Source organism: Loigolactobacillus bifermentans DSM 20003 (genome assembly GCF_001434575.1).
Classification (GTDB): Bacteria; Bacillota; Bacilli; order Lactobacillales; family Lactobacillaceae; genus Loigolactobacillus; species Loigolactobacillus bifermentans.
The window spans coordinates 1-44371 of the sequence record NZ_AZDA01000033.1 but is presented as its reverse complement, the minus strand read 5'-3'; the positions used below and the strand labels follow the sequence as shown (position 1 = coordinate 44371).

Annotated in this window: 44 protein-coding genes; 9 read left to right on the top strand and 35 right to left on the bottom strand. The window is 45.8% G+C overall.

Annotation, left to right across the window (positions count from 1 at the left end; genetic code table 11):
• Positions 1-600: 600 nt before the first annotated feature.
• On the bottom strand, positions 601-2169 hold the full coding sequence (hcp, locus tag FC07_RS05350; protein ID WP_235807462.1) for a hydroxylamine reductase: 1569 nt from the start codon (positions 2167-2169) through the stop codon (positions 601-603).
• Positions 2170-2276: 107 nt separating this feature from the next.
• On the opposite strand from hcp, the gene FC07_RS05345 reads away from it, so the two are divergent.
• Complete coding sequence (locus FC07_RS05345) at positions 2277-2939, top strand: Crp/Fnr family transcriptional regulator (protein ID WP_057904095.1); 663 nt, start codon at positions 2277-2279, stop codon at positions 2937-2939.
• 65 nt (positions 2940-3004) lie between these two features.
• Here FC07_RS05345 and FC07_RS05340 read toward each other — a convergent pair whose 3' ends face one another.
• From FC07_RS05340 to FC07_RS05250, 19 genes are all read right to left on the bottom strand, one after another.
• Entirely contained in the window at positions 3005-4618 is a 1614-nt protein-coding gene (locus FC07_RS05340; protein WP_057904094.1) for a peptide ABC transporter substrate-binding protein, read from the bottom strand.
• A gap of 11 nt (positions 4619-4629) precedes the next feature.
• Complete coding sequence (locus tag FC07_RS05335) at positions 4630-6429, bottom strand: sensor domain-containing diguanylate cyclase (RefSeq protein WP_057904093.1); 1800 nt, start codon at positions 6427-6429, stop codon at positions 4630-4632.
• A gap of 117 nt (positions 6430-6546) precedes the next feature.
• Positions 6547-7200 (bottom strand): EAL domain-containing protein, encoded by a 654-nt coding sequence (locus FC07_RS05330; protein ID WP_162255866.1) that lies wholly within the window; start codon positions 7198-7200, stop codon positions 6547-6549.
• A gap of 350 nt (positions 7201-7550) precedes the next feature.
• Positions 7551-8327: an acetyl-CoA carboxylase carboxyltransferase subunit alpha gene (gene accA, locus FC07_RS05325; RefSeq protein WP_057904091.1), complete on the bottom strand. Its 777-nt coding sequence runs from the start codon at positions 8325-8327 to the stop codon at positions 7551-7553.
• 1 nt (position 8328) lies between these two features.
• Entirely contained in the window at positions 8329-9183 is an 855-nt protein-coding gene (accD, locus tag FC07_RS05320; protein ID WP_057904090.1) for an acetyl-CoA carboxylase, carboxyltransferase subunit beta, read from the bottom strand.
• A gap of 1 nt (position 9184) precedes the next feature.
• Entirely contained in the window at positions 9185-10558 is a 1374-nt protein-coding gene (locus tag FC07_RS05315) for an acetyl-CoA carboxylase biotin carboxylase subunit (RefSeq protein ID WP_057904089.1), read from the bottom strand.
• 427 nt (positions 10559-10985) lie between these two features.
• The gene (fabZ, locus tag FC07_RS05310) at positions 10986-11408 is read right to left on the bottom strand and encodes a 3-hydroxyacyl-ACP dehydratase FabZ (protein ID WP_057904088.1); all 423 of its coding nucleotides are present in this window, start codon (positions 11406-11408) and stop codon (positions 10986-10988) included.
• Position 11409: 1 nt separating this feature from the next.
• Positions 11410-11880, bottom strand: a complete 471-nt coding sequence (gene accB, locus FC07_RS05305; protein WP_057904087.1) for an acetyl-CoA carboxylase biotin carboxyl carrier protein — start codon at positions 11878-11880, stop codon at positions 11410-11412.
• 2 nt (positions 11881-11882) lie between these two features.
• On the bottom strand, positions 11883-13121 hold the full coding sequence (gene fabF, locus FC07_RS05300) for a beta-ketoacyl-ACP synthase II (RefSeq protein ID WP_057904086.1): 1239 nt from the start codon (positions 13119-13121) through the stop codon (positions 11883-11885).
• Between the two features lie 360 nt (positions 13122-13481).
• Positions 13482-14213, bottom strand: a complete 732-nt coding sequence (fabG, locus tag FC07_RS05295; RefSeq protein WP_057904085.1) for a 3-oxoacyl-[acyl-carrier-protein] reductase — start codon at positions 14211-14213, stop codon at positions 13482-13484.
• Positions 14214-14228: 15 nt separating this feature from the next.
• Positions 14229-15149 carry an ACP S-malonyltransferase gene (gene fabD, locus FC07_RS05290; RefSeq protein ID WP_057904084.1) on the bottom strand — a complete coding sequence of 307 codons (921 nt, stop codon included), beginning with the start codon at positions 15147-15149 and terminating at the stop codon, positions 14229-14231.
• An 18-nt stretch (positions 15150-15167) separates the two neighbouring features.
• Positions 15168-16106 carry an enoyl-[acyl-carrier-protein] reductase FabK gene (gene fabK / locus FC07_RS05285; protein WP_057904097.1) on the bottom strand — a complete coding sequence of 313 codons (939 nt, stop codon included), beginning with the start codon at positions 16104-16106 and terminating at the stop codon, positions 15168-15170.
• Between the two features lie 39 nt (positions 16107-16145).
• A complete protein-coding gene (gene acpP, locus FC07_RS05280) occupies positions 16146-16382 on the bottom strand; it encodes an acyl carrier protein (RefSeq protein ID WP_057904083.1) in 237 nt (78 codons plus the stop codon).
• A gap of 22 nt (positions 16383-16404) precedes the next feature.
• On the bottom strand, positions 16405-17373 hold the full coding sequence (locus FC07_RS05275; protein WP_057904082.1) for a beta-ketoacyl-ACP synthase III: 969 nt from the start codon (positions 17371-17373) through the stop codon (positions 16405-16407).
• Positions 17374-17408: 35 nt separating this feature from the next.
• The gene (locus tag FC07_RS05270) at positions 17409-17855 is read right to left on the bottom strand and encodes a MarR family winged helix-turn-helix transcriptional regulator (RefSeq protein ID WP_057904081.1); all 447 of its coding nucleotides are present in this window, start codon (positions 17853-17855) and stop codon (positions 17409-17411) included.
• Between the two features lie 62 nt (positions 17856-17917).
• Positions 17918-18349 carry a 3-hydroxyacyl-ACP dehydratase FabZ gene (gene fabZ, locus FC07_RS05265; protein WP_057904080.1) on the bottom strand — a complete coding sequence of 144 codons (432 nt, stop codon included), beginning with the start codon at positions 18347-18349 and terminating at the stop codon, positions 17918-17920.
• 246 nt (positions 18350-18595) lie between these two features.
• On the bottom strand, positions 18596-20455 hold the full coding sequence (locus FC07_RS05260) for an acyltransferase family protein (RefSeq protein WP_057904079.1): 1860 nt from the start codon (positions 20453-20455) through the stop codon (positions 18596-18598).
• On the bottom strand, positions 20445-20828 hold the full coding sequence (locus tag FC07_RS05255) for an MORN repeat-containing protein (RefSeq protein ID WP_057904078.1): 384 nt from the start codon (positions 20826-20828) through the stop codon (positions 20445-20447). The genes FC07_RS05260 and FC07_RS05255 overlap by 11 nt, the downstream gene beginning before the upstream one ends.
• Before the next feature lie 169 nt (positions 20829-20997).
• Positions 20998-21372 (bottom strand): winged helix-turn-helix transcriptional regulator, encoded by a 375-nt coding sequence (locus FC07_RS05250; protein WP_057904077.1) that lies wholly within the window; start codon positions 21370-21372, stop codon positions 20998-21000.
• Between the two features lie 176 nt (positions 21373-21548).
• On the opposite strand from FC07_RS05250, the gene FC07_RS05245 reads away from it, so the two are divergent.
• The 3 genes from FC07_RS05245 to FC07_RS05235 all read left to right on the top strand — a co-directional run bounded on the left by FC07_RS05245 (position 21549) and on the right by FC07_RS05235 (position 24025).
• On the top strand, positions 21549-22733 hold the full coding sequence (locus FC07_RS05245) for an NADH-dependent flavin oxidoreductase (RefSeq protein WP_057904076.1): 1185 nt from the start codon (positions 21549-21551) through the stop codon (positions 22731-22733).
• Positions 22734-22833: 100 nt separating this feature from the next.
• On the top strand, positions 22834-23532 hold the full coding sequence (locus FC07_RS05240) for an aspartate/glutamate racemase family protein (RefSeq protein ID WP_057904075.1): 699 nt from the start codon (positions 22834-22836) through the stop codon (positions 23530-23532).
• 175 nt (positions 23533-23707) lie between these two features.
• Entirely contained in the window at positions 23708-24025 is a 318-nt protein-coding gene (locus tag FC07_RS05235) for a type II toxin-antitoxin system RelB/DinJ family antitoxin (RefSeq protein WP_057904074.1), read from the top strand.
• Positions 24026-24182: 157 nt separating this feature from the next.
• On the opposite strand, the gene FC07_RS05230 is transcribed toward FC07_RS05235, so the two are convergent.
• The 3 genes from FC07_RS05230 to FC07_RS05220 form a co-directional block, all read right to left on the bottom strand.
• Positions 24183-24902, bottom strand: coding sequence for a L,D-transpeptidase (locus tag FC07_RS05230; RefSeq protein WP_057904073.1), 720 nt, complete (start codon positions 24900-24902; stop codon positions 24183-24185).
• Between the two features lie 77 nt (positions 24903-24979).
• A complete protein-coding gene (locus FC07_RS05225) occupies positions 24980-25948 on the bottom strand; it encodes a serine hydrolase (protein ID WP_155797795.1) in 969 nt (322 codons plus the stop codon).
• 102 nt (positions 25949-26050) lie between these two features.
• Positions 26051-26908: an NFACT RNA binding domain-containing protein gene (locus FC07_RS05220; RefSeq protein ID WP_235807461.1), complete on the bottom strand. Its 858-nt coding sequence runs from the start codon at positions 26906-26908 to the stop codon at positions 26051-26053.
• Between the two features lie 229 nt (positions 26909-27137).
• Here FC07_RS05220 and FC07_RS05215 point away from each other — a divergent pair, with 229 nt between their 5' ends.
• A complete protein-coding gene (locus tag FC07_RS05215) occupies positions 27138-28469 on the top strand; it encodes a dihydrolipoyl dehydrogenase family protein (RefSeq protein WP_191981083.1) in 1332 nt (443 codons plus the stop codon).
• 124 nt (positions 28470-28593) lie between these two features.
• Positions 28594-29646, top strand: coding sequence for an FUSC family protein (locus FC07_RS05210; RefSeq protein ID WP_057904069.1), 1053 nt, complete (start codon positions 28594-28596; stop codon positions 29644-29646).
• 63 nt (positions 29647-29709) lie between these two features.
• Here FC07_RS05210 and FC07_RS05205 read toward each other — a convergent pair whose 3' ends face one another.
• From FC07_RS05205 to FC07_RS05155, 11 genes are all read right to left on the bottom strand, one after another.
• Positions 29710-30174: an Rrf2 family transcriptional regulator gene (locus FC07_RS05205; protein WP_057904068.1), complete on the bottom strand. Its 465-nt coding sequence runs from the start codon at positions 30172-30174 to the stop codon at positions 29710-29712.
• Positions 30175-30199: 25 nt separating this feature from the next.
• A complete protein-coding gene (locus FC07_RS05200) occupies positions 30200-31060 on the bottom strand; it encodes an NAD(P)H-binding protein (RefSeq protein ID WP_057904067.1) in 861 nt (286 codons plus the stop codon).
• Between the two features lie 120 nt (positions 31061-31180).
• Positions 31181-32560 carry a DHA2 family efflux MFS transporter permease subunit gene (locus tag FC07_RS05195; RefSeq protein WP_057904066.1) on the bottom strand — a complete coding sequence of 460 codons (1380 nt, stop codon included), beginning with the start codon at positions 32558-32560 and terminating at the stop codon, positions 31181-31183.
• Between the two features lie 121 nt (positions 32561-32681).
• On the bottom strand, positions 32682-33098 hold the full coding sequence (locus FC07_RS05190) for a MarR family winged helix-turn-helix transcriptional regulator (protein ID WP_155797796.1): 417 nt from the start codon (positions 33096-33098) through the stop codon (positions 32682-32684).
• Positions 33099-33166: 68 nt separating this feature from the next.
• Entirely contained in the window at positions 33167-34024 is an 858-nt protein-coding gene (locus FC07_RS05185; protein WP_057904065.1) for an aldo/keto reductase, read from the bottom strand.
• Positions 34025-34127: 103 nt separating this feature from the next.
• Positions 34128-35165 carry a zinc-dependent alcohol dehydrogenase family protein gene (locus tag FC07_RS05180; protein WP_057904064.1) on the bottom strand — a complete coding sequence of 346 codons (1038 nt, stop codon included), beginning with the start codon at positions 35163-35165 and terminating at the stop codon, positions 34128-34130.
• Between the two features lie 411 nt (positions 35166-35576).
• A complete protein-coding gene (locus tag FC07_RS05175; protein WP_057904063.1) occupies positions 35577-36182 on the bottom strand; it encodes an NAD(P)H-binding protein in 606 nt (201 codons plus the stop codon).
• A 134-nt stretch (positions 36183-36316) separates the two neighbouring features.
• Entirely contained in the window at positions 36317-36775 is a 459-nt protein-coding gene (locus FC07_RS05170) for a MarR family winged helix-turn-helix transcriptional regulator (RefSeq protein ID WP_057904062.1), read from the bottom strand.
• A gap of 15 nt (positions 36776-36790) precedes the next feature.
• Positions 36791-38539, bottom strand: coding sequence for an ABC transporter ATP-binding protein (locus FC07_RS05165; protein WP_057904061.1), 1749 nt, complete (start codon positions 38537-38539; stop codon positions 36791-36793).
• Positions 38536-40290, bottom strand: coding sequence for an ABC transporter ATP-binding protein (locus tag FC07_RS05160; RefSeq protein WP_057904060.1), 1755 nt, complete (start codon positions 40288-40290; stop codon positions 38536-38538). Before FC07_RS05160 ends, FC07_RS05165 begins: the two co-directional genes overlap by 4 nt.
• A 113-nt stretch (positions 40291-40403) precedes the next feature.
• Entirely contained in the window at positions 40404-40817 is a 414-nt protein-coding gene (locus FC07_RS05155) for a hypothetical protein (protein WP_057904059.1), read from the bottom strand.
• Positions 40818-40891: 74 nt separating this feature from the next.
• On the opposite strand from FC07_RS05155, the gene FC07_RS05150 reads away from it, so the two are divergent.
• Together FC07_RS05150 and FC07_RS05145 are read left to right on the top strand one after the other, a co-directional pair.
• Positions 40892-41962: an MFS transporter gene (locus tag FC07_RS05150; RefSeq protein WP_155797797.1), complete on the top strand. Its 1071-nt coding sequence runs from the start codon at positions 40892-40894 to the stop codon at positions 41960-41962.
• Positions 41963-41984: 22 nt separating this feature from the next.
• Complete coding sequence (locus FC07_RS05145) at positions 41985-42731, top strand: DUF4811 domain-containing protein (protein WP_057904057.1); 747 nt, start codon at positions 41985-41987, stop codon at positions 42729-42731.
• Between the two features lie 288 nt (positions 42732-43019).
• Here FC07_RS05145 and FC07_RS05140 read toward each other — a convergent pair whose 3' ends face one another.
• Positions 43020-43946, bottom strand: coding sequence for a hypothetical protein (locus FC07_RS05140; protein WP_057904056.1), 927 nt, complete (start codon positions 43944-43946; stop codon positions 43020-43022).
• Between the two features lie 165 nt (positions 43947-44111).
• On the opposite strand from FC07_RS05140, the gene FC07_RS16390 reads away from it, so the two are divergent.
• Complete coding sequence (locus tag FC07_RS16390; RefSeq protein WP_083483210.1) at positions 44112-44351, top strand: TetR/AcrR family transcriptional regulator; 240 nt, start codon at positions 44112-44114, stop codon at positions 44349-44351.
• The last annotated feature ends 20 nt before the right edge of the window (positions 44352-44371 follow it).

Sequence of the window (44371 nt, the reverse complement as noted above, 5' to 3'; positions counted from 1 at the left end):
AATTACGTAAAACTGATAATTTGGCCAATCAATTTGATGCATATGCATAATTCAGGGTTAATAATGAAATTTTCTTCATAATGAAGTTCCTCCTTGTCGCCAACACCTTTTTTATTTAAGAATAAAAAAGACCCGTTGCGCAGCGGGTGATGTTCCCCTGCGAACGGGTCGTCCTTCAAAGCGGTTAAGCTTGATCTATCTTGAAGGTGAGCAATTTAAATTTAATTCGTTGATTTGTTTACAAATAGTATCTTACTAAAGCGTATGAAAGAACTCAATAGATTTTCACAAAGTCTCAGTCCAGTTCTCGTAAACTGAATTAACCATATCTGACATTGACCTTTTAAAGCTGAAAAGACCCTAGCCATTCCCTGCGACACTGCGCGGTATGGCAGCAATTGTTGGGCTTAACAAGTTTAGTGTTATGCTGATCATCAGTCACACGATTTGACCTGAGCCTTAGGCTGGCGCTTACGACTCACCGCAAGTCATCAGTGGCAGGATTGTTTGTTATCATTTGTGACACTTTTCAAGGCCAACAGTGGCGCTTAGTACAAAACAAAAAGCGCCGCAAAAAACACGACGCTTTTCAGAACCCAATTACATTTGTGGTGTTAAGATCCGTGCTAAGTCTTCTTTAGCAGTAGTAATTGGTGTTAATTCGAAGTTTTCCTTCAAGAAATCTAAAATGTTAGGTGAAATGAAGGCTGGCAAAGTTGGGCCTAAGTGGATGTTCTTAATGCCTAATGACAATAAGGTCAACAAGACACTAACGGCTTTTTGTTCGTACCAAGAAAGTACTAATGACAATGGTAAATCGTTTACGTCGCAATCAAAGGCATCTGCCAAAGCTAACGCAACTTTGATGGCAGAGTAAGAGTCGTTACATTGCCCCATGTCCATCATCCGTGGTAAGCCATTGATAGAACCTAATTGCAAGTCATTGAAACGGTATTTCCCACAAGCAACCGTTAAGATCAACGTGTTTTCAGGAGATTCCTTTACAAATTGGGTGTAGTAGTTCCGGCCAACCCGTGCACCGTCACAACCCCCAACTAAGATGATTTGTTTCAAATCGCCAGATTTAACGGCTTCAATGACTTTATCAGCGTTCTTCAAAACAAAGTCATGGCCAAAACCAGTTGTTACTGTATGGCCGCCGTTGATCCCAGTCATTTCTTGTGGTTCATCGTAGCCACCCAGTTCAAGGGCTTGTTCAATTAATGGTGAGAAGTCCTTGTCTGCGCCGATATGTTGCATTTCTGGATAACCCACAACTGAAGTTGTATAAACACGATCAGCATAGCTTTTACGAACAGGCATGATACAATTAGTGGTGAACAAAACAGGTGCTGGCATATCTTTGAATTCTTTTTGTTGGTTCTGCCAAGCTGTCCCGAAGTTCCCTTTTAATTGTGGGTAAGCTTTTAATTCTGGATAGCCATGGGCTGGTAACATTTCACCGTGGGTGTAAACGTTGATGCCTTTGCCTTTGGTTTGTTCCAATAAGCACTTCAAGTCATACAGATCATGACCAGAAATCACGATAAATGGACCAGGTTCGATGGTTAATGGGACTTCAACTGGCACTGGGTTGCCATAAACTTCAGTGTTGGCCCGGTCTAATAATTCCATGGCGATGAAGTTAACTTTACCTGTTTCCATGGTTGTGGCTAATAAGTCATCTTGTGACGCGTTGTCGTCACCAATCAAACGTAATGCTTTGAAGAAGAAGTTGTTAACTGTGGTGTCAACATATTTCAAAACGGCAGCCTGATGGGCATAAGCAGCCATCCCTTTTAAGCCTAATAAGATCAAAGCTTTTAATGAACGAATATCTTCGTTTTCATTATGCCAAACTTTGTCCATATCGTAGATCTCAACATTTTGTGCTTGGGCTTTTACTTTGTCTAAAAGAGCTTGAATCGCTGGATCATCAAAGTTAACATTGGTTAAGGTGGTGAATAAGCCGTCTAATACTAAACGGGCTAATTCGCTGTCAGTATCACCTTCAGGAACCACTTTGGATAAGCCGATCAATGCGCCAATTAAGTCGTCTTGTAAATTAGCAGTAGGTGCGGTTTTGCCACAAACCCCTGCTTTTGTACATGCGATGCCTTTCATTGTTTGTTCACATTGGAAACAGAACATTTTTTCTGCGACTGCCATTTTTTATCGATCACCTTTCGAATCAAATCGTTTGATATTTTGATAACAAAATGATAGCGCTTTTAAACAATTTTTGCGGTTGGATTTCCAACGGAAAGGAAAAAAATATGGACAAGTTCTATCCTATCATTTTAAATTCGCGACTTTTTCAGTCGCTTTCAATACAAGAATTACCCGATCTGCTTAAAATTGCTCAGCCTCAGCAACGCACCTACGCCGCAGGTCAGCGGATCTGGCAGGCCGGCGAACAAGTCACTAGCTTGGGACTCGTTTGCGCCGGCCGGGTACAGATCATCAAAGAAAACCCCCAAGGCGATCGGATGATCATTGCCACCATTGATCCTGCCGATTTATTCGGCGAAGCTTACTTATACGCAGGTGCGAAAACATTGCCTGTTTCAGTGGATGCCGTTTCCGAAGCCACAGTGCTCTTTTTTGAGCCAGAGGCCTTACTGGAAGTAGCCTGGATGCCAGAAGGCAAACGGATCATTCGCAATCTATTGCAGATCCTCTCGCAAAAAAGCTTATTGCTTAACAAAAAGGTAGCGATTCTCTCGCAACGTAAAACCGCTGATAAAGTGTTGGTTTATTTAAAAACTGAAGCCAAGCGTCAGCAAACCAACCCGTTAAAGATTCCCTACAATCGCCAAGAAATGGCCGATTACTTAGGGGTTGAGCGCTCCGCCTTATCCGCGGCCTTAAGCGATATGAAGCAAGCCGGCCTACTGGACTATCATAAAAATGAATTTACGTTACATCCATTTCAATAAAATGAACGCCTAACCAAAAAAGCAACCGCCAGATTGAAGTCTGAAGGCTGCTTTTTTCTATCCAATCATGATTGAATGTGTGTAAATTTATAATTAACCATTGAGCCAAGTTTAGAGACTTGCAGGCCTTTCACGCGTTGCGCCTGTAAATAAGTCTGACTGCTTTGGTAAACAGGCGCCACCACGGTTGCTTTAGAAACGGCCTGCTGCTCTAAACTTTTGATTTTGTGCATCCGTGGGGATGGCTGGGTGGCCAAACGGCCGGACAGCTCAGCCAAGCCACGGTCATACGCGGCATTTTGATAGTGCGAAACATTCATTAAACTCGTTGACTTAAAGAAGCCAACATAATTGGCCGGGTCCGTATCCGTTGGGGTCCACATGCCTAATACAATCTGAAAATGGCCTTTGCCTTCTAATTGGATTCGTTTTTCCAGGGATACCGTTTTCAGCTTAACGGTTAAGCCGGGTAACGTATGCTGCATTTGGGCTTGTAAAAATCGGCCAATTTGCAAGTTTTGCGGGGTGTTCGACAGTAATAAAGTCACCGTTAACCTGCGACGGCCTAACTGGGCTTGGGCCTTGTGCCACGCCTTAGTTGCCCGGCGAACATTATAGCTGGTATTGGTCAATTTGCCGACAGCGGTGCGATAATCGCGTTGATGGGTCGGTGTTTTGATCAGTTGTTCCGGAATCAGCCCGTTTAAAGGTTCTGAGCCATTCCGTAAAACACCATCCACCAATAAGCGTTTATCAAAAGATTGGGCCAACGCCTGCCGTAACGCTAAATTCTTCAAATCGACTGCTTGCGTATTAAAGAATAAATAGGCCGCTGTAATGGTTTGCCGCTGATGTAACACTTTATAACCAGTATAGCGTTGCACGGTTTGATCTGTTAACTGCGCATAATCAAGCTGTCCGCGATCAAATAACCGCGCTGCTTGCTTTGAAGTGCGCACCACCCGTAATTTAACCCGCTGTAAGGTCACTTGTGCAGCATCCCAATAGTCAGGATTTTTCACATAACGCCACTGCTTATCCTGTGTGCCGTTCCAATTTTGAATTTGAAACGGACCATTGGCCAGCACGTAACGGGCAGCGGTACCGTATTTAGCCCCCATTTGATGAGCAAAGTGACGGTTAATCGGTACCAGCGCCGCCCCAACTAAGGTGCGGGACAAATAAGGGGTGGGTTGGGCCAATGTGATCTGTAAGCGATACTTGCCTAAAGCCTTAACGCCAAGCGCCGTGTAAGGCCGCTTGCCGCTGACCACTGCGGCACCATTTTGCAAAAAGGCCACTTTACTGGCATTTCGGGACTTGCGTTTCGGATTCGCTAAACGTTGCCAGGCATAGACAAAATCATCGGCGGTCACCGGCTGACCATTCGACCAACGGGTGTGTTTCAACGTAAACGTGTACTGGGTTTTCGCACGGTTGACTGTCGGAGCCTTAGCAGCGACGCCTAGCACAATATGTTGTTGCGCATCATACGTGTAAAGTCCTTCTGCATAGGCGGTAATGGCCTCTGAATCAGAAGCCACCGCGTATTTCGTACTATCTAGCGTAGTTAACGGCGTGTTGACCATGCTGGTTAACGTTTGTTTTGCTGCATGAACACTGGTACTGACACAAAACCAACACAGGCCTAAAACTAACCAAACATAACGTTTTTTCATGACAGCCCCCACTAATCCAACGCCGGCAAAATCGGCCGACCATAATAGTAGCCTTGCGCTTGTGTAATGCCTAATTGTTTGGCCAGCGCTAAATCAGCGCCATTTTCCACGCCTTCCAAGACAAAAGCCAATTGATGTTGTTGGGCCAAGTCATACCAAAACGCCGCTTGCTCCCAAACTTGCGCCTGTTCTTTTTCAAAGGCTAAATTTTGAAGCGCAAATTTTAGCATATCAACATCCGCCAGTAACGGCACCACCACTTCAAAGCCATTATCGGACTCCACATCATCAATGGCGATCTTCACCCCACCTGCATGGTAGATTGGGCTGATCTGGTGCATCACATCTGGCGTCGGCACTTCCGTCACCTCAACAACCATTTCCTGTAAACTGGTTTCATGTTGGAAATAGGCTGTTAACCGTCGCGCCGTCACCTTGTTGGCAAATTGTCGCGCAGTGAGATTAATGCTCACGCGCTTGACTTCCAATTGTGGCAAGACTGTTTTGAGCAGTTCAATTTGTGTATCCGCAGAGATCTCAAAAATTCGTGGCAATTGCCACTGTTTAAACCGGGGATGGTACATGCGCAACAATAATTCATTACGAATCGGCTTTTGTGTCGCCACATCGACGATGGGTTGGTTAAAGAAACGGTAGGTCAGCGCCACATCATGGCGATGATTAGACCGGTAGATCTCGCCTTCTACCGTAATCGTGTTCCGCCCATTTTGCTTCGAATGGTACAGGTTATCATCCGCCCGTTTGTACAGCATGGCAAAGGTGGTATCACTGGCTTGGCGCTGCGTGACGCCTACCGATAAGGTAATACTAATATCAAATTCTTCAAATTTAAAATTGTGTTCCCGAATCTGGCGCCAAAAGTCCACCACTAAATCCAACACATCTGCGGTTTGGCGTTGGGCAAAAATAATATTGAATTCTTCACCACCTGTGCGATAAAACTCATAGTTGGTTAACGGACTATCTGCTAAGATTTGTTGAATACTACGTGCCACTTCTGACAGGATAAAGTTACCTGCTGTATGGCCATAACGATCATTGACTTGTTTAAAATGATCAATGTCAAACATCACCAAGGTCACCGGTTCGATCGATTGTAGCATCAGTTGCCGGCCGTCACGCTGAAAAGCCGAGAAGTTTTTCACCCGCGTTAAGGCGTCCACATTCACCTGTTTCACCAGTTCCGTATGCTCAGCCTCACTACGCCGTGCAGCGGTCCAATAAAAGAAGTTAAACACGTTCATCAAGAAGAACATGGCGATGCCCATAACCAGATACGAATGTACCAGTTGCGTTTGCGTCATCCAAAAAGTGATCCCGATCCAAAACGACATCCCTAGATCAGCGAAAGCCCGATCACGAATCTGATCACCCCAGCGATTGATCACAATTAAGATCAGCAATAAGCTCACTAGGGAGAGGGCAAACCACCAGCCTAAGACCAAATCGTTGTAAACCCAAAACAGCACTAAACCTGCGGCCCGTACCCAAAATTCTAATTGAAAAACTTGGTTGTCCATTAATGGAATAATCAGCACGTATAGGCTGAAATTCAAATAGGTCAGACTATTGATCGGGTCCAACCACGCAGCCGCTTGAAAGAAAATCGCCATTAGGAAAATAAAAGCCGTCATGCCCACATGGGTCATGCGTTGTTTCATGCGCGGCGAATAATCTCGCCGTCCCAATAATGGCAACCATTCTTGGTGATAAAAGACCACAAAGCCTGAAATAAAGAAGATGGCGATCACAGACTCGATCAACCAACTGCCCCAATTATAATTCCCCATGCTGTTTCCCTCGTTTTTTCATTTTTAATTGTAAATAGTATAACATTTTCATAAAGGTCCTTATTGAAAATTCCACAAGGATTACATTAAAAAAAACGCCCTTAGGTCAGTAACGACCTAACAGACGTTTGCTCCAGGCTGCTGCGGTTTACCATAATGGTAGCCCTGCCCTAAAATAATACCTAACTTTTTAGCCAACGCAATGTCATGTGCCGTTTCAATACCTTCCAGCGTAAACGTCAGCTGATGTTGGTCTGCCAATTTTTTCCAGTGTTGGATTCGAATTGCCATTGCCTGAACATCACCGGTTGCACGGAGGTTTTGAATGGCAAATTTAATCCCATCCACGTAGGGCAACAGATCAATCACTTCTGACAGGCGATTATCCGACCCGACATCATCGATCACCAAACGAATGCCCACTTTACGATATTGTTGCCCGACTGCTTTCAATGTATCCAGATCAGGCGCAACGGTTAATTCAATGGTCAGTGATTCTAAAATATCATTATTTTGTTTAAACAACGTTAAACCTGCCAGGAAACCTTCATCCGCAAACTGCGGCCCGGTTAAGTTTAAATCAATATTTTTAACGTCTAGCTTCTGCAAAGCCTCATTCATTAATTTCGACTGTAGATCCAACGAAATATTAAAATGATCTGGTAAATGCCAATCATCTTGGTGGCTCACCCGTAATAACAATTCATTTTTCAGTGTTTTTCCAGTATTGATGTCCACAATTGGTTGCGCAAAAAAAATATGCTTCTCCATCATCAACCGTCCTTTCGATTTGGTTCAGTCCGTTATGACCTGAACCAAATCGGGCGGCGTATCGATTGCACGGCGTAGCAAGGACAATGTTTTGTTAGATTGGCGCACATCATTTCTGAAGCGCATGGTCGCTAAAACCATGACGATCATCCCTTCTTTTGCAACATGATAGCAGTCACTTTCGGCTATTCCTGGTTAGTATAATGGAAAGCACTTATCAAAAACAAGCGTTTCAACTAAAAAGTGGCTAAATAGCATGTCAAGACAGGTTATTGGGTTACGAAACCACTTATTTAGGCCTTTAATCACCACAAACAATCCAAAAAAGCCACCTTAAAAGGTGACTTCATTTAAAACTTTCGAAAACGCGCTTGGCGTTGGACCAATAATTCAGTTGGTGTTAATTGCTGTAAGCGCGCAATTTCTGCCAGCAACTGTTCCCGCAACGTCTCGATTAAGGTTGCTGGCTGTTTTTCAGGCACGATTTTTTCAATGATGCCTTGTGCTAATAATTGCTCTGGTAGCAGTTGCATGACTTTAGCCGCCTGCCCAGATTTTTTAGCGTCTTTCCATAAAATACTGGCAAACCCTTCTGGTGACAAAATGGCGTAAAAGCTATTTTGAAGCATCCAAACACGGTCGCCACAAGCCAAGGCCAAGGCGCCTCCACTGCCACCTTCGCCGAAGATCAAACTGATCATCGGCACCGGTAATTGGCTGGCTTTCAATAAGTCGGCCGCAATCGCAGCGCCTTGTCCTTGTTCTTCAGCACTTTGTCCTGGATAAGCACCAGGGGTATTGATCAAACTAATGATCGGCCGGTTAAATTTAGCCGCCTGTTCCATTAAGCGCAAGGCTTTCCGATAACCTGTCGGCGTTGGACTGCCAAAATGAGTCGCAATCTTGCTCTCTAAATCAGAACCTTTATCAGTGCTTAGCACCGTCACTGGTTGGTGTCCAAATGTTGCAATCCCGCCACGCAAGGCTGGATCATCCCCACTTAAACGATCGCCAAATAATTCCATCAGATCTGGGAATAAACCAGCTAGCAGCGCCTGTGTGGTGATTTTTTTATCGGAGCGCGCTGCTTGGACGACTGTTTGTGCAGAGCGTTTTAACGCTGCCATGCTACTCACCTACCTTTGGTTGATGCCAAGCCAACAACTGGCGCAAGGTTTGCGCCAACTGCGGCCGCGGGACAATTCGATCAATAAAGCCTGTTTGTAACACTGTTTCGGCCCGTTGAAAATCTGATGGTAACGGCTGCTGCGTGGTTTGCGCAACAACCCGCTGTCCGGCAAAACCAACCAAGGCATGTGGCTCAGCCAAAATCAGATCACCTTCCATGGCAAAACTCGCCGTCACACCACCAGTGGTTGGATCGGTTAGCACCACAATGTAAAGCAAACCAGCCGCATGATGCGCTGCCACAGCTTGACTGACCTTGGCCATTTGCATCAACGAATGAATGCCCTCTTGCATGCGCGCGCCGCCAGAAGCCGTCAATAAAATCACTGGCAGCCGCTGTGCCGTAGCCTTTTCAAACAAACGCGTGATTTTCTCACCGGTGGCACTGCCTAGACTGCCCATGAAAAAATGCGTGTCCATCACACCTAATGCCACCGGATAATGGCCTAGGCGTGCTTTACCGGTGACAACACTTTCTTGCAAACCAGTTTTGTGTTGGACTTGTGCTAGCTTTGTCTGATAACCAGGAAAGTGGAGCGGATCTTGGGCCGTTAAGCCCGTATCCCAAGGCTGAAATTGATGGGTCAACTGATCAAGTCGTTGTTGTGCGGTTAAACGGAACCCATATTGACAATTAGGACACACTTTAAAAGCGCCTAAGTCGCGATAATACACCGATTCATGACAATAAGGGCACCGTTGCCAAAGGCCATCGGGCACCTGACTTTGCCGCTGTTTCAGTTCCGCCGGAGCCGCTGGTAAATGAATGTAATGCCGCTTATTGAATAAGCGCATGTTAATCCGCCTCCTTTGTAGCTAACCAATCCGGCAAAACCGTTTGATTCACAGACATAGTGGTGAGTTCCCCTTTCAAAAAGGTGGGATCTTCCAGCAAGGCTGCTTCAAATTCGCAGTTAGTCGGTACCCCACGAATAATGGTTTCTTGTAACAACCGCTGCATTTTCGCAATGGTTGCATTCCGATCTGGAGCAAAGGTGATCAACTTGGCTAACATGGCATCATAAAATGGTGGTACCACACTACCGGCATAAATACCGCTGTCGATTCGAACACCAACACCACCTACTGGCCAGTACAAATAGTCAATTTTACCGGCCACTGGCAAAAAGTCCTGCGTTGGGTCTTCTGCGTTAATGCGGCATTCAATGGCATGGCCGTGAATCTGAATCGCAGCCTGTTCCCAAGGCAAAGGCTGCCCCATGGCCACAGTTAATTGCGCCTTGATCAAGTCGACTTGCGCCACCATTTCCGTAATCGGATGTTCCACCTGAATCCGGGTATTCATTTCCATGAAATAAAACTGTTGCTTTTGATCCATCAGAAACTCAATGGTCCCCGTGTTTACATAATGCAACGCCTCTGCAGCTTGTTTGACCAATGCCATTAAATGGGCCCGCTGGTCCGCTGAAATCAGCACACAAGGACTTTCCTCCAGCAACTTTTGATGGTGTCGTTGCGCAGAACAATCCCGCTCAGGAAAGACCACGGTATGACCTTGTTGGTCGCGGATCACCTGTAATTCAATGTGCTTAGCGGGCGCAATAATTTTTTCCAAATACATGCGGCCATCCCCAAACGCGGTTTGCGCTTCTTGTTGGGTCGCTGCAAAATGGGTGCGCAAATCGTCAGCATTTTCTAACCGCCGAATGCCCCGGCCACCGCCGCCAGCAGCGGCCTTTAATAAAATGGGATAGCCAATGGTTGCGGCGACTTTTTCGGCTTGCGCCAAACTTTCTAAAAAGCCATCACTGCCTGGAATCACCGGTACCTTGGCCTGCTGCATAAACTGCCGCGCCCGTGCTTTATCACCCATTAAGGCAATATTTTCGGCGCTTGGACCAATAAAGACGATTTGACACGCAGCACACATTTCGGCAAACTGTGCGTCTTCTGCCAAAAAACCAAACCCTGGGTAAATGGCTTCTGACCCAGTTAAAATGGCTGCACTTAAAATATTTTCGCGATTTAAATAAGAATCTTGCGCCGGCCCACTGCCCACGCAAATCGCCTCATCGGCTAGCTGTACGTGTAAGCTCTCTTGATCCGCTTCTGAATAAATCGCCACACTGGCAATTCCCATTTCTTTTAAGGTTCGTAAAACGCGGACCGCGATTTCACCGCGATTGGCGACTAGTACTTTTTGAAACAAACGGCCACGCCTCCTCAGCTTTAATGTTTATTTTGCTGTCGCAAAATCTAATTTTCGGATGCTGTCCAGTCTTGTGGGGTCAGTTCACCCCGCAGGACGCATGGCGCCTCCTCAGCTTTAATGTCTATTTTGCTGTCGCAAAATCTAATTCTCGGATGCTGTCCAGTCTTGTGGGGTCAGTTCACCCCGCAGGACACATGGCACCAGCTAAATACGCTTGTGTATCTTTGCTATCGCAAAGGTCTTATTTTCGCTGGTTGTCCAGTCTGGCGGACGAAAACCATCACGCCAGAAACATGGCGCCTCCTCAATTCTTTAATGTCTATTTTACTATCGTAAAAATCTGATTCTCGGATGCTGTCCAGTCTTGTGGGGATAGTTCACCCCGCAGGACGCATGGCGCCTCCTCAATATCTTTTTCTACTATTTAATGAATGGCAAACACAAACTCAGCTGAACAAACAACCTTGTCATCCACCTTGATCGTACCTTGACCGCTACCAATTTGATCACGTAGTTTCGTCAATTCAACCTCAATTTTTAACACGTCCCCTGGGCGCACAATTTGCCGGAATTTGGCTTTTTTAATGCCACCAAAATAGGCGACTTTGCCTTTAAATTCTGGCAACGTTAAAATGGCAACGGCGCCGGCTTGGGCCATGGCCTCTAATTGTAAAACCCCTGGCATGACAGGATTACCTGGAAAATGGCCTTGGAAAAAAGGTTCATTGATCGTGACATTTTTTTGAGCCACAACACTTTCACCAGGCGTCACCGTTAGAACCTTATCAATTAATAAAAAGGGATAACGATGGGGTAAAATTTTTTGAATCTCTTGAATATCTAACATGCTAAGCCTCACTTTCAGCAGTGCCAACTTCAAACAACGGTTGATGGAAATCGACTAAGGAGTCATTGTCCACCAGTACCGCTGTGATCACACCACTCACATCACTTTTAATTTCGTTCATCATTTTCATGGCTTCGATCAGGCAAATAACTTCACCGACCTGAACCGTATCACCAACTTGCTTATACACTGGGGCTTCAGGGCGAGATTGTAAATGCACAATTCCCACCAATGGTGCCTTGATCATTTGCCCCGGTTGTGCCGGCTTTTCAGGTGCCGGTGTGGTTTCAGTGGCAGCTGGTGCAGCTGCAGGTGGCGTTGACACAGCGGCAGTGCTGGTTTCGGTTGGCAGTTGCTGTTGCACTTTATTTTTACTAAACTGCAATTCTGTCTCACCGGTCCGTAAATGAAACTCACGCACGGAGCTTTCATCAAATTGCTTTAATAATGCCTGAATTTCTTTTAATTCCATTTTTATGCTTCACCCCATGTTTGTAAGGCTAAAACAGCATTGTGACCACCAAAGCCAAATGAATTGCTAATGGCCTTCGTTGCCGTTGAGGCCGTGTTATCTTGATTCACCAAGTGCACCGGGCAGGCTGGATCTTGCTGTGCCACGCCTACATTGACTGGTAATTGATGATCCGTTAGTGCGGCTAACGTGATCACAGCTTCCAAAGCCCCTGCGGCACCTAATAAATGGCCCGTCATACTTTTGGTACTGCTAACAAGTAGATCGGGACGATTACCAAAAACGGCCACGATTGCTTGCGCTTCAGCACTGTCATTGGCAGCCGTACTGGTACCATGGGCATTAATGTAGTCAACCTCGTCTGGTTGCCAGCCGGCTTCCTCAACGGCTAATGCCATGGCCCGCGCGGCCTGAGTCCCATCTGGATCAGGAGCAGTCATATGGAACGCATCACAAGTACTACCGTACCCAGTAATCTCACCATAAATTTTTGCGCCACGTGCTTGGGCGTGACTGAGACTTTCTAAAATCAACGTTCCGGCGCCTTCTCCCATGACGAAGCCTTGCCGTTTTTCATCAAACGGAATGGATGCCACCGCTGGATCAGTGGCCGCCGACAAGGCGGATAACGCCGCAAAACCGGCAATCCCGATTTGGTTCACAGATGCTTCACAGCCCCCTGTGATCATCATGTCAGCCCGACCAGCACGAATTTCACGAAAGGCATTGCCAATGGCGTTGGTTCCGGAGGCGCAGGCTGTTACCACCGCCTGACACGTATTTTTGGCTTTAAAGTATAAGGCCACATTACCGGCCGCCATATTCACAATGGATTGTGGTACAAACAATGGCGACACCCGCTGTGGCCCTTTGGCATTCATTTTTGTAACTTGCGCCTCAATGGTCGTTAACCCACCGATCCCAGAGCCTAAAATCACGCCTAAGCGCTCAGGAGCAACTGTTTTAGCGGTTAAACCGGCTTGTTCAGCTGCTTCAATGGCACTATACAATGCGTATTGTGAAAAAAGATCCATTCGCTTGCTAGTGCGTTTTTCGAGCCGTTTAGTTGCATCAAAATCCTTCACTTCGCCAGCTAAGGTAATGCCTGTTTCAGTTGCATCGAATTTTGTGATCGGTGCAAAGCCGACTTCACCTGCTTGAATTTGAGTCATGGTACTGGCAACATCATTGCCTAATGGAGAAACTGTCCCCATCCCCGTGACAACAACACGTTCTGTCATTTGAAAAAACCTCCTAAATGCTCTAGTGTATCTTTGCTATCGCAAAGGTCTTATTTCCGGAGGATGTCCAGTCCCTCGGGCGAAACCCGCCACGATGGAAACATGGCACCTCCTAAATGCTCTAATGTCTATTTTGCTAACGCAAAAATCTTACTTCGGAGGATGTCCAGTCTTGTGGCGTCAACCCACGCCGCAGGACACATGGCTCCTCCTAAATGCGCTAATGTCTATTTTGCTAACGCAAAATCTTATTTCGGAGGATGACTATTCCTACGGGCGCAATCACCCTCGTAGGAAACATAGCCCTCCTAAATGCGCTAATGTCTATTTTGCTCATATTAGTCCGCTTTAAACTTCCTATTAATACATGGTCAAGCCGCCGTCAATGGCAATTGTTTGGCCAGTGAGGTAGTCATTTTGGGCTAAGAAAAGGGCTGTTTGGGCGACTTCTGTTGGTTGGCCAAAGCGCTTTAACGGAATTCGTTCTAAAATATCGGCTTGACGTTTTTCGTCTAACACAGCGGTCATATCAGTGTCGATCATCCCTGGTGCAATGGCGTTACACCGCACTTGGCGTAAGGCTGCCTCTTGAGCCACAGATTTGGTAAAACCAATAATCCCTGCTTTACTAGCAGCATAATTCGCCTGACCAATATTACCGGTTAAGCCGATTACACTGGCAATATTAATAATGCAGCCAGACCGTTGCTTCAGTAATAGCGGTAACGCTTTTGACGTCACGTTAAAGGTACCTACTAAATTGGTTTGCAGGACTTTTTCAAAGTCAGCTGGTTGCATCCGAATCAATAGTTTATCCTCGGTAACCCCTGCATTATTGATCACCACATCTAGCTGGCCAAATTCAGATTTAATGGTTTTGATCATCTGCTTCACCTGATCAGGATCTGCTACATCAGCTTGAATTGCCGTACAAGTCACACCTTGTGCCGTAAAAGTCGTCACTTGTTCAGTGGCCGCATGACGACTGTTCAAAACCAGTTTGGCCCCGGCCTGGGCAAAAGCTTGCGCCATTGCCGCGCCGATTCCCCGGGAACTCCCAGTAATTAAAACAACTTTATCTTTTAAATCCATTAAGGCTATCCTTTCTCAGGCGCTAACGTGCAATATTTCCGGTAACGTCACCAAATCGGTCGGTTGCTGAATGGCAATGGCTTGCGCTTCAGGAATCGTTTTCCGCACAAATTGGGTCAACGTTTTCCCAGGGCCCATTTCAATAAAGTGCGTGACCCCTTGTGCTGCCAACGCTTGTAAACAAGTAGCAAAATAAGTTGGGCTCACCAACTGTTGCGTCAATGTATCCCGTAACGTGGCAACTGTAAACGGCTGTTGCGTGGTATTGCTCCACACCGGCACTTGGCCAGCCTGCACCGTGGTTTGCGCCAAGGCAGCTGCTAACGGTGCTTGCGCCGGTTGCATTAAGGCACTATGAAACGCACCGCTAACCGGTAAGGGCAATACCCGCCGAACCCCTAGCTGTTTCAAAATAGCGCTGGCCTGGGCCACCCCTGCCGTAGTGCCAGAGAGCACCACTTGTTTTGGCGTATTGTAATTCGCGACTGTCACATCGTCCGCTTGACAGGCTTGGGCCAATTGTTCAGGCGTGGCGTTCATCACTGCCGCCATAGCGCCTGGCTGATCGGCCGCGGCTTGCGCCATCAAGCGGCCGCGCTGTTGAACTAATTGCAACGTGGCTGTCGCGGTCATAAAACCGCTGGCAGCTAGCGCCGAATATTCCCCTAAACTCAGGCCTAACATGGCAGTCGGCGCAGGTAATAATGACTTGACGCTTTCATAAACCGCTAAACTATAGGCAACGATAGCCGCTTGCGCATAAGCCGTTTCCTGCAACCGTTCATTTTCAGTAAAGCACAATGCAGGTAAGTCCCAGCCTAATGCTTTGCCATAAGCCATAAAGTGCTGATGGAAAAGTGGCGCTTCAGCATCAAACGTCTGACCCATCCCAGCAAACTGGGCGCCTTGACCACTAAATAAAATGGCATATTTCATGATTTAACCACTCTTTCATTAAAGCAAGGCCGGTCCTTGTTGTAAGCACGCTTTGGCTTGCGCCACAGTACTGGTTAAAATGTCGGCACAACTCATTTCTTGCTTCACCATGCCGGCAATTTCACCGGCCATAAAGGACCCTGTTTCACTATCCCCTGTTTGAACAGCCCGGCGTAAACTGCCGTTACCAAGTTCTTCCAGTTCCGCAAAATCATCTTGACCTGCTTGGGCAGCGGCTTTTTCGGCCACTAAGTAAGCCCGGCTCATTTTATTTTTCAAAACGCGCGCAGGATGGCCTAAATAATCCCCTGTGACCAACGTATCAATATCTTTTGCCTTTAAAACAGCTTTTTTATAGTTCGGGTGAATATCACATTCAGTTGCACTGAGGAACCGCGTGCCCATTTGGACCCCGGCTGCGCCAAGCATTAAAGCGGCGGCCACACCACGACCATCACCGATGCCACCAGCTGCAATCACGGGAATCGATACCGCGTCGATCACTTGGGGGACTAACGCCATGGTAGTCATTTTGCCAATGTGCCCACCGGATTCCATTCCTTCGGCGATGACGGCATCCACACCGACCCGTTCCATGATCCGCGCTAAGCCCACTGATGGTACCACGGGGATCACTTTACTGCCTGCCCCTTTTAAGCGTTCAATGTATTCACTGGGATTCCCAGCACCTGTGGTGACCACAGCTACTTTTTCCCGCACGATCACATCGATCACTTCTTGGACATGAGGAGACAGGAGCATGACATTGACCCCAAACGGCTTGTCCGTTAACGACTTTGCCGTATGGATCTCATGTTCGACCACGTCAGCTGGTGCATGACCACTCCCAATGATACCGAGTCCGCCGGCTTCAGAGACAGCCGCAGCAAGATGACCATTGGCAACCCAAGCCATGCCGCCTTGAAAAATTGGGTATTTCAAACCTAATGATTGCATAAAAGAATTCACGTCTTAGCCTTCTTTCTTCGATTCAGGTTAGGCGATTTGAGCTGCAACGTAATCGATCAACTCTGAAACAGTTGCTAACCCTTCATCTGTTTCGATTTTAACGTCGAATTCATCTTCGATTTCATTGATGATCTCAAAAACGTCTAAACTATCAGCATTTAAATCATCTTTAAAATTGGTGGTTAATTGGACGTCTGCTGCACTTTTATCTAATTGTTCCATAATGATGTTTTGTACTTTTTCAAAAATTTCAGTTTTTTCCATGTTGATCACACGCTTTCTTTTTCTAATAAATTAAAATTTGACTACCGACGGTTAAGCCACCGCCAAAGCCGCTTAGGGCAAGCACGTCGCCGCGCTGTACTTGTTGCGATTGAACACATTCATCTAATAAGATTGGTAAGCTAGCCGCAGATGTATTGCCATAAGCGGCCATATTTTGGGGAAACTTCGTTAATGGCTGCCCCAAGCGTTTGGCCACTTGGGCAATAATGCGGGTATTGGCCTGATGTAACAGAAAATGGTCAATATCGGCCAGTGCGTAAGGACTACTAGCCACTGCTTGTTGCAATGAATCTGGGACGGCATGGGTGGCAAAGCGGTAAACAGCGCGACCATCCATTTTAAAAGGGTCTAATTTATAGTTAACCCAATTAACTATTTCGGTTGACGCCACCACTTCGCCGGCCTTTAAGGCAGCTGCTTGACTCCCATCGGCAGCCAAGTGTTGTCCCAGTAACCCTTGGGACTGATGTTCTAATAAGACACCACCGGCACCATCACCGAACAAAACAGCGGTGGTGCGATCTTGCCAATCCAATAAGCGGGATAAGCATTCACTGCCAATCACCAAACCATAGCGGTAAGGCGTGCCCTCTGTGAAAAATTGTGCTGCGACACTTAGACTGTAAATGAAGCCTGAACAGGCAGCGTTTAAATCAAAGGCAAAGGCCTTATTCGCTCCAATTGCCCCTTGTACCAAAGCCGCCGTACTGGGTGTTAGCTGATCAGGCGACATGGTACAAACGATAATAAAATCGAGTTCAGTGGCCGCAATGCCACTACGCTGTAGCAGCTGCTGAGCTGTTGCGACTGCCAAACTGGTTGTGGTTTCCGTCGTGGCAATGTGTCGTTGGCGAATACCAGTCCGTGTTCGAATCCATTCGTCCGACGTCTCCATGCGCTGCGCCAAGTCATCGTTGGTCAGTACCTGTTGCGGCACGGCATGAGCCGTGCTTTTGATTCGAAAGCCCATTATTCTGGCCTCCTCAATACGCTAATTAGGCAACGTTAGTCACCTTGATGTTGGTCTAAGAAATACTGCAAGTTATCCAAGGCACGCTCCACCATTTGGACTTCTGGTTCATTTAAGCCACGTAAGAAACTTTGCACCATTTTGCGATGAAACGCTTGGTGGACCCGGTACATTAACCGGCCTTTACGCGTCAATCCCAGGTGAATGATACGGCGATCATCTTCACTGCGTAAGCGTTCGGCGTAGCCTTTACGGACTAAATTATTGATCGAAACACTTAATGTGCCCGGTGTCACATTTAACGCTTGGGCCACTTGCGACGATGTTTTGCGATGGTACATGCCGATTGCATTGATCGTATGAATTTCCTTGATCGATAAATCTTTAAACTGACTCTTTTTTAATTCAATTTCTTCAATTTGCACGATATTGTTGTAAACCCCAACCAACTTATCGTTAATGCGCTGTTCTTCTGGTGTCATATTTTCATTCCCCAACTACTTTGAATATCAAAATAATAATGAAAAATGAACCATTTGTCAATTTAGTCAGTCGCTCCTACGACGAAATGGAGCTCAGCCTGACAGATCATTTCCCCGTCAACTAAGGCTTGCGTATGGACAACACCCATATTTTGACGCACCTTGGTTAAGGTGATCTCAAGCACCAGCACATCTCCTGGCACCACTGGCTTCAAAAATTCAGCCTTGGTGACACTGCCTAAATAAGCCGTTTTATGGGCAAACTGCGGTGATTTCAAAATCAAGATCGAGGCCGCTTGTGCTAATGTTTCGATCAACAGCGTATTCGGCATCATCTGTGGCACATAACCTTGGAAAAAGTCCTCGTTGATGGTAACATTTTTAACCGCACGGATAAACTGATCAGGTTCTAACGCCGTTACGCTATCAATATAACAAATGGGATAACGATTTGGAATCATCGCCTGAATCTCGGCAGCTTGTAAAATTGGCATTGGTTTCACCTCTTCTCACTCACTTTGAGTATCCTTTGTGTATCAAACAAAATTCAATTAGTTTGATGTTCAAAGTTTATGGCAGGTCTTTTTATTAGTCAACCCTTTTTTTGCAGTTTGTGATGCCAGACACTTTCAAAAGTACGTCAGCACAACGTCTGTTCAATTTCAAAAAATTTGTTTTCATTGCATTAAATCGCAAAAAAAAGACCGGCAATCTCACTGTCGGTCTTTCAGCTTACTGAATTAACTTTTTGCTGGACGGGTTTGTGCAACCTTCAACGCGTCGTTGATAACTTGTGCGTAGGCCACATCCCCTGCGTGAATCCCACCGAAATGGACACCATCCGTGCCTTTAAAGGCATCAGGATGCTTTGGTGCCGCTTTGCCCCAGTCAGCAATCGTGATGAAATTATACTTTTTCGGCAAGCTCCGTTCCAGCTCGCCAAGTTTAGACGAATTCCAACTGGCGGTGGCCTGCGCATTATACGGTGTCATCAAGACTAATTTATGCCCTGGCGCTAAATCATTGACCACTTTCATCAGCTGTTCTTGGTAATCATTTAACGCGTTGGTCCCAATACAGATCACCACGTACTCCCGCAACAAATGATTTTTTTGCTGCTCCATCATGACTTTGTAGGCCAGATCCATGGTCCGGTCGCCTTCTGCGTCAATGCTGCTATCCGCCACGTGGGCGCCAAGATAGTCCCGGGTCCCTAACGTCACACTGTCACCGATAATCGAAACACCTTTTGCAGGCTTGGTACCAGTCGCTGTCGCAGCCTTAACAGCTGGCGCTGGTTTAGCCGTGGCAATTGCCTGAGTGGCATTTAGTTTATCCACATCTTGGGTGATCCCGCTTAACCACAAGTTCGTTTCTAAGCGCGATAATTGTGGCGCAGTCCGGGTCACTTGAATCGTTAACAAGGCCAGCCCCGCCGTTAAAATAAGAAACGGCCATTTCACCAAGCGCCACTGTAATGGCCACTTGAAAAAGTGCGCCGGTTTACCGGCAATCAGCGGCTCTAAGCTGTAATAAGAAAGCGCAGACAACACGATTGATAAGCTGGTGGTCACCAGCGCCGCTAACCAATTGGTCATTAAATGTGAGAAAATCACATACAGTGGCCAATGGAACAGGTAAACACTATAACTCACATCCGCCAAAAAGGTAATGGGCTTTGGCTCAGGGACGTTAGGTGTTTTTTCATGTAATACCCGGGCGCTGAAAATCATAACACAAGCTAACAGCGTCGCTAACAGCAGCCCACCACGGTAAGTGATCAATTGGTCAAACTGCAATAAGTCGCCTAATACGATCAATGTTAGCGCGCTTAATGCCATCACACCAGCCGCTGATTGCCAAGTCCAAGCCCGCCAGCTGCGCTGAAAACTAGGCGCCACATAGCGAATACCAGTCACCGTTCCCAGCGCGCTTCCGACGAAAAACGGAAAACCGTGGGTCACGCTTGAAAAGTAAACCGGTGAAAAATCACTTAACCCTGCAGCGCGTAAAAACATACTCATCAAACTATAAACCGCTAAGCCAATCGCCAAAATAAACAGCGCTAACCGAAACATCGGCAAAGAAGCGGTACTGGTTTGGTGGCGGGTTGGTGGCGCCCAATGTTGCACGGCCTTAGCAATCACAAATGCCAGTATGCCCCAAATAATGTAAAAGTGCATTTCAACCGCTAACGACCAGGTATGCACAAACAAATGGGGAATGAATTTATTTTCATAACTGCCACCTGTGGCAATTTCAAAATAGTTCGTGACAAATCCTAATGCCGCAGCAATTTGCCGACCTAAACCGGTCACAAAATCCCGGCCGACTAAAAAGGTCAATGGCACCACCAACAGTACCGATAGCACTAATGGCGGTACGATTCGATAAAATCGCCGGCGGTAAAAGGCCAGTAACTTAAAATCACGTGAACGGCCAAACTCATCGACCATTAACGCCGTGATCAAAAATCCAGAAAACGTAAAGAAAATATCCACCCCAATGAAACCACCAGGAAACTGATTTTGAAAGAAATGATAGGTCAACACCAGCACCAAGCCGGTAATCCGAACTAAACTAAACCACTTAATGCGCATTGATCAATTTACCATCCTTTACTTGGCCTTCAGCAACCACTTTGTGATTCACGGTCAATTGACCGTGACCAGTTGGGGCACCCTTGGCAAAGTGACCTTGATACCGCCACCCTTTATGGGACACAAACGTGCCCGTCCCGTTAAAACGACCGGCTTTAAAATCGCCCACATAATAATCATGGTTTTTGAATTTTAAAGTGCCTTTGCCCGTAAACTTATGCTTGGCCAATTCGCCAGTATAAGTCATGGCCTTTTGATCCAGTGAATACGCGGTAACATGTTGTCGCTGCGGTCGCAAACTAAGCACTGCAAACACAACGATCACAATGACCGCCAACAACTCCCCAAGTTGTCGTCGTGTTATTTTTTTCATCTTATTGCCCCAGTTACCTGCCTCATCCAGGTAACACCTCTTCTAAATTTAGTCATTACTTTAAGTATCTTAACTTTTTCTAAAGGTCGGTGCAACAGCAGGTTTCACGCTTTATTTTCATCATTAATGAACAATTATCATGAAAAGCACCTTCTGTAAAAGCACGCCCTTAATAGCGCAAATAACCGTTGTAATCTGAACGCTTTAAAATAATCGTTTCACCTTGCGCCTGTTGCTGGGCAATTTGTTGCTCCCCCCATTGCGACATCACAATTAACACCTGCCGCAGACTTTTACCACGGTCAGTCAACGTATATTCCACTTTGGGTGGGACTTGCGGATAAACTTTTCGCTGGATCATCCCATCCACCATTAGTTCATGTAATTGTTGGGTCAGCACTTTTTGGGTAATGCCTTCAATCGCCCGTTTCAATGCCCCAGGCCGCTGTGGCCCATTGCCTAAATAGCATAAAATCACCGGCTTCCATTTGCCACCGATCACGGCCAAGGTTGCTTCGATCCCCATATTGTAACTTTTTGTCATGCGTTAACGCCTATCCTTTCGCAATACTTACTTACAAGTAACAATGCCACTTTAAAGTCGGTACTCGTCAAATCTCATCAACTAACTATAATGAAACTATACTAATAAAAAGTAAGTATTTCAATGGAGGTGGCCTATTTCTACAGTCACTAACATATTTAGGAGGATTTTTTAGCATGACACAACAATTTTTAGAGCCGTATCACTTTGCAAACGGCCTGACCTTACGCAACCGCGTGATTATGTCACCAATGACCACGATGACCAGCTTTTACAACGGCATGATTACCACTGACGAGCTCAATTATTACAGTGCCCGGGCAGGCGGTCCCGGTTTGGTGATCACTGGGGTCGCCAATGTGAACGCCTTAGGCAAAGGCTTCGAAGGCGAGCTTTCCGTTGCCAGTGATGACATGATTCCCGGTTTGCATCGCTTGGCTAGCGCTATTCAACAGCAAGGCGCACGGGCTGTGTTACAAATTTTCAGTGCTGGCCGCAAGTCCAATCACCAGATTTTACGTGGTGAACAACCAGTGAGTGCGAGTGCTATTGCAGCCAGTTACCCCGCTGGTTCTGAAACCCCACGGGCGTTAACTGAAGCTGAAATCAAACAGCTGATCAACGATTTTGGGACCGCTACTCGTCGTGCCATCCAAGCCGGCTTTGATGGCGTTGAATTGCATGGCGCGAACACTTATTTGTTACAACAATTTTTCTCTCCGAATGCCAATCAGCGTACGGATCAATGGGGTGGCTCACTGGCAAACCGCATGCGTTTACCGTTAGCGGTGATTGATGAAGTGCAGCAAACCATCGCCAAATACGCCACCCGTCCGTTTATTTTAGGTTATCGCGTGTCACCAGAAGAAATCGAAACCCCTGGCATTCGTTTAGCCGATACCTTGGCCTTCGTAGCCCAAATCAAAACTAAAATTGATTATCTGAATTTATCCATGGGGAGTTATCAACGCACATCCCTCAATGACAAGGCCGACACGGAACCGTTATTGGCCAAGTTTGCGCGAACATTAAACCACGCAGTACCATTGATCGGCATCGGCTCCGTTGAAACACCAGCAGATGCTGCCGCAGTGATCACCGGTGGTGCCGACTTTGTGGCTTTAGGCCGAGAACTACTACGAGAACCACAGTGGGTCCAAAAAGTTGCTGCAGGCGATGCCGCTGAAATTCGCACCACCATTAGCCCCGCTGACCTGGATGAATTGGCGATTCCACCCGTCATGCAAGTTTACTTGCAAAATTCCTTTGCCAGCGTCATGCACTTTACCACTGATCAGCAAGCCGCCACTAACTACCAAGCGCAATTAGCCCCAATGGAAGGGTTTGAAAAGAAGCTGTAAACCTAAACGGCAGTCGCATCAAAAGTTGCGGCTGCCGTTTTAAAATACTATACTAGCGATAATATTACTTCATTAAATTATCATAAAAAGCTGGTGTACTATGCAAAAAGTCGGTATTATCGGTGGCCTTGGCCCAGAAGCCACCATGATGTATTATCAAGGCATTATTCAACGTTATCAAGCGCGACAACACTCGCAAACGGACCTACCAGAGCTGCTGATCAATAGCGTGAACATGTACCATTTATTTGCGCTATTAGACCAACCGGATTATCCGGCGGCGGCTACCTATTTGGCACAAGCAGCTAACGAATTAGCCCGAGCTGGAGCTGATTTTGCGGTAATGTGTGGCAACACGCCGCACATTGTGTTCGATGAAATTGCCGCTCAAAGTCAGATCCCGCTGATCAACATGGTCACCGCTACCGCTGAATCTGCCCAAGCCCAGCACTTACACAACCTGTTGCTACTGGGCACTAAATTCACCATGAGCCAGGCCTTCTTCAAACAGCCCTTTGAACAGCTTGGCATTAACATTATCGTTCCAACACCAGCCCAACAAACCACTGTTCATCAGCATATTGTCGCCGAACTGGAAAACGGCATTGTACAACCCGCCACGAAACAATGGTTTTTAGCGTTGATTCAAGCCATGGCTAAAACCCAGCAAATTGACGGCGTTATTCTCGGTTGTACTGAATTGCCACTGTTATTGAAGCCAGCCGATTTAGCCTTACCACTGCTGGACACGGCGGAAATTCATTTAGATCGTATCGTAAACCGTTTATTTGAGCGTTAGTCGCCAAACCACGCCAACAAGTTGATCTTGTTAGCGTGGCTTTTTATTTTAAAAAACAATGCGATTCGTAGCGTAATTTAAGAACAGAGGGCTAGCTGACAACAGTATATCATGTTATTTTTGCCATTATTGTGTACAACAGACGTACAACCACATCGAAAGGAAGTGTTTCAATATGAAAGTCTTATCGGAAAAAGCACGGATCTCAATTCGAACAGATGCTAAATTAAAAGAAGATGCCACACGTGTATTGGCAGGTATGCATTTGGATCTCTCAACTGCTTTCAACCTTTTTTTAGATCAAGTTGTTAAGCAAAATAAATTACCCTTTGAAATCACAAATGAAACCGCTGCAGAGAAAGAACAGCGTGCGCTTCATTTAGCGATTCAAACAGGCCTAGCAGAAGCCAAAGCGGGTAAAGGTATTCCTGCAAAAGACTATTTAGCTTCCTTGGAAGCGGAAATCAATCAACTAGAACATGAATCGTTATGACGTCATTTTAATGCCGGCAGCAATTCGAAAATTGATTGTTACCAACGATTTTATTTTGTTTAGTATTGATGAAACCACGCCGCAGGACGCACACTTCAACTCAAAAAAGCTCGTAAATTCATTTCGAATTTACGAGCTTTTTTACATTAATCGTCAATTAACCAATCACAACTTTAGTCCCCGTTGGGATTTTTTCATTGATCCACTTGGCATCAGGAATGCTTAAGCGCACACAGCCGTGTGAGCTTGGCCGTTTACCTAAGTAAACCGCTTCGCTGGCAATGTAGTGACCATCTTGGTCTGTCGGCACAGAGTGGAATAAATAAGTGGTGCCGATAAAGGCCGTCCAGTAATGGGCCCCCATTTTTTCGGTGGGGTTATAGAAACTATACCCGCGACTGCCAATTTTATAGGTGCCTTTGGGTGTGGTGTTATTCATCCCGCTAGACGCATACATGGTATAAAGCACTTGCTGTCCGCTTTTAACATAGACGCGCTGGCGTTTTAAATTCACCTGCAATTCCAAATATTTGTATTGACTGACATCTGGATAAGCCTTACTTTCAGAAGGCTTGGTCCAGTCGACGGTTTTTGGTTTAGTTGCCGTCGCTGTTTTTTTAGACGTTGTCGTTTGCTTGGGCTTGGTACTAGCTTTTTTAGCCGTATCCGCTTTAGTGGATTTCTGTTCAGCCACCGCAGTGGTAGGCGCCCCCCATTGGCTGATGACGTGGACTGTCTTCACCACACCAAACAGGAATACCCCAAACACCACTAACAACGCGATAAAACGGCGGCGATACTTTGGCTTAAGCCGGTGTGTGCGTAGAAAATGAACCAGTTGTTGACAACTTTTCAAAAATTCTAAAAGTTTCGCCATGATCTCCCTCCGTTCTTAAAATCTTGACAACCCTATTGCCATTCTAACATAATCCGGCAGAACGTGAAGTGACTTGCTTAACTGGCGTGGCCGTAGACAATTTTCTGGACCCGCTTGGTGATTTTTGCAATCCGAGGGAACCCACTTAAACTACTTTGATCGTGGCCATTGGTCATGATCACCAAAATATAACGTTGGCCACTTGGCAACGTGACAATGCCGGCATCATTGTTGGTATCATCTAAAAATCCGACTTTATCAGTGACGGTGGTCTTCGGTAAGGCCTTCGCCGCACCGGTTGGAATCCCAGTACGGTAAATCTGTTTGCCCATGTAACCCAGTAACAATTTTTGGTTGGCATTGTTGGTAAACGGCCCACTGCCAGCGTCCAGTGCCTGAAGTACTTTCACCAAACTATTGCTGGTAGTGATAGCTGCCTGGCCTTTGGTAAAGTTCACATACCAGCCTTGGCGACTGACAAAGTTGTTAACTTTGTCCAAACCAGCACTGGTTAAGGTGCGGTCAGCAAAGTCATTTTCGCTGTTCACGATCATCCGTTTAAACCCATCAGAACGATTGGTGGTCCACTGATAATGACCTTGTTTCTGTTGTTGGAATAAATAGGCGGCAATGTACAGCTTAAACGTACTAGCTGCTACCCATTTTTTGTCACCTGATTGATCAACTGCCAAATCCCCAGCTTGATAAACCGCCGCATTTTTAGCCTGCGCTGCACTACTGCCGCTGCGTGGGGTTAAATTATAGAAACTAACGGCTACTGTTCCGTCAGCTGTCACGGTTTTTAAATAAGTTTTTAATTCAGTTTTAATTTGTTGCTGCTTGGTTTGAACACGTTTGTGCGACCAACCGTGATTGGTTTTCGTTGAGATCACTTGTTTTACCTTTGCAATACCTGCGCCTGTTTTTTCAGGTAGACCGCCGACACCAAGACCGTAGCTGATCCAAACACCGATAATGACAAACGGTAAAATCAGGATCAACCAGCGCTTCGCTAATAAAATCCGTCGTTTCCATCGTCTATTCATATGCAATATTCACCATAACTTTTTATAATCGTACCATTATTTTAAGCCAAAATGACACCGGTCACAATAAGCAATCCTTTGATTATTAGCCCCAACTGATACCTACTCTGCTTTTAATTGTTGGGCCAAGGCCGGATCTGGTCGAACTGTTATGGTACGGGCCTGACCAGTGAAGTAAACCAGGCCTGGTTTGGCGCCTTTCGGTTTGTACAATTGGCTCACTTTCAACACATCTACTGGTACTTGTTGTGCAGCACGCCCTTTACTGTAATAAGCCGTTAAGTTCGCCGCTTGCGTCAGCGTTGCTTCACTGGGATGACTACTGTGGATCACCACGTGTGAGCCTGGAATCTCCCCGCCTGCGTGCATCCAGTAATAATTCTTTTGCGCCGTTAATGTCAGCTGATCGTTTTGAACACTATTTTTGCCAACTTCCACTAACACATGCTCACTGGTATAAAATCGCCGGGGATGGGCAGGTTCTGGTGCTTTTGATGAATGTAATACCTGGGTTTTTAACGCCCCTTCCGCCATTAATTGGCGCTTGAGTTGGGTCACTTGTTCAGCGTCTGTTGGATCAAACGCCGCTTGGCGGGCCTGTTGTTGCTGTAAAGCGGTCTTAGCCGTTGCTAACCGTTGTTGTACCACGGATTGGCCACGCTTTTCTTTTTGATAACGCTGAAAATAGGCTTGCGCATTGGCCTGAATGGACTGCTCAGGATCCAGTTGAATGATGTAAATGTGCTGTGGATCGCGGTAATCTGCTAGTTCGACTGTACGCGTGTGGGGTTGAATCTCGTGAGCGTGCATTTGTAACAAGGTGCCTTGCACTTTGAAACTTTCAGCGTCTTGAACTTGTTGCGTCGCACGGGTTAAAGCCTCAATTTGTTTTTGAGTATGATAAAGTTGGTGCGTCATAGCACCTTGGACTTGTTCCAGTTCAGTTGGTTGGATCATCATCATGTCCCTTCTTATTAAATTAAGTGTAACATGTCAACTTAACGATTTTGTGACGATTTCAAAACAGCTTCTATTCAATTTATGACAGGTTTGATAATGATTGATAGATGCTGTTTTATAGATAAAAGCGTTTTTGTTTGCTACCATAGAGATGTATCAGCTTACTGATGTTAGATAGCATGGTTGAATGCAAGCATTAATCAACCGGATAGAACTGAGGAGGAAAATGATGACAGATTATAATTTTGATGTGCTTTATTTAGGCGCCGGCCATGGTACTTTTGATGGTGCAATTCCATTGGCTGCTGCAGGCAAAAAGGTCGGGATCATCGAAAGTGGTTTGATTGGTGGGACTTGTCCCAATCGTGGCTGTAATGCCAAGATCACCTTAGACGTTCCAGTTGCCCTCCAACGTACCGTTGAACGCATGCAAGGCGTGGTAAGCGGTGATCTGAAAATTAATTGGCCCGCTTTGATCGCGCAAAAAAACGCCGTGATCGAGCCACTACCCGACTTTATTGAAGGGTTATTAACGGATGCTGGTGCTAAGTTGATCCACGGCCACGGCCAATTAACGGATGCCCACACAGTAACGGTTGACGGGAATCCATACACCGCTGACAAAATCGTAATCGCCACAGGCTTACGCCCAAATCATTTGGACATTCCAGGAACTGAATTCGGCCATGATAGCACTGATTTTATGGCTTTAGACCAGTTACCAGCGCGGATCGGGATTATCGGTTCAGGTTATATTAGTATGGAATTTGCCACGATTGCCCAAGCAGCTGGTGCTGAAGTCACCGTCTTTATGCATGGCGACAAAGCATTACGGCGTTTCCATCAACCATTTGTTGAACAACTGATTGCCTTAATGACCAAACGGGGTATTACGTTCATTCGCAATGCTGGTGTCTCAGCTTTTACAAAGAGTGGCAATACTTACACCGTTGAATATGGTGACAATGACAGCAAAACTGTTGACTGGATCTTAGATGCTACGGGTCGGATTCCAAACATTGAAAATATGGGATTGGAAACGGTTGGGATTACTACCACTAAACATGGGATTCCAGTTAACGATCATTTGCAAACCAATGTGGCCAATATCTATGCTTCAGGTGACGTGGTTGATAAGGCGCAGCCAAAATTAACCCCAACTGCGATTTTTGAATCACACTACTTATTCGAGTTATTGAGTGGTAAAACCGACGCTGCCATTGCTTATCCCGCGATTCCATCTACGGTTTACACTTCACCACGACTGGCGCAAGTTGGGGTTAGTCCTGAAGACGGTGCCGCTGCTGGTCATCAATTGGTGGAAAACCATTTACCAAACGACTGGTATCGCCAAATCGATCGCCAAACGCAAGGTGAAAACGTCCTGGTTTTCGATGCAGAACACCATTTGGTCGGTGCCAGTGAAATCAGTGAACAAGCTGAAAATGTCATTAACAGCTTATTACCAGCCGTTGTTTTTGGCCTTGATCAAGACCAAATGTGGCAATTAGTTCACATTTTCCCATCGATCGATGCCGCAACTTGGGGCCAGCTTAAATAGACTTTACAAAATAGCGTCCGGCTTTAAAAGCCAGGCGCTATTTTGATGCAGTTTCCTCCCATTGACAAGTGTTCACAAACTTTGATACACTGCTCTCTGCTATTTTTAAGAAGGGAACGATTTTATGTATCAATTGATGCAACTAGATCCAGGCTTATTGTGGCAAAAGATCCGTATCGCCCAAGGCCGTGAAACTTGGCGTTTACTGGCAGCGCTAGTCCTGCGTGATGCGGCTTTATTAGCTTTTGCCATTGTCTATATTGCCAGTTTTTCAATTTTATTTGGGCCGAGCAATAGTTGTGTTGGTGTCGCCAGTTTTTGTATGCTGCTCAGTGCACGCTACGTGAATTATGGCTACCGCATTCAAGATAGTCTGCTGGCTTTGGCGCTGATTTTAAGCAGTATTGGGCTCATGAGCACCTGGCTACCACACTTACCTTTCGGACTGGCTTTCGGCCTAAATGGGTTATTATTACTGGTATTACTGCGTTTAACCGCCGGTCACCCGCAATTCGGGAATGGTGGCGTGTATGTGTTCAGTTATATCTTAGTGGTTTACACCAAGGTCGCACCAGCTGCACTACCAAAACGTTGGGGTGCGCTGTTGTTGGCGTTACTCCTGTGCGGCGCCGTTTTATGGCACCAAAATCATACTAAGGACCGTCAGATCACCTTACACCAGATTTTAAAACGGCCTGGTTTAACGGATCAGGTTTTTCGTTGGCAACTTCGGCTCGCCCTGGGTGTGGCAAGCGTTTTATGGCTAGGCCAGTTTTTAGGCAATGGTCGCGCCCGCTGGCTGGGCTTCGCTGGCATGTCACTGCTCTTACCAGTAACCACCAATTTAAAAGACCGTGGCCTCCGCCGCCTAGCTGGCGTAATCGTTGGTTCAATTGCGTTTACCATTGCGATGGCCATCGTTCCCACACGTTGGGCCTTTCTGATCGCACCTGTGACTGGTTTTGGCCTCGGCTTAACCCCCAGTTACTTTTGGGCCAGCTGTTTAAACTGCTTTGGCGCCTTAGCCATGGCCACCACCTTTTTCGGCGTGGTACCTGCCAGTGGCCTGCGCATTTTAAACAACGGTCTCGGGTTGCTCTTGGCAGGTGTGATTGCTTGGCTATGCAATTTGGTGTGGCACTACTACCAACAACACTATTTAATGCCAAATGATTAATCTATCACAGTTACCATCACAAAATGGCGCTTAAAACCAAATTCTGGTTTTAAGCGCCATTTTTTATTTCTTAATGGACGCGAGCCACGCTTTTTGGGGCCCATCCACCCGCGTTACCAAGTCATCAATGATCTGTTGCAACGTAATTGCCTGCATTTCTTGCTCCGCGGCCAATTGCACCTGCTGATAAGCACCGTCCAAAGTGGCCTGAATGTTGGCCCCTACCGGACAACGAATATTGGTTTTCGGATCGACATGCAATAGTTCACGCTGTCCATCTGGGTTAATGGCTTTGTAAACATCTAACAACGTAATCGCAGTTGCGGGTTTCGCCAACTTAGGCGCCACTTTCCCCGGGCTTGTTTGCAATAACCCCGCCTGGCGTAATTGCGACATGAGCCGCCGAATCAGGCTTTGATTTGATGCCACACTATCCGCAATCGCCGCGCTAGACAGATCACCATCTTGCACCACCACAATATACGTTAAAATATGGACGGCATCACTTAATTTATGTGATGTCTTCATCTCATCACCCTGCTTTCCCAAATGACTATTTTGCTAAAACTTCCTTAATCGATTCTGCCAGACTTGGTAACGAATGTCCAAGGATATTTGGTAAATCATCTGTGGTGCCAGCTAAATCGCCAATTTTGATTAAATCTTGAATACCAGTCACAATGCTGGCGGTGGCACTGTCCATACCACTTTTTTCTAGCCCGGCCTGATAAGCTTCTTCTGAAATCGATTGAACTGGGAAATCTTGGCCAGTGGCCTCTTTAACGGCTGCTGCCAATTCAGCGTAAGTGTGTGCTGGACCAGAAAATTCATAAACAGCCTTTGGTTCAGCTAACTGCAACACTTTAGCAGCGGCTGTGGCATAGTCACGTTCCAACGCCCAACCCGCTTTACCATCACCGGCAGCGTAAACAAATGGCTGACCTGCGGCACCTGCTTTTAAAACATTTAAATCATTTTCTAAATACCAATTATTCCGTAAGAAGGTGTAAGTCAGGCCACTGGCTTTAATCAAGGCTTCAGTAGCTTGATGGTCGTCTGCTAATGGTGCTTTGGCCGTTTCCAAATGGGCATAGCTAGTGTAGGCAATTAATTTCACGCCAGCCGCCTTAGCAGCATTGACCACATTGGCATGTTGTTCAGGACGAGGCATGGCACCACCAGGTTGTGAGGAGATAAAGAGCAACCGATCAATGCCTTGCAACGAGGTGGTCAAGGTTGCCACATCTTCATAACTGCCCGGCCGAACCGTTACAGCCGCCGGCAAAACCTTCGCGGCCTTTTCAGCATTTCGCGCCAAGGCAATCACGTTACGAGCCCCTACATCTTGTACCAATGCTTTCACGGCTGTTTGACCAAAATTCCCAGTTGCACCTGTAATTGCATATGTTGTCATTTTAAGATCCCCTTAGTTGTTATTTGTTACTTTTTAAGTAACTTGTTATTTATATAATAACACCACAACCGAAATTTGCAACAAAAAAGTGCACCGCCAACCGATGCACTTCAAACAAGCTTATTTGGCGCGGGTAACCCGAACCACAAAAATGAATTCACAAACTAACAAAATAGTTAACAGGGCAAACGTGGTCACTGACCCATTGGCTGTGCCAGTAGCTAAATTGTGTGTTGCTGCTTGACCAGCTGCTACCAGTGCCGCTGCCACACTGGTCCCCACCGCGGCGGCAAACTGCTGCAACGTGTTATAAATGGCATTGCCATCACTGCTGGCTTCTGGTGCTAAATGCCCTAAGCCAAAGGTCATCAGGTTGCCGTAACTTAACCCCAGTCCCAGCATGAAGAAACAATACATGAGCACAAGCAGTGGATCACTTAATTGATGCCCGAACAAAAATAGCCCTAATAGCCCCAGCGCACCAACGAGACCGCCTAAACGCAACGGTAGTTTCGCGCCAATATGATCAAATAAACGCCCGCTTAACGGACCGACAATGGCGCCTAAAGCGGATCCTGGTAGAACTAGCAACCCAGCAATCAACGCTGTATTGCCGTTGACCAATTGAATGTAATTCGGCAATACAAAGGACAAGCCTAACGCACTGATCTGCAAACAAACAAACGCCAACACACAGGTGGTAAAGCCACGATTTGCAAATAAACGTAAGTTGATAATCGGCTGTGTGATCCGCAAAGACCGGCGTGTAAAACCAATCAACGCAATAATACCCACCACTAACGCCCCTGCAACTGACCAACTGGCAAAGGGTTGCGAGCCCCAACTGCTAATCCCGAAGATCAGGCCACAAAATGTCACCACGATCAACCCAACACTAAGGCGATCAATAGACGCTTTGGCCGTCGGTGTTTTTTGTTGAATACAAATTAAACCTAAAATCAAGGCAACTACTAAAATTGGCAATAAGAAGGCGAAAATATACCGCCAATTCAGCGCCGAAACCACAATGCCGCCAAAAGTTGGTCCAATCGCTGGCGCCACCCCGGTGATCATCGTGCCGACCCCCATCATCATGCCGATTTTAGAGGCTGGGACTTGTTCCAAAATAATATTAAACATCAACGGTAAGGCGATCCCGGTACCTAAGCCTTGGATACCACGCCCAAGCAATAACACCCAAAAAGCTGGCGCCACCCCATCTAAAATCACCCCTAAAATGAAAAAGCTAATGGCACAAATAAACAGTGAGCGGGTTTTAAACCGCCGTTTCAAAGTAGCCGATAGTGGCACCATTGAAGCCACCACCAGTAAGTACAAGGTGGTCATCCACTGTACCGTATTGGTCGCCACGTTAAATTCCTTCATTAAAGTTGGAAAGGTAATGTTCATCGCCGTTTCTACGATGACGCCACAAAATGACATGAGCCCAGTAGCGATAATGGCCCCAATGACTTTTGGCGAAATTTTATCATTCAACATAATTGCCCCTTATCTCGATGGTGCGAATTTTCGTTAGACAGCTAACGATGATTAGTATAACGCAAATTCAATAATGTGCAACGGTTGTTGGCCATCTAAAAAGATCTCTTTCCGAGGTCTTTTAGGGTTGACTGCTATTGAGCGTGATAAAATACTGGAGCATCCGCACAAAAGTCTCACATTCGGCGGGGGTAAACGCCGCATTCATAGCGTTTTGCTGTTTGGCAATATATTGCGAGACCACTTGATGCAGTTGTTGCGCCTTCGCCGTTAATACCACCGTTTTTTGCCGACCATCCGTTGCGGCTGGTTGCCGTACCACTAAACCGCGCTTTTCCATTCGTTGAAGCGCCACAGTTGCCGTAGAACGCTGAATATTAAACTCTGCTTCAATATCCCGCTGCAGTACTTGCTGCTGATTGCCAATAAAATCAATGATCGACATTTGCGTGCCCGTTAAATCAAACTGCTTGGCATACGCGTCCATTCCTTTATTCATTTGGTTGGTTGCGTGTTTCAATAGTTTGCCATAGTCCACTTGCAGTTGCTCCTTCCGTTAGCTTACTAACAACTTTCAGTATAACGGCTAAGGCAAATTCTGCAAGTTTATTGTGCGTGAACGTCAAAAGCGTTTAGCAAGCGGTTTTCTAAGCCTGGCTGATCAGGGTCATGCCGACCATGGCCTTGATCGAGCTGTTGTAATTGTGCCATTTCCGTGGCCGTTAGCGTAAAGTCAAATAAATTTAGATTACTTTGGATCCGCGCTGCATGCACTGATTTCGGTAAAGCAACGATTCCTAATTGATTTTCAAAACGTAAGATGATCTGACCGGCATCTTTTTGATACTTAGCCGCTAACTGTTGGATCACAGGTTCTTTAAATAATTGTGGGTTGCCCTGCCCTAATGGCGCCCAGGCCTCGATTTTAACCTTGGCAGGTGCTAGTAAATCACGCAGTGGCCGTTGCTGAAAATAAGGGTTGAATTCCACTTGGTTTACCGCTGGCAGCACGTCAAATTGTGGCACAAACTGTTGCCAGGATTTCGGTGTCATGTTGGACACCCCAATAGACCGAATCTTCCCCGCTTTTTGAGCGGCTTCAAGCGCCTGCCAAGCACCAGGGACATCCCCGTAAGGCTGATGCAACAGGTAAAGGTCCAGGTAATCTAACCCTAACTTTTGTAACGAAGTATCGATCGCCTTGGTTGCCGCAGCCACACCATAATCTTGCAACCACAGTTTGCTGGTCACCCACACTTGATCCCGGGTTAACTCACTGGCCGCAATCGCTTGGCCCACCTCGGCTTCATTAAAATACGCCGCTGCGGTATCAATGTGGCGATACCCTGCCTTTAAAGCTGCGCTAACTGCCGTTTTTGTTGACCCATCGTTAGGAATTTGAAAAGTGCCAAAACCAATGGCTGGGATCTGATTGCCATCATTTAATTGAATTGTTGTTGTCATTTATTTCACCTCATCGTTCTTTTCGCTTAGCATAGTCGTCTTAACAAAAATTGAACAATACTTTTTAGGCATGTGCCGATGCATCAACTGTATGTGATTGCCTTTATTGTGCCACAACTAGTAAAGATTTAATGGCTTCTCGCTGATCCATAGCGTTGTACGCTGCCTGAATATCAGCTAAGGCAAACCGTTGGGTAAAGACTTTGCCGGGATGAATTTTGCCTTGCAAAACGGCATCTAACAATACGTGACGGTCGTGCGTGGTCACCGCAGCAACACCGCCTCGCAAGCCAATATTGCGCCAAAAAAGTTGGTTAGTGTTCATGTCAGATTTTTGCGGGACCCCAACGCGACCAACAATGGCGCCCGGCCTGCCCACTTGCACAGCTGTCGCCACCGACTGTTCCGTCCCGACACATTCTAAAACGGCATCGGCACCGTTGCCAGCCGTTAACGCCAACACCTTTTGAACAGCCGCATCCCCACGTTCGGCCACAATATCTGTGGCGCCAAATTCAGTGGCCAACGCCTGGCGATCGACATGGCGGCTCATGGCAATGATCCGTTGCGCCCCGCGTAACTTCGCTGACAACACACCACATAACCCAACTGCGCCATCCCCTATCACAACGACTGTGTCGCCACTTTTCACTTCCGCACTAGCCGCCGCATGATACCCCGTGGCCATCACATCGGACAGGGCTAATAAATCATTTAATTGGGCATCCGTGTAGTCACTAGGTTGGCCAGGAATTTTCACCAATGCCCAATTTGCGTGATTAAACCGAACGTACTCACTTTGATAGCCGCTAGACCCTTGCGGTGCATTGATACAATCCCCATCAAAGCCTGCCAAACAAGCGGCACAGTGCCCACAACCGTGCGTAAACGGCATGATCACAAAATCTCCAGGGGCCACATTGGTGACCTCAGTACCAACGGATTCCACAATACCAATGGCTTCATGCCCGGCATTTGACCCACTTTCACGCTTGGCGATGCCACGATACCACCATAAATCGGAGCCACAAACACAGGCCCGTAAGACTTTGATCACCGCGTCGCCAGGTTGTTCCAATTGTGGCTTTGGGACTTCTTTGATCACCATTTTACCAGGTGCCATAAAAATTGCTGCTTTCATTTTGAATACCTCCTAAGTGCTCTAATGTTAGATTTTTGCTAACGCAAAATCGTATTTCGGAGGATGTCCATTCCATCGGACGCAGCCCGTCACGGTGGAAACATGGCTCCTCCTAAATGCTCTAATGTTAGATTTTGCTAACGCAAAATCCTATTTCGGAGGATGTCCATTCCTACGGGCGCAATCTCCCTCGTAGGAAACATGGCTCCTCCTAAATAATCTAATGTCTATTTTGCTTCCGCAAAAATCTTATTTCCGGAGGATGTCCATTCCATCGGACGCAGCCCGTCACGGTGGAAACATGGCTCCTCCCAAGTAATCTAATGTCTATTTTGCTTCTGCAAAAATCTTATTTCCGGAGGATGACCATTCCTACGGGCGCAACCACCCTCGTAGGAAACATGGGCTTCCTTATTTACGATTAATGCCTAAACTATCCCGAGCGCCAAAATCTGAATCATGCGCCAAACGCACCACTAAGTCTGCAATACTTTGTCGCGAAACATCATGCCCACCAAAAGGTTCGTTTTGGTGGGTGATTTGGTAATCGGTATCGGTGCCGTTATCAAACCAGCCTGGGCGAATGGTGGTGTAATTTAAAGACGACGCTGCTATCACATCAGCGGCCTCACGATAGTTTTGTAACATTGGGTTGTGTTGTAAATTGCCGTTTGCCCCAACACGAGCCGGAATTTCATTGTAAATCCCCATGGACGTGATAAACAATAATCGCTGTACCCCGGCCGCGGTCATCCCTTGTATCAAGGCGGTTGCCATTTTAGGCAAATTGCCGCTTAACGCCGCAAACACCACATCTTGTCCTTGCAAAGCCGTTTGTAAAACAGTAGCGTCTAAGACACTGCCGGCCACTACTTTTTCACGCGTCGCATCAATCGTGCCTAACCGCTGGGTGTGACGGGCCATTAAGGTGATCTGATCGGTAGTGTATTGCAAAAAATAATGCCGTGTCACTTGACCTACTGAGCCTGTGGCACCAATTATCAAGACTTTAACCATTTGATTGCCTCTTTTCTGGCTTGAATGACCCTAGTCTACGACCTTGCAGTTACTTCAAGGCAAGGAAAATTTGAAAAAACATCAAAAAAGACGATAACGAACGCTACCGTCTTTGGTACTCTATTTCAATCGATTTATTGTGACTGACGCATATTCGTCAGCATTTGTCTTAACCACTGACGCATTTGTTCAACTTCTTGTGATGTCATACCAGCAGTCATTTGTGCTTCCATCTGCTGAATATCTGCGTCAAATTCTGGCTTATGTCGTGCCATTTCTAACCGACAAACATCGGTTAACCGAATCTGCTTATAACGCCGATCCGTTTCACTGGTAATCACTTCAAGTTGCCCTGCGTCTTTCAACCGTTTGATTAAACCATTAATGGTTGGGCGACTAAGATTAAACTCATTTTCTAAATTACTTTGATAAATGACCGCATGTGGGCGATCGTATAAATACCCTAACACTGCCATTTGCGTACCCGTAATGCGTGGTAGCCCTTTTGGTGCACCTGCCAAACCATTATTAATGTGTTTTTGAATTTCAGTGTCGATAGCCTTGATCAATGGCCCAAATTCATTTGCTTGCATATTATCCTCACTTAATTAAGCGGTTAATTTTTCGAATTGACTATTATATAGATTAGCATAGAACCCCTTTTGTTTCATGAGTTCTTCGTGAGTTCCCGCTTCGATGACTGTCCCATGATTCAAAACTAAAATCGTATCTGCATTTTTAATCGTAGATAAGCGATGGGCAATCACGAGACTAGTACGGTTTTTGGTCAATACATCCATCGCCTGCTGTAATTGTTCTTCCGTACGAGTATCGACTGAACTCGTTGCTTCGTCTAAGATCAGCATGGGCCGATTACGCACTAATGCCCGTGCAATCGTCAGCAATTGTTTTTGGCCAACTGATAATGATACTGCTTCGTTTAAAACTGTGGCGTAACCCTGGGGTAATGTGCGAATAAAATGATCCACACCAACTGCTTTAGCTGCTTCAAACACTTGCGCATCACTAATATTAGGATCATTATACTTTAAATTCGCCATAATCGTCGCTTCAAATAACCAAGTATCTTGCAATACCATATCAAACTGGTTCCGTACTGTAGCCTTTGACAGCTGTTCAATCGGCTGGTCATCGATCTTAATTTGACCATGTTGTGGCGTATAATACCCCATTAGTAAGCTGATTAATGTGGTTTTTCCCGCACCAGTCGGTCCAACAATAGCCACCTTTTGGCCAGGTTTAATGTGTGCTGAAAACTGATGAATGATTTGTTTTTCGAATGTATAACCAAAATCAACCTTCTCGAAGTCGATTTTACCTGTGGCCCGTTGTAACATTACGGTTGCCGCTGAACGATCATCATCATCTGGCGTATCTAAAAATGCAAATACCCGTCGTAAGGCAGCTTGAGCTGACTGTAAGCCAGAAAATGCTTGGGTGATTTGTCCTAAGGGTTGGGTAAAAATACGAACGTACACCATAAAAGCAACTACCATACCAATTGAAATCGTTCCTTTCAATGCTAACAATGCGCCAACAACGCTCACAGCAACATACCCAAAGTTACCGATGAAATTCATAAAAGGCTGCATGATACCAGATAAAAATTGAGCCTTCCAAACACTGGTTTCAAGCCGCTGGTTTAATTGCTGAAAATCCTGTGTCGCTTTTTGAGTTTGATTATAAGTTTGAACCACTTCATGCCCTGCATAAACCTCTTCAACATAACCAGAAACAGCGGCTAATTGAGTTTGCTGGTCACCAAAATATCGTTGTGAGTGCGTCAGCAATAAAACGACCACACTCATCCCTAGCAGTGATGCTACTACTGCCGTTAAACTTAATAACCAATTACTCCAAGTCATCATTATTACAGCTCCAACAATCAAAACAACTGATGATACTAATGTACCTAAGCTTTGATTTAAAGCCTGACCAAAAGTATCCAAATCGTTAGTGACACGGGACAACGTATCCCCTTCAGAATGTGTATCAAAATAAGTTAACGGCAAACGATTGATTTTTCGGGAAATCTTAGTTCGCAGATCACGTGTAAAATTTTGCGCCACCGTTGCCATGACATAGCCTTGGGCGTAGGACATGAATGCCCCTATGCCGTAAATTACTGCTAATAGACTCACAATATGCCAGATTCCTTTAAGATCCATACCCCCGCGTAAGCCGGCCGAAATTTTGTTGGTGATCCGGCTTAATTGATCTGGCCCAATTAAAGTCGCCAAGTTACCTAAAACCGCCAAGCCCATGGCCGTGAATAACGGTAGCAGATATGGTTTGCCATAACGTCGAATACCTGGTATTAATTTTGGTTGTGTCATTCGGCCAGTTCCTCCTTACTAAGTTGTGAATAGGCAATTTCTTGATAAACCTGATTTTGAGCCAATAACGTTGTATGGGTCCCAATTCCAGCGACTTGCCCCTGATCTAACACAATAATTTGATCTGCGTCCATAATGGTACTGATTCGTTGCGCCACAATTACTTGAGTAGTTTGTGCTGCCTGTTGCTTTAAGGCCTGTCGTAACTTGGCATCTGTGGCGTAGTCTAATGCGGAAAAAGAATCATCAAATAGCAAAATCTCTGGCCGTCGCGCGATTGCCCGAGCAATGGCAAGCCGCTGTTTTTGACCACCGGAAAAATTATCTCCATGCTGAGCGACTGGTGTTGCTAAGTCATTTGTAAAATCAGCTGCCTGTGCCGTTACTAATGCTGAATGAATCTGCGCATCCGATAGCTTTTCAGGTTTATGCGCCCCGATACCAAAATCAATATTACTGCGAATCGTGCCTGAAAAAAGCACTGCCTTTTGTGGTATATAACCGATTTTGTCATTTAATTGTGCTGCTGGATAATCCCGCACATCAATACCATCGATCAAGATACGACCAGCACTAACATCATAGCGCCGCGCCAATAAATTAAGCACCGTCGACTTGCCACTTCCAGTAGCCCCGATAATAGCTACAGTATCACCAGTTTGGGCTTGAAAGGATAAATCACTAACTGCATTTTCCTCAGCGCCAGCAAATTTAAAGCTGACATGTTCAAATTGAATCGTGCCTGATTGGGTTGTCTGAGGTTGCCTATTCGTAGGATAAGACATACTCGATTTTAAGGTTAATACCTCATTTAATCGCGCCGCTGAAACCGTAACACGTGGCATAATGACGAAAATAATGCTCAACAGGAGAAAAGCCATGATCACTTGCATGGCATAACTGGAAAAGACGATCATATTCGAGAATAACTTAAGTTTGGCCGCACCAGTTGCCGTTGCAATTAAAGTCGCTCCTAGCGCGTAAACAGCTAATGTAAGGTCATTACTGATCAATGACATACCAGGGTTCATCATAGCTAACACACGGTTTGCAAATAAATTGGTCTGCGTCAATTCTTGATTAGCATGATCAAACTTGTTATTTTGATAAGCTTCAGCATTATAAGCATGAACCACTCGAATACCACTAATATTTTCCCCAGTCACTAGGTTTAATCGATCGGTTAATTGCTGAACTTGCTTAAAGCGCGGCTGTACCAATGTGAGAATCACTGTCAACATCACAATTAAAATAACAACGGCCACGCCAGTAGCTGCTGTCCATTCCCAGTTTTTATTGGCAATTTTGGTAATCGCCCAAATTGCCGTGATTGGTGCTTTGATCAAGACCTGCATGCCCATTGCAATCAGGGTTTGAACCTGCGTAATATCATTTGTCGACCGGGTCAACAAACTAGCGGTAGAAAAGCGATTTATATCGGCACTTGAATACGCCGATACTTGGTCAAATACCACCTGCCGTAACCGTGCTGAAAAACTAGCGGCCACACGAGCTGCAAAATAGCCCACTACAATTGCAGCAGCAACACTTAATAAGGAATACAACAGCATCCGACTACCAGGACGCAAAATATCAATTGCCGTCGACCCTGACGTTTCCAGCGCATTGGTAATTTTTGTCATGTAATCGGGAATTGCCAATTCAAGGCTAACTTGTATCACAATAAACCACACACTGACAACGATCATCAACCACTCTTTACGATTTAGTCGTTTCAATAAACGAAGCATGTTTTCGCCTCCTAATTAGCATGCTAATTATATAGTTTGAATTTAACGCGGCAGCGCCGCGCTAAATAATTAGCATACGAATCATTATATTTAATTTCAAAATAATTTGCAAGCTAATCATTTTGAAACTTTTGAAAACTCGCCAATGCCTTGACTGGGCCTGCTGTTTGAATCGCAATTAAAGCATGTGCTACTTGACTAGCCGTTAACGGACTATCTGTCGTCAACCAATATTTCAACATTTGTAACGAACTTGCTGTCGCCCCGACACGCAACAATTGAATTTCTGGATTTGTCCCATAAGCTGGCCCGTATTCGTCGATAAATGCCTGATTGGCAACTTGTGTCACTCGCCGTTCAAAATGGCCTTCCCCATGATCACTTAATAAGCGTGATAAAACAAAACGTTGCTCGTCGCAAAGTGTTACCAATTGCTCGAGATTATTAGCTTTATTAACTGTAAAAACATGCGAAGCGGCCCGTACTTTTTCAATCGCGTCAATCACACTATCTTCAATTTGGCACAATAAATCTTCTTGATCGTCATAATGATTATAAAAGGTACTCCGTTCAAAGCCCGCTTCAGTTGCAATTTCATTTGATGCAAATGGTGATTTTGAACATCTATGACAAATCTGAGCAAGGCTTGGCCATGGGGTTAGCCGGCTTAGTGGTCGGGATGTCACCGGCTATTGGACCAACCCTTACTGGCTGGATCCTAGATAAATCGCATACCATTTTGGGCTTGACGATCTCAGCTTCATGGCGAACGATGTTTGTCATTCCGTTGATTATTTTCGTGATTGCCTTGATACTCAGCCCATTTTTGATCAAAAATGTTTTACCAACCAAGCACGTTAAGTTAGACGTCCTCTCCTTAGCACAATCATCCATCGGCTTCGGCTTATTCTTAATCGGCTTCACCAATGTTGCCAGTGATGGTTGGGGGGATTGGAAGAATGTTATTTTACCCATTATCGTCGGTATCACATTAATTGGCTGGTTTGCAGGTCGGCAATTGCACCTGAAGCAACCATTTTTGGACATTCGCGTCTTTAAATCTGCCAACTTCAGTTACACGACTTTAGCGGTTGTATTGGTTACCATGGCCATGTACGGTGTGGAAATGGTTCTGCCAACTTACTTGCAAAATGTTCATGGGATGACGCCCTTGCACTCAGGCCTAACCTTATTGCCTGGCGCCTTACTCATGGGGTTCATGTCCCCGATTGCCGGTCTTTTATACAACAAAGTCGGGGTCAAGCCCCTGGCCTTAGCTGGTTTTGCGTTACTCGGAATCGGCACCTTGCCATTTGTCTTTATTAATGCCGCCACACCGGCAACCGTGATCACCATCATGTATACCTTACGCATGGTTGGTGTCGGCTTGGCCTTAATGCCACTGACCACCGCGGCAATGGCCGCCTTACCGCTTGACAAGGCCACTGATGGTACTGCGGCTAACAATACCGCCCGCCAAGTGTCAAGTTCGGTTGTGGTTGCGATTTTAACTTCTGTGGTTCAAAACGTCACCGCAAACCATATGCCAACCCATGCCACCAAACTAGCCGATCCGCTCCGTTATGCCCAACATGCGTGTCCGGGTTCCAAATCGCCTTTATCGTTGGCTTGGTCTTTGCCATTATCGGCGTACTGGCCGTGGGTTTTATGAAAAATAATCAGGAGGTGTCTGAATGATCGTCGGTATCTTGATTCTAACCGTCATCCTTACCATTGTAGGTTGGACCCTTCCCAAAAGCTGGCTTGGCCGCATCATCACCGGTAGTCTCGGCTTATTGCTCACACTAGGGGTAGTCAGCCTGATGACCTTAAACTTTACCCACCATTGGGGCATGCACAAAGTCACCACAACAACGACCCACCAGATTTACACAGCCGGTCAAACCACATCACCAGCAAATTTATTGTTAACCAAAGTGCTTGGCACTGAACACAACTACTACGTGATGGTTTATCGGGATCAAGCCCACCAGAAAAAGGCCACCGCACACTTTATACCTGATACTGATCAACCGGTTACTGCCGCGAAAACAACGACTGCTTATCATTATGGCAAGTTTAAACAGGCGCAAGTTGTCACCAAAACGACCCGCTGGCGTTGGCGCTCAGCTCGTGATCGCTGGTGGCTCAATTTAGGTGATCAATCTGGCGAATTAATTAAAAAACGTATCGTTGTTCAATTGCCACAACAAACATGGCTGGCCCTGACTACCACGCAGGCGAAACAAGTTGCCGCACATCAAAAAACGGCAACCACCGCTATCACACAAGCTGCGTTAAAACAAAAGTTAACGCTTGGAACCCAGGCTTACTTAAAGCAGCATCCAAAAGCGACTGCTCGTCAGGTCAAGACTTACCAGCAACAACTTCTAGCAATATTGACGATTCAAGGTCTTAGGACTGTGCTACGTACATCATAATTTGAATGATCAGTTCAACTACTGATCTCTCGTACAAAGCTACTAGCTCAGTCATTTAATCATTCTGAATTTATTGGCACGGCCTGGACAGATTAATCAGTCCAAGCCGCGCCAGTTTTTATTCGTTAAGATCAACTAAAATATTCTATCAGGGACGATCTCTGTTAAAGCGTTACCCTGATTCCTTATTCAATCCTCAATAGCGCTGTATCGCTTAATTAACGCCTCTATTGCATGCATTACAAAAACCGCACTAAAACTATTATTTCAGTGCGGTTAGTTTTATATTTAATTGTTTGTTCGGATTTCAGCAGGACGATAGAAGCCTAGACTCAGCGTCATGAGCAACAAAATTACATGAACCACAAACAACCAAGGATGTTGTGGTAAAACACCTAATAAACAGCCCACGATCACACTAGCCAAATAACTGCCACCAAATTCTGTCAAGTAAGCCCAATCAGCTTGCTTAAACCACTGATTACTGCGGCTCTTGACAAGACAGCGTGCGATATAACCTAATGTTCCAATAAATAAAACTAAAAAGGCTACTATTGCAAATAGTGGTACGAAATGATAAACCAGCGCATACAAGGCCACAATCACAATAAAACTGATAATAGCCTCTAAATAATCGCGCAAGGCGAAACCTAAACGTTGCCAACCATTAGTCGCATTTTTAGCGGCTTGTGCATGTCGTGCCGTCAGTAACGCTACTGGAATGATCGCGCCTGAGTAGCCAAGATAATTCATCCACGGAATACCGTACATATTTTGAATTGTAATGGCAAAATTAATCGGGGCACCGTGCCAAACCCACAAGCCACCGGCTGTACGAATCGCCAGCACATCCCAGACAAAGTCCCAACCAATAACAATCACATAAGCAATTAAACCTGTTACTAATGGGCGCCTATCCAACTTTTTCGCACCCGCAATCGCTAATGGCATGAGCAGTCCCCAGCCTAAACCAACCCACAGCGGACACGCTTTTAAAGCCTGAGCGTTACCAATATTTACCAAAAAATCGGGATTGTAATGGTAGGTCTTGAAAACATTTACGCTGAATAACTCTAACGTGATTCCTAATAATGAACAGGTAATAAATTGAAACAGCTGTTCGGTACGCCGCTGTTGCCACAACACGACTAATGTCAGCGCATAAATCAAATAAAAAACAATCTCTACCGTACGTGCGGTTGCCATTATGGTCATTTTAACATTTCCTTCTCTCTAGCCCATCATCGTCTAAAGCAACGACTTGACAAGCCTTAACTTTATGTTCATTCTAAAGAATGTCTGACATGTGTCAATGTTTTTGGAACAAGTCAAACAGATTCACTTAACTGTCTGCTTTTTTATTAATCCTAATGATTTGAGGTGTTGCTTATCTATACAGGCCATAATCCATCTGCATTACGTTCCCGTGATCTTTTAGTTTCAGCATTATTCCAACTGTTAAAAACCAATTCTTTTGCGGAGATCACTGTACGTCAATTAACGCAAGAAGCTCAATTATCACGACAAACTTTCTATCAAATTTTCAGCAATAAAACAGAAATCGTACAGTTTCGCTTACAGACACTTGGGCCTAGAATAAAAAGTGTACAAGTTAAATAGAGACTCTGATTTAGTATAAT

Bases quoted from the DNA above. Each gene is read 5' to 3' on its own strand.
- FC07_RS05210 (WP_057904069.1), top strand. From the start codon at position 28,594: ATGTATCAATTGATGCAACTAGATCCAGGCTTATTGTGGCAAAAGATC.
- FC07_RS05240 (WP_057904075.1), top strand. From the start codon at position 22,834: ATGCAAAAAGTCGGTATTATCGGTGGCCTTGGCCCAGAAGCCACCATG.
- FC07_RS05245 (WP_057904076.1), top strand. From the start codon at position 21,549: ATGACACAACAATTTTTAGAGCCGTATCACTTTGCAAACGGCCTGACC.
- FC07_RS05205 (WP_057904068.1), bottom strand. From the start codon at position 30,174: ATGAAGACATCACATAAATTAAGTGATGCCGTCCATATTTTAACGTAT.
- FC07_RS05335 (WP_057904093.1), bottom strand. From the start codon at position 6,429: ATGGGGAATTATAATTGGGGCAGTTGGTTGATCGAGTCTGTGATCGCC.
- FC07_RS05255 (WP_057904078.1), bottom strand. From the start codon at position 20,828: ATGAAAAAAATAACACGACGACAACTTGGGGAGTTGTTGGCGGTCATT.
- fabZ (WP_057904080.1), bottom strand. From the start codon at position 18,349: ATGCCAATTTTACAAGCTGCCGAGATTCAGGCGATGATTCCAAATCGT.
- fabF (WP_057904086.1), bottom strand. From the start codon at position 13,121: ATGACAGAACGTGTTGTTGTCACGGGGATGGGGACAGTTTCTCCATTA.
- FC07_RS05150 (WP_155797797.1), top strand. From the start codon at position 40,892: ATGCAAATGGTGATTTTGAACATCTATGACAAATCTGAGCAAGGCTTG.
- FC07_RS05200 (WP_057904067.1), bottom strand. From the start codon at position 31,060: ATGACAACATATGCAATTACAGGTGCAACTGGGAATTTTGGTCAAACA.
- FC07_RS05260 (WP_057904079.1), bottom strand. From the start codon at position 20,455: ATGCGCATTAAGTGGTTTAGTTTAGTTCGGATTACCGGCTTGGTGCTG.
- FC07_RS05230 (WP_057904073.1), bottom strand. From the start codon at position 24,902: ATGGCGAAACTTTTAGAATTTTTGAAAAGTTGTCAACAACTGGTTCAT.
- FC07_RS05330 (WP_162255866.1), bottom strand. From the start codon at position 7,200: ATGGAGAAGCATATTTTTTTTGCGCAACCAATTGTGGACATCAATACT.
- FC07_RS05270 (WP_057904081.1), bottom strand. From the start codon at position 17,855: ATGACACCAGAAGAACAGCGCATTAACGATAAGTTGGTTGGGGTTTAC.
- FC07_RS05345 (WP_057904095.1), top strand. From the start codon at position 2,277: ATGGACAAGTTCTATCCTATCATTTTAAATTCGCGACTTTTTCAGTCG.
- FC07_RS05175 (WP_057904063.1), bottom strand. From the start codon at position 36,182: ATGGTTAAAGTCTTGATAATTGGTGCCACAGGCTCAGTAGGTCAAGTG.
- hcp (WP_235807462.1), bottom strand. From the start codon at position 2,169: ATGGCAGTCGCAGAAAAAATGTTCTGTTTCCAATGTGAACAAACAATG.
- FC07_RS05250 (WP_057904077.1), bottom strand. From the start codon at position 21,372: ATGACAAAAAGTTACAATATGGGGATCGAAGCAACCTTGGCCGTGATC.
- FC07_RS05340 (WP_057904094.1), bottom strand. From the start codon at position 4,618: ATGAAAAAACGTTATGTTTGGTTAGTTTTAGGCCTGTGTTGGTTTTGT.
- FC07_RS05220 (WP_235807461.1), bottom strand. From the start codon at position 26,908: ATGATGATCCAACCAACTGAACTGGAACAAGTCCAAGGTGCTATGACG.
- accA (WP_057904091.1), bottom strand. From the start codon at position 8,327: ATGGCAGCGTTAAAACGCTCTGCACAAACAGTCGTCCAAGCAGCGCGC.
- FC07_RS05145 (WP_057904057.1), top strand. From the start codon at position 41,985: ATGATCGTCGGTATCTTGATTCTAACCGTCATCCTTACCATTGTAGGT.
- FC07_RS05225 (WP_155797795.1), bottom strand. From the start codon at position 25,948: ATGAATAGACGATGGAAACGACGGATTTTATTAGCGAAGCGCTGGTTG.
- accB (WP_057904087.1), bottom strand. From the start codon at position 11,880: ATGGAATTAAAAGAAATTCAGGCATTATTAAAGCAATTTGATGAAAGC.
- FC07_RS05235 (WP_057904074.1), top strand. From the start codon at position 23,708: ATGAAAGTCTTATCGGAAAAAGCACGGATCTCAATTCGAACAGATGCT.
- FC07_RS05195 (WP_057904066.1), bottom strand. From the start codon at position 32,560: ATGTTGAATGATAAAATTTCGCCAAAAGTCATTGGGGCCATTATCGCT.
- FC07_RS05165 (WP_057904061.1), bottom strand. From the start codon at position 38,539: ATGACACAACCAAAATTAATACCAGGTATTCGACGTTATGGCAAACCA.
- FC07_RS05275 (WP_057904082.1), bottom strand. From the start codon at position 17,373: ATGGGCTTTCGAATCAAAAGCACGGCTCATGCCGTGCCGCAACAGGTA.
- FC07_RS05180 (WP_057904064.1), bottom strand. From the start codon at position 35,165: ATGAAAGCAGCAATTTTTATGGCACCTGGTAAAATGGTGATCAAAGAA.
- accD (WP_057904090.1), bottom strand. From the start codon at position 9,183: ATGCGCTTATTCAATAAGCGGCATTACATTCATTTACCAGCGGCTCCG.
- FC07_RS05215 (WP_191981083.1), top strand. From the start codon at position 27,138: ATGACAGATTATAATTTTGATGTGCTTTATTTAGGCGCCGGCCATGGT.
- FC07_RS05170 (WP_057904062.1), bottom strand. From the start codon at position 36,775: ATGCAAGCAAATGAATTTGGGCCATTGATCAAGGCTATCGACACTGAA.
- FC07_RS05160 (WP_057904060.1), bottom strand. From the start codon at position 40,290: ATGCTTCGTTTATTGAAACGACTAAATCGTAAAGAGTGGTTGATGATC.
- fabK (WP_057904097.1), bottom strand. From the start codon at position 16,106: ATGCAATCATTAGGTTTGAAATACCCAATTTTTCAAGGCGGCATGGCT.
- fabD (WP_057904084.1), bottom strand. From the start codon at position 15,149: ATGAAATATGCCATTTTATTTAGTGGTCAAGGCGCCCAGTTTGCTGGG.
- FC07_RS05140 (WP_057904056.1), bottom strand. From the start codon at position 43,946: ATGACCATAATGGCAACCGCACGTACGGTAGAGATTGTTTTTTATTTG.
- fabG (WP_057904085.1), bottom strand. From the start codon at position 14,213: ATGGATTTAAAAGATAAAGTTGTTTTAATTACTGGGAGTTCCCGGGGA.
- fabZ (WP_057904088.1), bottom strand. From the start codon at position 11,408: ATGTTAGATATTCAAGAGATTCAAAAAATTTTACCCCATCGTTATCCC.
- acpP (WP_057904083.1), bottom strand. From the start codon at position 16,382: ATGGAAAAAACTGAAATTTTTGAAAAAGTACAAAACATCATTATGGAA.
- FC07_RS05185 (WP_057904065.1), bottom strand. From the start codon at position 34,024: ATGACAACAACAATTCAATTAAATGATGGCAATCAGATCCCAGCCATT.